This is a genomic window from Brevibacterium sp. R8603A2 (assembly GCF_023072605.1).
Classification (GTDB): domain Bacteria; phylum Actinomycetota; class Actinomycetes; order Actinomycetales; family Brevibacteriaceae; genus Brevibacterium; species Brevibacterium pityocampae.
This window is the reverse complement of the sequence record NZ_JALLGN010000014.1, coordinates 1-57,023: the sequence shown is the minus strand read 5'-3', so window position 1 is coordinate 57,023 and position 57,023 is coordinate 1. Positions and strand designations below refer to the sequence as shown.

Genomic DNA, 57,023 nt, shown 5'->3' with positions numbered 1-57,023 from the left:
ATCGGGTGGATGTCGCGGTGCTCGGGCTCGGTGGTGACGATCCGCCCGGTGCGCGCGCCGTAGCCGATGAGCGGCACGAGGTCGTCCCACAGGCCGCGCACGATCCCCGCGGTGAGCTCGGTGCCGGGCACGAACGGGTCCAGGCGGGCGCGGAACAGGAGCTCGGCGCGGTAGATGTTGCCGATCCCGGCGACCACGGCCTGGTTCATCAGCTGGGTGCCGATCACCGTCCGCGACCGCCGCACCCGTTCGACGAACACGCGCGGGTCCGCATCGGCGCGCAGCGGGTCGGGTCCCAGGCGGTCGATGATCGCCTGCCGCTCGGCGGGTTCGAGCACGGCGCAGGCGGTCGGCCCGGTGAGGTCGGCGAGCCCGTGCGGGCCGACGACCCGCAGCCGGACGTTCTCTCCGGGCGCGAGGTGCCGCCACGAGTGCTGGTCCGCGGGGCCGGCGCCGGTGCCCGGGGTGCTCTCCTGCTCGCCGAGGCGCCTGCGCGGGGCGCCGATCGCGTGGACCCGGGAGAACTCCTGATCCCCCGCGAAGGTCCACGAGCCGTAGAGGCCCAGATGGACGTGGACGAAGGACTCCGCCGCGCCGTCGTCGAGCGCGCGTTCCTCCGGTGCGAAGCCGAGGAACAGATGCTTGCCCACGGCCTCCGCGCTCACGAGGATCTGCCCGGTGAGCCGGGCGGCCCCGGCGGCGAACCGGCCCTGCGGGCTCGACAGCGCGAGCCGGGCACCGCGGAAGCCGTCTTCGAACGCCGAGGCGAGGCGGTGGATCGTATGGCCCTCGGGCATCAGCGCGCCCCCGCCGTGCCGGTGGAGAGCAGCCGGGTCATGCGACCTCTTTGAAGAACCAGCAGCGGTCGTCCGGGGCCGTCGCCGAGGAGGCGAGCAGCTCGTCCTCGATCCCACCGAAGGTGAAGGGCGGCTCGTCGCCGTTCTCGAGGACGACGAAGCCAGCACGGTGCACGAACCCGGCGAGCGCCTCGGGAGCGGCGCCGGTGAGCAGGGCGCGGGTGGGCAGTCCGGCCTGCCCGAGCACCTGCGGTGCGAGGCCGAGCAGCACGGTGGCGATGCCGCGGGAGCGGAATTCCGGTGCCGTGGCGAGCGCCCGGACGAAGAGCGCGGTGCCGTTGTCGTAGCTCACCGCGGTGAGGACGAGCGCGCCGGCGAGGGTGCCGGAGGCGTCGCGGACGACGAGCCCGGTGTCCTGCGGCTCAAGAGCGAAGCCGGTGGGCGCGGACGGCGGTGCGCCGGGGGCGGGGTCCGTCGGCTCGGCAGGCTCGGGGGTGGGTCCCGTCGGTGCCGGCGGTTCGGCAGATTCCGTCTGCTCGGCAGGTCTCGACCCTGCGGCGCCGGTCGCCTCGCGGATGAGCGCGGCGGTCTCCTCGCGCCCCTCGTCGACGAGGAGGTCGAAGGAGAACCCGGCATCGACGAGGGTCTGCGCCCAGCGCACGTGCCGCTTCTTGACCGCATCGTTGTGCAGTCCGGGGTAGAGGATCGCCATGCCCGCCACAGTATCGCCTCGACCCGGCATCGTTCCTCGAGCCCGTCGATGCGAGTGTTTCTCTCCCGGGCGATGGAATCTCCGGCGCTCCCGGCCGAGACGGCGATTTCTGGTTGCTGTTCGGAGAAACAGCTGCATCCAGGGAGTAAGGCCCGTCCGGGAAGGAAGGCCCATCCAGGAATGAAGGCCCGTCCAGGGAGGAAGGCCCGTCCGCGGAGCAGCCGCATCCGGCGGCCCGGCCTCGTATGTCGCTGGGGCTAGAGCGGGCTAGAGGCCGGTACCGTGAGGCCATGGACCCGATTCGCAACCCCTACGCCCCCGGCGCCGGCCAGCGCCCGCCGGAGCTCGCCGGCCGCGACACCGAGCTCGACATGTTCCAGGTCGTGCTCGAGCGGATCGCCCGCGGCCGGCCCGAGCGCTCCCTCGTGCTCACCGGATTGCGCGGCGTCGGCAAGACGGTGCTCCTCAACAGCCTGCGCTCCTCGGCGGTGCGGTCCCGGTGGGGGACCGGCAAGATCGAGGCGCGCCCGGACTCCGAGCTGCGCCGGCCGCTGTCCGCCGCACTCCACCAGGCGGTGCGCGAGCTCGGGATCCGCGACGAGGACTCCCGCAACCACGTCCTCGGCATCCTCAAGGCCTTCGCCCAGCGCAGCGCCGGTGCCGACGCCAAGCTCCGCGACAAGTGGCAGCCGGGCATCGACGCCCCGGCGGTGACCGGACGCGCGGACTCCGGTGACATCGAGATCGACCTCGTCGAGCTGTTCACCGACATCGCCGGGCTCGCGCAGGACGGCGGCAAGGGGGTGGCGATCTTCATCGACGAGATGCAGGACGTGCAGCCGGCCGACGTGTCCGCGCTGTGCGCCGCCTGCCACGAGATCTCCCAGCTCGGACTGCCGTTCGTCGTCGTCGGCGCCGGGCTGCCGCACCTGCCGGCGGTGCTCTCGGCGTCGAAGTCGTACTCCGAGCGGCTGTTCCACTACCGGCGCATCGACCGGCTCGACCGGGAGCAGGCGGACCGCGCACTGCGCACCCCGGCGCTCGACGAGGGCGCGGACTTCACCGCCGAGGCGCTCGCCGCCCTCTACGAGGCGACCGACGGGTACCCCTACTTCGTGCAGGCCTACGGCAAGGCGGCCTGGGACGTCGCCCCGAAGTCCCCGATCACCGCCGAGGACATCACCGTCGCCGCACCCGCGGCGCAGAACGAGCTTGCCGTCGGCTTCTTCGGTTCCCGCTACGAGCGGGCAACCCCGGCCGAGCGGGAGTACATGAAGGGGCTCGCCGATCTCGAGGTCCGCGAGGGTGCCTCGCCGGATCCGACAGGGGTCGCGACGAAGGACCTCGCCGAGCACCTCGGCCGCAAACCGCAGTCGCTGTCCCCAGCGCGCGACGGCCTCATCAAGAAGGGCCTCGTGTTCTCCGCCGAGCGCGGCCGCATCGCCTTCACCGTGCCCCACTTCGGGCGGTACCTGAGGTCCCAGCCGGAGCTGTGACGGGGCGGAACAGATGGTGGGCGCGGGGGCGGTCTGCCGGTCTGCGACCTTTTGGTTGCTTACTTTAAGGCTTAAACTCAACAAGTAGGGGTCGAGCGTTCACTTTAGGAGCTACATGGGTATCTGGGAGTCTGCCGAATGGGTCGTCGCTGAGACTTCGGGTATCCCGCGCCGTGATCGGAAGGCCGGAATCTACCGCACTTATTTGCCGGACGCGCTCGTGGGCATGCCGCTCGTCCTCGGTCGCGAGGTCGACGCGCGTGTGGCTGAGGCCGAACAGGCCGTGCGCCGGCTCGATCGGCGCGCCGGAACGGACCTGGCCGGAGTCTCGCGGTACCTGTTGCGCTCGGAGGCGATCGCTTCCTCGCGCATCGAGGGGATCGTACCGAACCCCCGGAATGTCGCGCTCGCGGAGCTCGGTCTGTCCGAGGAGGTCTCGGGGATCAGCGAGCAGGCGCAGCTCGTCGCGAACAATATGACGATCGTGAAGTCCGCGACCACGGCTCTCGTCGCCGCTCCGACGGTGCAGATCGACGACGTGGTCAGCCTGCAGCGCGCGTTGCTTCCGGATGCGCCTCGGATGCACGGGGTGCGGGGGCGCCAGAACTGGATCGGCGGATCGGCCCGTCATCCGCTCGATGCAGACTTCGTGCCACCCGCGCCCGAACACGTGCCCGGGCTGCTCGAGGACTGGATCACGTATCTCAATGGGGCAGCTCATTCCCCGGTCATCCAGGCGGCACTCGTCCATGCGCAGTTCGAGACGATCCATCCCTTCGCCGACGGCAACGGTCGAGTGGGACGTGCTCTCATCCACACGGTGCTCGCCCGGCGCGGACTGACCTCCGGGGCAGTGCTGCCGGTCAGCCTCGTGCTGTCGACGCTCAGCGGAGCGTACGTCGCTGGGCTGACCGCCTACCGCCATGCCGGTGCACCCGGTTCCTCCGACGCCATCGAAGCCGTGGAGCGGTGGATCACCACCTTCGCCGACGCGGTGATCGAAGCGAGCACCCAGGCTCTGAGCTTCGCCGAGGACCTCGACGACCTGCGCGGACAGTGGAACGAGCGCCTGGACGGGCACCGTCGGCGTGAAGGCAGGACTCGCCGACTGCGCAGCGATTCGGCCGTGACGCTCGTGCTCCGGGACCTTCCGGGGTCGCCGGTGCTCACACCGGCGACCGTGCAGCGGATCCATGACGTGACCGCGGCAGCCGCGGTCAAGGCGCTCGACGAACTCGAGGCCGCTGGAATCCTCGAGACCCGAGCGATCGGCAAGCGCCGACGCGCATACATCGCCTCAGAAGTCCTCGATCTCGTGGCGGCCACCGAGCGGCGGTTGGCGAGCACTCGATTCGACACCCGGCTGGGCCCACCGGTGCGTCCGGTCCCGGTCAAACCGCCCACACCCTGAAGCACGCCCCGCCGGCAGCGGCCGTGCCCGGACATGACATCCGGTGACGCCGGATGACGGGAGACGACGGGACTCCGACCCCGCTCGCGCCTCGGCGGCGAGAATCCACACCATGACAACAACAGCACCGGCCGCCCAGACGGCCCACCCGACCACCGTCCCCACGACCTCCGCCGCCGAGCGCGCCGAGCGCCTGACCCGCGCCGGGCAGGAGTGGAGCGAGCGCATCGCCGCCGACCGCACGAGCGCCCACCTCACCAGCCGCGCGACCGCAGCCGGCGTCGGCACCGTCGCGACCACCGTGCGCGCCGGACGGCACGCGTTCATCGTCGACGAACCCGCGGCCCTCGCCGGGGACGACGCCGGGCCGAGCCCGGTCGACTACGTGCTCGGCGCGCTCGCCGGCTGCCAGGTCGTGGTCTACCGGCTCTACGCCCAGACTCTCGGCATCCCGTTCGACGAGATCGCCGTCACCGCCGAGGCCGATCTCGATGCCGCCCGCCTGCTCGGTGCCGACGACTCGGTGCGCCCGGGCTTCTCCGAGGTCCGCATCCAAATCACCCTCAGCGGTGAGGAGACCCAGGAGCGCTACGAGGTGCTGCGCGCCGCCGTCGACGCCAACTGCCCCGTCCTCGACATCATCGAGAACCCGGTGCCGGTGCGCACGACCGTCACCCGCGGCTGAAGGGCGCGGGTCCCGGACGGCCCGGCCCGGTACGCTGGCGGTGTCGTCGAAGGGAAGGCCCATCATGATCACCGACACCACCCGGACCCGCGTCGCCGAGGCGATCGACGGGCTCCCGCTGCGCACCGAGCTGATCACGGCCGGGGACCGCACCGGTCCGGCGTTCGCGCTCGCCCAGACCCTCGAGCTCACCGCCACCCCGGCCGAGGTGTGGGCCCACCTCACCGACCCCGGGCTCCTCGCGCAGTGGTCGCCGATCGTGCCGGACCGGCCGCTCGACTCCGTCGGTGCGGCAGAATCCCGCGAGAACCCCGGTGACGACCCCGTCGACGCGACGGTCATCACCGCAGACGCACCCCACCATCTCAGCCACCGCTGGGGTGGCGGCCTCGTCACCTGGACGATCGTCGAGCGCCCGGACGGGTGCACCCTCGGCCTCGGGCAGGACTTCGCCACCGACGCCGAGGCGGCTATGACCGCCGCCGGCTGGCACGTGTGCTTCGCCGTGCTGAGCCTCCGGCTGCGCGGCGTCGACGTCGAGCGGGTCGTCGGGGCGGACGCGATGGAGGTCGGCTGGGAGGGCCTCTCCGCGCAGTACTCCGCCGGGTCGCCTCGGTCGGACTGACTCGCCCCAGTAGACTGCACCTCATGGGTAAGAAGTCCAAGAAGTCCAAGGAAGAACTCATCGCCAAGCGGCTGGCCAAGGCGCAGGCCGGGGCGTTCGTGCAGCGGCCCTTCGAGGGCCTGCCGTTCGAGGCCGACCTCGTGTGCCTGCGCGAGCTCGTGCCCGCCGCGACCGCGACCGCGAAGCTCACCGAGGAGTACGGCGGTGACGAGATCATCTTCGCCTCCCTCCTCCCCGCCGCCTGGCAGGCGCTCCACCGTGCCGACGGCGTCGTCATGGCAGGCCTCCAGGTCCCGTTCTCCTCACCGGACCCCTCGCGCGACATCGCCGCGGCGATCCTCTCCGTCAAGGACGCCGAACCCGGCACCTACCAGCAGGCGGACTCCGACCCCGGCGAGGGTCCGCGCCTGCAGGACATCCTCGACACCTCCGTCCCGTTCTCCGTGAGCGTGCTCGAGACCTTCGACTACTGGCTGCCGGAGGACACCGCGCAGCAGGACGAGGACATCGCCGCCGCCCTCGAGCAGGCGAACGAGAACATCAGCCCCACGGAGAAGCTCGTCTCCGCCGAGGCCGCCTACTGGACCGAGATGGGCGGGCGGATCTACGTCCGCTGGGCCCGCACCGACGGCGAGGAGACCGTGATGAACGGCCTCGCCCGCCTCCACGCGCGCGGCGACAACACGTTCGGCGGGATCGGCAAGTACCTCGGCTGCTTCCGCGCTCACGGCATCGTGATCCCCGTGTGGGAGCTGCCCGACGGCACCCAGCCCGACGAGGTCGAGGGACCGCTCGGCACCTTCGACGCCCAGCTCACCGAGGCGATGAACGAGTCCGGGAACCTCGACTACGAGGAGCGGCGCGCCAAGGCCGGCGTCGTCTCCCGCCAGCTCACGATCCGCTGATGACGCCTGCGCACCCGGAAACCGCCGGACCCGCGCCCGAGGCGGCTCCCGTCGGAGCGCTGCCCGAGGCGCCCGTCGCGGTGGCCGCGATCATCCCCGCCAAGGACGAGGCGGAGCGCATCGCCGCGACCGTCGCCTCGGCGCAGGAGATCCCCGGGGTCGACCTCGTCATCGTCGTCGACGACGGATCGCGCGACGACACCGGGGCGCTCGCCACGGCGGCCGGCGCCCGGGTCGTCACCCACCGGAAGAACCGGGGCAAGGCGGCGGCGATGATGACCGGCGCGTTCGCCGTCCGCAACCGGGAGATCTCCGGGCTCGGACCCGGCGAGAGGCCGCGACACCGCGCGCTCCTCTTCATCGACGGCGACCTCGAGGACTCCGCGGTCAACACCGCCCCGCTCACCGCACCGGTGCTCGCGGGACGGGCCGACATGACGATCGCGATCCTGCCCCCGCAGAAGCGCACCGGCGGCGGGTTCGGGCTCGTCGTCGGGCTCGCCCGCAGGGGCATCAGCGAGCTCGCCGGGTTCACCGCCACCCAGCCGCTGTCCGGGATGCGCTGCCTCACCCGCGAGGCCTTCGACGCTGCCCTGCCGTTCGCGGCCGGCTGGGGCGTGGAGACCGGGATGACGATCGACGTCATCAACGCCGGGCTGCGCGTCGAGGAGGTCGAATGCGACCTCCACCACCGGGTCACCGGCAAGGACCTCAAGGCGCAGCTCCACCGCGCCGCCCAGTACCGCGACGTCGCCCGGGCGCTGCTGACCCGGCGGCTGCGGAGGCGGCGGGCCGGGAACGGAAACCCGTCATGACGGCGTTCGGGTACCTCGGCCCGGAGGCGACCTTCACCGAGGCCGCCCTCATCCGGCTGCTCGACGAGCGCGGCATCACCGACGCCGAGCGGGTGCCCATGCACAACGCCGAGGCGGCGCTGGCCGGGCTGGTCCGCGGCGAGCTCGACGGGGCTGTCGTGCCGATCGAGAACTCGCTCGAGGGTGGGGTGCCGGCTACGCTCGACGCGCTCACCCGCAACGGGAAGCTGCAGATCGTTGCGGAGACCCTCGTGCAGGTGACCTTCGTCCTCGCGGTGCGCCCGGGCACGCAGCTGTCCGACATCCGCAGCTTCGCGACCCACCCGCACGGGGAGGCGCAGACGCGCACGTGGATCTCCGAACACCTCGGGAACGCGCACTTCCTGCCCGCCTCCTCCACCGCGGCCGCCGCGCGCGACCTCGCCGCCGGGGACGTTGAGTACCAGGCCGCGATCTGCCCGGCCCTCGCCGCCGAGCGCTACGGGCTGGAGGTCCTCGCCGCCGGGATCGGCGACCGCGCGGACGCGATCACGCGGTTCGTGCTCGTGCGCACCCCGGCCGACCTCCCCGCTCCTACGGGGGCGGACAAGACGACGATCGTCGCGGTGCTGTCGAGCGATCGGGCCGGTGCGCTCCTCGAGCTGCTCGAGCAGTTCGCCGCACGCGGGGTCAACATGTCGCGCATCGAGTCGCGTCCCACCGGGGACGGGCTCGGCCTCTACCAGTTCTCGATCGACCTCCAGGGGCACATCGCGGAGGCGCGGATGGCCGAGGCGCTCATGGGCGTGCACCGGGTGGCCCGGCGGATGCAGTTCCTCGGCTCGTACCCCGCGGCGGCCGGGGACACGGTGATCGTCGACCCGCGCACCACGGACACCTCCTTCGCCGAGGCGCGCGCCTGGCTCGACACGGTTCTCTCCACCTCCCGCCCCGAACACTCGATTTCCGAAGGTTCCTGAGAGCGAAACCGCCGTTCTCTGCGATCTCAGAGGCAGCCTCATTCCCGCAGGTGGCCGGTGTGTCTGTTGTCAGCAGGGCCGGTGTCGTCGATACTTGAAAGGCGTACCAGCTAATCAAGGCGCATTGTCCCCGCCGGGGGCGGCCCTCTCCGCGGGCACGGAGTCCGCGGATCCGGGTCCGAGTCGCCGCACCACCAATGTCAGGAGACAGTCATGGGATTCGGAGTCGGAGTCTTCCTCATCCTCGTCGGAGCGATCCTCGCATTCGCCGTGCAGGACGCCTGGAGCGTCATGGATCTCACCATGGTCGGCTACATCTGCATCGGCGTGGGCGTCCTCGCGCTCATCCTCGGTTTCGTCACGCTCGCCTCGCGGCGTCGTCGCAGCGATGTGACCTACCGTGAGGCCCCCGCCCCCGGACCGCAGGCCGGTCCCGGCAGCAATGTCGAGCGCACCGAGCACTACCGCGACGGGCTCTGAGCCCCACGGACCCAGCCGCACCCGCCGGCCCGGCCGACCGCACCCCGGTGGCCGGGCCGGCGGCGTCCGGGGGTCCGGTAGAGCGCGTGAGGACGCGCGCCCGCTGCGCCCCTCGTCCCTGTTCCACTGTTCTCCCCGCCCCCGCACAGAAGGACCGCCGCCCATGGCACAGGCCCGCATCCGCCCCGCCGCGCCCGCCGACGTCGAGGAGATCCAGCAGCTCGTCGTCGAGCTCGCGATCTACGAGAAGGAGCCCGCCGAGGCGGTCAAACTCACCGCCGAGACGCTGCACGAGCAGCTGTTCGGGGAGCGGCCGGCGATCTTCGCCCACGTCGCCGAGGCGCCGGCCGGCTCCGCTCACCGGATCGACGGCTTCGCCCTGTGGTTCCTCAACTACTCCACCTGGGAGGGCGTCCACGGGATCTACCTCGAGGACCTGTTCGTCCGCCCGGACGCCCGCGGCCGAGGCGCCGGCAAGGCGCTGCTCCAGCAGCTCGCCCGCACCGCAGTGGAGCGCGGATACGCGCGTGTGGAATGGTCGGTGCTCAAGTGGAACGCACCTTCGATCGCGTTCTACCGCAGTGTCGGGGCGTTCCCGCAGGACGAGTGGGACACCTTCCGGCTCACCGGGGATGCCCTGCAGGAGTTCGGCGGAGCCGGGCCGGAAGCGGCTCCCGGCCGGTCGGACGGCTGAACGACCCCGCCCGGCTCACGCCCGCCCGGGTCACGCCCGCCGCGGGGCGAGGTGCTGCACGCCGGTGAACCCGAGCTGCTGCTCGAGGCGGGTGAGATCATAGGTCCGCTCGTGGACGACCTGCCGGATCGTGTACCGGGTGATGGGCGGGCGGCCGCCCTTCTTCCGCGCGCGCCGTTCCGCGTACCAGGTCTTCGCCAGCGCGAGGTCGGCTGCCACCTCGTCGAGCTCGACCTGCTCCTCGCCGGTCCGGGCGAGGTAGGTGAGCAGCGCGTCCTTGAGCACGTAGGGTTTCGGGTCGCCGACGTTGATCGGGCCGGAGACGCCGGGCCAGTCGATGCCGGCGAGCACGGCCCCGGTGAGGGTGTCGATGTGGGTGAGGGTCATCTGCTTGCGGCCGCCGCCGGGGATCCGCAGCGTGCCGTTCTCGATCGTGGCGCGCAGTCGCGGGAACAGCGTGGTGTCACCGGGTCCGTAGACCACTGCGGGGCGGAGCACGAGGGCCTGCGGGCGCACCCGCTGGACCACCGCCTCGGCGAGGGCCTTCGACAGCGCCGGACCGGGCTCCGGGTAGCGGTCCTCCGCGACGGGGCCGGCCTCCTCGTAGAGGCGATGGTGCTCCCGCTGCGGGTCGTAGACGTCGGTCGAGGACAGGTGGATGATGCGCTGGTCCGGGAACGCGTCGAGCACGTGCCGGGTGCCGGTGACGTTGACCGCGTGGAGGTCGTCCGCGTCCGACCAGTCGTCGACGAGCCCGGCGCAGTGCACGACCGTCTCGAGGTACGGCAGGGCGCGCAGCGCCGAGGCGTCGGCGGGTTCCCGGATGTCCCAGGCGTGGTGGGCGAGACCGGGGATCTGCGGGTCGGTGCGGCCCAGGCTGACGACGCGCCGACCGTCCTCCAGCAGACGCTGGACGACGGCGCGCCCGATGAAACCCGAAGCTCCGGTGACGACGATCGACATGCACGTCCTTTCCTCCCCTCCAGGCTAGTGCGCCCGAAGGGCAGGAGAGGGCATTGGCCGGTGTGTCCTGCGGTGCGGTCACCCCGGGTCGGAGGTCGCGCGGGACCGTGTCTCGCGCCCCATGTATTTCCGTGTGTCCGCATCACCGTGCCGTGGCACTGTGGCACTGGGCCGGGGCACCGCGTCATCGTGCTGGGTCGCTGTGGAACTGCGCCGTGACATTGCACAGATGCGCGGAACGGCTCCCAGAAACCTTCGAAAATTGCCGGTTGGGAGGGGAGGGTCAGAGGCGGTCGAGCGCCTGGGTGAGGTCGGCGAGGAGGTCCTCGACGTCCTCGATGCCCACCGACAGCCGCACGAGGTTCGCCGGCACCTCGAGGTCGGTGCCCTGGACCGAGGCGTGGGTCATGTCGTAGGGGTACTCGATGAGCGACTCGATCCCGCCCAGGGACTCCGCGAGCGTGAACACCTTGGTGCTGTCGACGAGGGTCCGGGCGGCCTCGCGCCCGCTGGCCACCTGGATCGACATCATGCCGCCGAACATCCCCTCACGCATCTGGCGAGCCGCGACCGCGTGGCCGGGGTGGGATTCGAGCCCGGGGTAGAGGACCGTCTCGACCTTCGGGTGGTCGGTGAGCGCCGCGGCGAGCGCGGCGGCGTTCTGGCTGTGCTGCTTGACCCGCACGGCGAGGGTCTTGATGCCGCGCATCGTCAGCCAGGCGTCGAACGGGCTGGAGACCGCGCCGGCGGCGTTCTGCATGTAGCCGATCGCCTCGGCGTGGGTGTCGTCGGCGAGGACGAGCGCACCGCCGACCACGTCGGAGTGGCCGCCGAGGTACTTCGTCACCGAGTGCACGACGATGTCCGCGCCCTGGCTGATCGGGTTCTGGAGGTACGGGGTGGCGAAGGTGTTGTCGACGACGAGGATCGCCCCGGCCTCGCGGGCCAGACGGGCGGTCTCGCGGATGTCGACGACGTTGAGCAGCGGATTGGTGGGCGTCTCCACCCACACGACCTTGGGCCGGTGGGCGGCGATCGCATCGGCCGCGGTGCTCGTGTCCGTGAGGTCGACGGCGAAGTGCTTGACGCCCCACTGCCCGAACACCGCGTTGATGAGGCGGAAGGTGCCGCCGTAGGCGTCGTTGCCGAGCAGGATCGTGTCACCGGGAGCGGTGAGCGCGCGCAGCAGGGCGTCCTCCGCGGCCAGCCCGCTGGCGAAGGAGAACGCGTGCGCCCCGCCCTCGATCGCGGCGAGCTGCGCCTGCAGGGCGTCGCGGGTGGGATTCGCGCTGCGCGAGTACTCGTACCGGCTGCGGAATCCGCCCACCCCGTCCTGCTTGTAGGTCGAGCTCATGTGGAGCGGCGGGATCACCGCGCCGGTCTGCGCATCCGGCTCCTGCCCGGCGTGGATGGCCTTGGTGGAGAAGGAGGGGGTGATGTTCTCGGTCACGAGTGGTCCTTTCGGGAGGCGGCCCAGCGGGCGAGGGCGGTGCGGTCGATGAGGGCGACGGGCCGGCCGGCGTCGTAGACGAGGGCCGCCGGGGCGGTGAGCAGACGGGCGCGCAGGACCTCGGCGGTCTGGCCGATGCCGACCTTCGGGAGGTCGACCAGCGCGTCGCTCAGCGTGCCGACCGCGGTGTCGCCGTCGACCCGGTCGGGGCCGAGCGAGGGGCCGGAGGAGCGCCCGGCGACCGCCTCGCTGTCGAGGAGCAGGGACGTCAGTGCGCTGCGCTCGAATGCCCCGAACACGTTGAATTCGGTGGCCGCGCCGGCGTCCGCGACGAGGAGCACGTCCCCGCTGAGCGCGGTCACGGCCTCCGCGAGCCGGGTGTCGGGACCGACGCAGGGATAGTCGCCCGGGGTGATCCCGAGCCCGGTCACGACATCCGCGACCGAGGCGCCCTGCTGCCCGTGTCCGGCACCCGGCTGCCCGGATCCTGCGGGCTCCGAGTCCTCGACCTCGGCGCCGGGAGCGGCGACGACGTCTCCGCCCCGGCGGGCGGCAGTGGTGAAGCCGTGCTCGGCCATCCACTCGTCGTTGAAGATCTTGTCGATGTAGCCGCGCCCGGAGTCGGGCAGCACGACGACGACGACCGCGTCCTCGTCGAGTTCGCGGGCGGTCTCGAGAGCGGCGACGACCGCCATGCCGGACGAGCCGCCGACGAGCAGACCCTCCTCGACGGCGAGTCGGCGCGTCATCTCGAAGGCAGCGGCGTCGTCGACGGTGACGAAGCCGTCGGGGACGGAGGGGTCGTAGGTGTCGGGGATCATGTCCTCGCCGACGCCCTCGACGTAGTAGCTGTGGAGGTCGGCGGAGTGGTCGGCGTAGATCGATCCGGCGGGGTCGGCGGCGACGACCTTCACCCGCCCCTCGGAGGCCTCGTGGAGGTAGCGGCCGGTGCCGGTGATCGTGCCGCCGGTGCCCGGCCCCATGACGACGTGGGTGACGCGGCCGTCGGTGTCGTTCCAGATCTCCGGCCCGGTGGTCCGGTAGTGCGCCTCGGGCCCGGCCTGGTTGGAGAACTGGTCGGGCTTGAACGCGCCCTCCCGCTCGGCGGTGATGCGGTCGGACACCCCGTAGTAGGACTTGGGGGAGTCGGGGGCGACGTTGGTCTTGGTGACGACGACCTCGGCGCCGTAGGCCGAGAGCACGTCGCGCTTGCCCTTGCCCACCTTGTCCGGGGTGACGAACACGGCGTCGTAGCCGCGGATCGCCGCAACCATCGCCAGGCCCACCCCGGTGTTGCCCGAGGTCGGCTCCACGATGGTGCCACCGGGGGCGAGCTTGCCGGAGCGCTCGGCGTCGGCGACGAGGCTGACGGCGATCCGGTCCTTGATCGAGCCACCGGGGTTCATGTACTCGAGCTTCGCCAGGACGGTCGCTCGGACCCCGGAGGCCACGGAGTTGAGCTTGACGAGGGGGGTGCTGCCGACGAGGTCGAGCACGGTGTCTGCGTACTTCACTGGGATCCTGACGCTGCTGATGGGGTGCGGGTGCGGTCGCGGCGGCGGTCCGCCGGCGGTTCCGGACGCGGTTCCCGACCGGCCCGGGCGGCGGGCGCGGGCAGGGCCTGCGACCGTTTCGATCCTAAGCCAGGCCGTCGAGCGAAGTCACACGTGCGAACTCACCCCTCACCGGCGCCGGTGCGGTGCACACGCGGCGCCGGTGCGGTGCGCGTGCGGGGCCCGGGCAGCCGCTCGGACCCGACGGGTCGGGCGGCTCACTGCCGGTGCTGCCACTGCGGTTCGCGCTTGGTGAGGAAGGCGTCGATCCCCTCCCGGGCATCGGGCATGACCGCGTTGTCGGCCATGACCGTGCTCATCCGCGCATAGGCCTCCGCGGTGGGGAGGTGGATCTGCTCGTAGAACGCCCGCTTGCCGATCGCCACGGTGGCCGAGGACGCCTGGGCGACCTGGGCGGCGAGCGCGGCGGCGGCCGATTCGAGCTCCGCGGCGTCCGCGACGTCGGAGACGAGGCCGCGGGCGAGCGCCTGCTCGGCGCTGAGCATGTCGCCGGTGAGGAGCATGCGCATGGCCGTCTTGCGGTCGACGGCGCGGCTGAGCGCGACCATCGGGGTCGAGCAGAACAGCCCGATCCGCACGCCCGGGGTGCCGAACCGCGCTTCCTGCGAGGCGACGGCGAGGTCGCAGGTGGCGACGAGCTGGCACCCGGCGGCGGTCGCGACACCCTGCACCCGGGCGATCACCGGCTGCGGGATCTCCTGGATGAGGAGCATGAGCTCGGAGCAGGTGCCGAAGATCTCCTGCTGCCCGGCGTGGTCCGCCGCACTCACCTCCTTGAGGTCGTGGCCGGAGGAGAACACGTGGCCGGCGGCGGCGAGCACGATCGCGTGGACGTCCGTGCGCTCGCCGAGCTCGCGGAAAGTGGAGATGAGGGCGCGCATGAGCTCGAGGGAGAGCGCATTGCGGGTGGCCGGGTGGTTGAGGGTGACGGTGGCTACGGTGTCCTCGACGGTGAGGAGTACGGTGTCTTCGCTCATGCCCCCAGTGTGCCCGATGCCACGGACACGGTCTCCGCGCGCCCGGGATGCGAACGCCCCTCCGACTGTCACCGAGCTGAACGGCGATGTCCCGGACCTGCCACATCCCGGGCCGGTCCGAACCCCGGCCGGCGGCTACGATGGCTGGTATTCGTCCAGGTCACGCACGCGGGCAGCGGACACCCCCCACCTCGGAGACCCTCGATGAGCACACCGCCCCCACCGCCCGGCGGGCCGCCCCACTGGAACGGCACCCCGCCGTACGACGGCGCCCGACCGTACGACGACGGCGCGCGGTCCGCGGGTGGTCCGCACCCCGGCGCCCCGATCCTCCCCGGCGCCCCGATCCACCCCGGTCCGCCGGTCGGGCCGGACACGATGCCGCGGCGCGGGAAGCCGGTCGGCCTCATCATCGGCCTGGCCCTGGGAGCCGGCGTACTCATCCTCGCGCTCGTTGCCGGGGTGATCTGGTTCGGCTTCGGTGCCACCATCGGGGACGAGCCCGCGGCGGGCTCGACCGCGGAGTCGTCCTCCGCCTCGGACCCGGCCGCGGCCTCCGCCCCGCCCACGGAGGCGCCCGTGCCGCCGCCGGATCCAGGCGAGGAGGAGGCGCCCGAGCGCCCCGACTACGGTCCCTCGCTCATCGACGTCGCCGCCGCCGACGAGCAGGATGCGCGCGACTGGGCGGACGCCAACTACGGCACCTTCGAGCCGCAGACCGTCTCCGGCTCCGGCCCCGACCACTTCGATGTCCCCGCCGACGTCACCGGCCCGGCCGTCGTGACCTACGAGATCATGAGCGAGGGCACCTTCCAGATGGTCGAGGCCGACGAGTCCGGTCGCCAGGGCTGGCTGCTCGGCGCCGACGGGACGGGCACCTCGGACACCTACATCGGCGGGGTGTCGGTCGACTGGTCGACGATCACCGTCACCGGCGACGCCGACTGGGAGATCCGGTTCGAGCCGATCGGCGACATGATGCTCGTGCCCGAATCCGGCTTCGGCTCCGGCCACTTCCTCCACGCCGGACCCGGAGGCGTGTTCGAGCTCGCGGTGAACTCCGACGAGCCCTACTTCGACGCCTGCATCGTCGAGGAGATCACCGGCGACCTCGGTGAAGGCACGGAGCTCGGCCGCACGCAGGACGCCGAGGTGCCCTCGCAGCTCGACGAGATGCGCTCGGGTCCGAGCATCATCGGTATCACGTGCCAGGAGAACTGGGAGTTCATCGCCGTCTGAGCGGTGCGCCCGGCCGGCCGCGGTGGCCGGACCGGCCGGCCGCGGTGGCATCACGCGGCGAGCAGCACCCCGGTGAGCCCGGTGGCCGCGACGGCGAGGGTGGAGAGCGCGGCGAGTGCGAACGGGCGCGCCCCCACCCGCTTCACGATGGACAGCCGGACCCCGGTGCCGAGTGCGAACATCGCCGCCGCGAGCAGCGCCGTCTGCGCGATCGCCGCCGCATCGACGACGAGCAGCGGGACGATCCCGGTGGAGCGCAGCGCGACCATCGCGAGGAAGCCGAGGACGAACAGGGGCACGAGGGGCGGCAGCGACGGCGTGTCATCCGTGCCGGCGTCCGAGGTGCGCGTCGCCTCCGAGGTGCGCGCGGCGAGGATCACCCGGCGCTGCCGGACGGCGATGATCATCATCACCGGTGCGAGCAGGAGTACCCGGGCGAGCTTGACGAGCACAGCGGCGCTGAGCGCCGCCGCTCCCAGGCTGCCGCCGATCGCCACGACCTGCGCGACCTCGTGGACGGAGGCTCCGGCCCACAGCCCCGTCTGCGCCTCGGTGAGCCCGAGCGCGGCGGCGGCGAGCGGGAGTGCGGGGATCATCAGGGTGCCGAACACCACGACGAGCGCGACTGCGGTGACGACCTCCTCCTCGTCCTCAGTGCGGATCACCCCGTCGACCGCGGCGACGGCCGCGGCCCCGCAGATCGAGAACCCGGAGGCGATGAGCAGCGTCTGCGTCGACGACAGCCGGAGCAGCCGCCCGGCGAGCAGTGTCGCTGCGAACCCGACGGCCACCACCGCGACGACGGTGAGGACGACCCCGGTGCCCAGGCCCAGGATGTCGCCGAGGACGAGCTGCAGGCCGAGCAGCACGATGCCCGCGCGGAGCACGCGCTTGGCGGCGAAGTTCAGGCCGGGCTCGACGCGCGGAGGCAGGGTCGCGAGGTTGCGGACGAGCATGCCGAGGACGATCGCGACGAGCAGGGCGCTCACGGTGGGAAGGAGCGCACCGATGCCGACGGCCGCCGCGGCGCCGAGGGCGGCGAGCCCCGCACCCGGTGCGAGTTCCCGCAGTCGCGCGATGCGAGCGCTGCTGCGCGGGAGCGTCGTCGGGTCGGAGGGCATGCGTTCCAGCCTGCGCCCCGCGCCGGAGCGCCGGTAGACCCCGATCCCGCATTCGGACATATCATAGTGATATGAATGCCCGCTGGCCCGACCTCGCCGTCCTCGAGCTCCTCACCGCCGTGAGCGAACGCGGGGGACTGGGCGCCGGGGCTCGCGCCGTCGGGATGGCCCAGCCGAACGCGAGCCGCGCGATGCGGGCGCTCGAGAAGCAGCTCGGCGTCGACCTGCTCGTCCGCCGCCCGTCCGGTTCGCGGGTGAGCGAGGAGGGTGCGGTCGTCGTCGACTGGGCCCGGCGCGTGCTCGACGCCGCCCGTGAGTTCACCTCCGTCGCCGAGGCGCTCGCCGCACAGCACACCGCTCACCTAGACGTGGCTGCGAGCATGACCGTCGCGGAGCACCTCGTGCCCGGATGGCTCGCCGAGCTCCGGCGCGAGATCCCCGATGCCGAGGTGCGCCTGCGGGTGCACAACTCCTCGCACGTGTTCGACCTCGTCGCCGCCGGCGACTGCGACCTCGGGTTCGTCGAGACCCCGTACCTGCACCCGACGCTGCGCACGCGCACCGTGGCGCGCGACCGGCTGGTCGTCGTCGTGGCGCCCGGGCACCCCTGGGCGGCCCGGCGACACGGGCTGGCGCCGGAGGAGCTCGCCGCGACGCCGCTCGTCGTGCGCGAGCCCGGCTCCGGCACCCGGGTCACCCTCGACGAGGCGCTCGCCCCCTACCGGCCGGTGCCGCCGGCGCTCGAATCCGGGAGCAACGCGGCAGTGCTCGCCAGCGTGTCCGCCGGAGCGGATCCGGCGGTGCTCAGCGAGCTCGTCATCGCCGGGCCCCTGCGGCGCGGCGACCTCATCGCGATCCCCGTGACCGGTCTCGACCTCACCCGGGAGATCCGCGCGGTGTGGCGCAGTCCGCAGCCGCCCCCGGCCGCCGCCGCGCTCATCGCGGTGGCCGCCCCGGCGGCCACGCCTCGCTGAACCCTTGACCTGCACGTGCGCGCCGATGAATCCTGGACGGAGAGGCGGATCCGCGCAGCGAGATCGGACGTGAGAGAAGCCACCTTGAGCGGAATAGACTCAACTCTGGTGCTGTTGACCTTTCAGAAGCCAGAATTCGAAAGGAACATCCATGGAATCCCAGTTCACCACCAAGTCCCAGGAGGCCCTGTCGACGGCGGTCAAGGACGCCGTCGAACGGGGCAACTCCCAGGTCGAACCTGCCCACATCCTGTTGGCCCTGCTGTCCCAGCCGGACAGCATCGCCTCCGCCCTCCTCGAGCACCTCGGCGCCGATGCCCTGGCCGTGCAGAGCGAGGCGAAGACGCTGCTCGCCACGCTGCCGAGCATCTCCGGCACCAACCAGGCGCAGCCGAGCCTGTCCCGCGCCGGCCTCCAGCTCGTCAACAACGCGGAGAAGGAGATGTCCGCGCTCGGCGACCAGTACGTCTCCACCGAGCACCTCCTCATCGCCGCCGCCGCGGACACCGGGGAGGCCGGCAGGCTGCTCGCCCGCAACGGCGTCTCCCGCGACGGACTGCTCGCCGCCCTGCCCGAGGTGCGCGGCGGGCGCAAGGTCACGAGCGAGAACCCGGAGGACACCTTCCAGGCGCTCGAGAAGTACGGCGTCGACCTCACCGCGGCTGCCCGCGAGGGCAAGCTCGACCCGGTGATCGGCCGCGACTCGGAGATCCGCCGGGTGGTCCAGGTGCTGTCGCGCCGGACCAAGAACAACCCGGTGCTCATCGGCGAGCCCGGCGTCGGCAAGACCGCCGTCGTCGAGGGCCTCGCCCAGCGCATCGTCGCCGGCGACGTTCCCGAATCGCTCCGCAACAAGACGCTCATCAGCCTCGACATGGCGGGCATGGTCGCCGGTGCGAAGTACCGCGGCGAGTTCGAGGAGCGCCTCAAGGCCGTGCTCGAGGAGATCAAGGGCTCCGACGGCCAGGTCGTGACGTTCATCGACGAGATCCACACCGTCGTCGGCGCCGGTGCTACCGGCGATTCCGCGATGGATGCGGGCAACATGCTCAAGCCGATGCTCGCCCGCGGTGAGCTGCGGCTCGTCGGCGCGACCACGCTCGACGAGTACCGCGAGAACATCGAGAAGGACCCCGCGCTCGAGCGGCGGTTCCAGCAGGTGTTCGTCGGCGAGCCGAGCGTCGAGGACTCGATCGCGATCCTCCGCGGCCTCAAGGAGCGCTACGAGGCGCACCACAAGGTGACGATCGCGGATTCCGCGCTCGTCGCCGCCGCTGCGCTGTCCAACCGGTACATCGCCGGCCGGCAGCTGCCGGACAAGGCGATCGACCTCGTCGACGAGGCGGCCTCCCGCCTGCGTATGGAGATCGACTCCGCGCCGATCGAGATCGATGAGCTCACCCGCGCCGTCGACCGGCTCAAGATGGAGGAGATGGCGCTCTCGCACGAGAGCGACGCGGCCTCCGTCGAACGGCTCGCGGTGCTCCGCGAGGACCTCGCGAACAAGCAGGAGGAGCTCGCCGGGCTCAATGCCACCTGGGAGACCCAGCGTGCCGGGCTCAACCGGGTGGGCGAGCTCAAGCAGAAGCTCGACGACCTCCGCTCGCAGGCGGAGATCGCCCGCCGCGACACCGACCTGGAGACCGCCTCGCGCCTGCTCTACGGCGAGATCCCGGCTGTCGAGAAGGAGATCGCCGCCGCCGAGGCGGAGGAGAAGGAGTCCGGGACCGGCACCGCCCGCCCGATGGTCGGCGACCAGGTCACCGCCGACGACATCGCCGAGGTGGTCGCCGCCTGGACCGGCATCCCCGCCGGCCGGCTCCTCGAGGGCGAGCGCGACAAGCTGCTCCGCGCCGAGGAGATCATCGGACAGCGACTCATCGGCCAGCAGGCGGCCGTCGCCTCGGTGTCGGATGCGATCCGGCGCTCCCGGGCCGGCGTGTCCGACCCGGACCGACCGACCGGCAGCTTCCTGTTCCTCGGTCCCACCGGTGTGGGCAAGACCGAGCTCGCGAAGTCGCTCGCGGACTTCCTGTTCGACGACGAGCGCGCGCTCGTGCGCATCGACATGAGCGAGTACGGGGAGAAGCACTCGGTGTCGCGCCTCGTCGGCGCGCCTCCCGGATACGTCGGCTACGAGACCGGCGGCCAGCTCACCGAGGCGATCCGGCGCCGGCCCTATTCGGTGGTGCTGCTCGACGAGGTGGAGAAGGCGCACCCGGACGTGTTCGACATCCTGCTCCAGGTGCTCGATGACGGCCGGCTGACCGATGGGCAGGGGCGGACGGTGGACTTCCGGAACACCATCCTCATCCTCACCTCGAACCTCGGCTCGCAGTTCCTCATCGATCAGTCGCTCGACCAGCAGGCCCGCGAGGCCGCGGTGATGAACGTGGTGCACCAGGCGTTCAAGCCCGAGTTCCTCAACCGGCTCGACGACATCGTGATGTTCGAGCCGCTGTCCATGGAGGATCTCAGCCGGATCGTCGATCTGCAGATCGCGGCGATGCAGGAGCGCCTCGCGGAGCGCCGGCTCACGCTCGAGATCACCCCGGCCGCCTCCGAATGGCTGGCGATCGAGGGCTACGATCCCGCCTACGGCGCCCGGCCGCTGCGCCGCCTCGTGCAGCGCGAGATCGGGGACCGGCTGGCCAAGGAGATCCTCGGCGGCGTCATCCACGACGGCGACACCGTGCGGGTGGACCGTCCGGAGGACACCGCGGCCGATGCCTCCGGTGGGCTGGTCATCGCCCCGGTGTGACCGGTCGCCCCGGTGCCCCGCGCGGCGGCGTCCCCGTCGGGACGCCCGCGTCGCGCCGCCGGAGTGCACGGATCGGACGACCGTGAGATCAAGCGTCCCCGCTGTGACATCACAGCGGGGACGCTTCATGCGTGCGAGAACTCCTGCTCCGGGGCGCAGCGCGTGCAGGTGCGTGCGCCTCGGGCAGGTGCACGCGACGTGCCTCAGGAGCTGGGAAGCAGGTTCTCGGTGAAGTCGCCCTTGTCCGCCCGGTGGACGAGGCAGTGGATGTGGCGGTCGTTCTGGCCCCAGGTCTCCGCGGTCGGGATGACGTAGCTCGCGGCGAAGTCGGAGCTGAGCTTCGCCGGATCGAGTGCTCCGGCAGTGCCGGATTCGCAGAAAGCCTGCGCGTCCGCCGTCAGCGTGCTCGTGCCCGGGTACGTGTCGCCATCGATCTCCTGCTGGGCGTACACCTGCGCGAAGTGCGGCTGATCGCATTCGACGGTCTGCAGGGCGGTGGTGACCTCCGGATCGGCGATGCAGTCGCCCACGGCCAGGTCGGGTTCGCCCGCGGCATCCTGGGTCGGCTCCTGCGTGGGTTCCCCGGTGGGATCCTGCGTGGGCTCGGCGACGGCCGACTCGGAGGGCTCGGGCTCGCCTTTGTTGAGGATTGTGCTGCCGGCCCACAGACCGCCGCCGACGATGAGCGCGAGCACGAGGAACGCGCCGACGCCCAGGCCGATGAAGAGCCCGGTGCGCTTCTTCTTGGGCGGGGGGCCGCCGGGCCCGCCCGGATATCCCGGTGCGCCCGGGTGGCCCGGTCCGCTCGGCGAACCGGGGTAGCCCGAGGCCGGGGACGCTCCCGGGTAGCCGGATGCCGGAGATGCCCCCGGGTAGCCGCCGGGGCCTCCTGGACCTCCGGTGCTCCCGGGTCCGCCGCTCTGCGGGGCGCCCGGATAGCCGGGCTGCGCGTTGCCGGGGTGTGCAGTGCCGGGGTGCTGGGGCCCGGGTGCGCCGGGACGGCCGGGACCACTTGCACCCGGATGTCCCGGTGCTCCGGAGGGGCCGGGTCCACCGGGACCGCCCGGGCGCTGCGGGCCGCCGGGGTATCCGTCGGCGCCCGGACCGGGCTGCTGCTGACCGCCCGGCTGTCCGGCCAACGGGCCGCCCGGTTGACCGCTGCCCGTGCCGGGAGGAGCCCCATGTCCCTGGCCCGTCTGCGGCCGGGGGGTGACCTGCGGGGGATTCGGACGCCGATAGGGATCGTTGGGATAGCTCATGGCGTCCACACTAGGTCACGGTTCCCGCCGCCTACCAGCGCCCGAGCGGGAGTATGGCGGAACTGCAACACGGGATGCCCCCCTGCGCCTCAGTCGCTGTAGTCGACGGTTGACGGAGAGCGCGACTCACCAGTGCGCCGATTCCGTTCCTGCGATCATTCGTCTCCACTGATGGCGTCCCAGATCTCAGGGGCTACCCATCGTTCCTTTCCGCCACGGCCCCATCTGCCTTCGGATCTCAGCCACCCTTCGGCCTCGGCTGCTCTGATGGCCGTCGACGCGGTCGGTTGGCTGACGTTGAGCTCCCGCCTCACGCTCTCCACGGTGACCAGGGGATTGCGGAAGATGATTTCGACGAGATGCGTCAATGCAGTCCTTTCGTTCCTGCGCGTGACAGCTTCTCGATACCGCTCCCGTGTGGAGATCAAGTGCTGCAGTCTGCGGGATGACGCGTCGGAGCGCACTTCGATGGCCCGGGCGAAGAACTGCACCCATTCGTCGATCTCACCGCGTTCTCTCACCGCCTGGAGCCGGTCGTAGTACTCGCGTCGGTGGGCTTCGAAGTATCCGGACACGTTGAGAGTGGGATGAGGCAGGATCCCGTCGCTGATGAAGCCGAAGAGTATGAGCAATCGGCCGATGCGGCCATTTCCATCGAGATACGGGTGAATGGTCTCGAACTGGTAGTGGAGAAGCGCGCTCTTGAGGACGGGCGACATGGCGTGGTCGCCATTGGCGAATCGTTCCCAGTCGGTCAGGGCTTCGGGCAGATACTCATTGTGGGGCGGAATGAAAGCGGCTGTTCGGGGAGTGGCGTCTGCTGCCCCGATCCAGACCGTCGATCGGCGAGCCTCCCCGGGACTCTTCTCTTCCCCGCGAACGCCTGTCATCAGCACTTCATGCAGTCGATTGATGAAGCGTTGCGTCAGTGGCAGATCGGGCAGGAGCTCGACACCGAGCCTCATCGCAGCCAGATAGTTCTGGACTTCCTGGAGGTCCGGATCCACTGCAGACGAATCGGATACCGCTTCAGCAGAGAGAACATCACTGAGCGAAGCCTGGGTTCCCTCGATTCGAGAGCTCGACACGGCTTCCTGTGCCATCGACGGGGCCAGGAAGAGCGAAGGGTCCGGAACGATCAGACTCGCTCCCCCGAGCTTCCCCAGGGCCAGGCTCGCGCGGGAGAGTGCATCATTGGTCTCCTGTCGCAGAGATATCGAACGCGGAATCGGCGCCGGTCTGAAGAACGGGTGGTCCCACACGAGCAGGGGGTCGGTGATGACGGTGCCGAACACGGAACTTACAAATCTGGCAGGGTCCACTGGATGATCCTATAAGAAACGCGGCCTGAATTTTTAAGTTTGTCGGATGAGGGGTCAGATCAGGGCGATCCGGAGGCCGCCTGCGCCTCAGCCGCTGTAGTCGACGACCACCGGTGCATGGTCGGAGGCACCCTTGCCCTTGCGCTCCTCGCGGTCGACGAACGCATCCTCGGCCCGCTCGGCCAGAGCCGGCGAGGCGAGCTGGAAGTCGATGCGCATCCCCTGCTTCTTGGGGAACCGCAGCTTCTGGTAGTCCCAGAACGTGTAGACGCCCGGTCCCGGGGTGAAGGGTCGGGTGACGTCCGTGAGGCCGGCGTCGAGGAGCGCGGCGAATGCCGCGCGCTCCGGCTCCGAGACGTGCGTGGCACCGTCGAACTCGGCCATGTCCCAGACGTCGTCGTCCTCCGGTGCGACGTTGAAGTCCCCGCACAGCACCAGCCGGGTGCCGGCGTCCACGGTAAGCGTCCGGGAGACCTCCGCGCGGAGCGCCTCGAGCCAGGCGAGCTTGTAGGTGTAGTGCGGGTGGTCGAGTTCGCGGCCGTTCGGCACGTAGAGCGAGTGGACCCGCACCCCGCCGCAGTCGGCGCTGATCGCGCGGGCCTCGACATCGTCCTGGTCGCCGAAGCCCGGGACGTCGGGGAAGCCGATCTCGACATCCGCGAGCCCCACCCGGCTGGCGATGGCGACGCCGTTCCACTGGTTGAGCCCGTGGAAGGCGACCTCGTAGCCGCGCTCGGAGAAGACCTGGGCGGGGAACTGGTCGTCGCGGCACTTGAGCTCCTGGATCGCCAGCACGTCCGCGTCCGAGCGGTCGAGCCATGCTCCGATCCGCTCCGCCCGGGCCCGGATCGAGTTCACATTCCACGTCGCGATTCGCATGCCCCCACTGTATTCGACGCCTCGGACACGGGGCCGGGGCCTGAGCGCATGGACACCGGAACGGGCCGGACCCGGAGCGCACTGCCTGGGGATCAGGGTCGAGGCCCGGGCGTTCCGGCCCGGAGCGAGGCCGGAGTTTCGCGGGCGCCGCGTCAGCGGCCCGCCGTAGGGTGATCCCATGGACCGTTCGCCCCACTCCCGCACCCCCTGCGCCGTCTCCCGTCCCAGGCGCGCCGCGCCCGCCCCGGGAACCCCCGTGCCCGTCGCCCTCGTCACCGGGGCCACGAGCGGGATCGGGCTGGAGTTCGCGCGGGCGCTCGCGGCCGACGGCTATCACCTGGTGCTCGTCGCCCGCACTCTCGCCCGGCTGGAGGAGACCGCCGAGGTGCTCGAGGACGAGTACGGCGTCCCGGTGCGAGTGCTCACCGCAGACCTCGCCGCCGAATCGGGGATCCGTACCGTCACCGGCTTCCTCGACCGCGAACGGGTCGACGTCGTGGTCAACAATGCCGGCTACGGGCTCAAGCACTCGGTGCTCCGCACGGGCCCCGCAGACCTCGTCGCGCTCGACCGGGTGCTCAACTCCGCCGTCCAGCAGATCTCCTGGCACGCCGCTCACCGGATGATCGAACGGGGTCGCGGCGGGATCGTCAACGTCGTGTCGATGGCCGCTCTCACCACCATGGGTGCCTACGCCGCAGCGAAGTCCGCCGCCCTCGTATTCACCGAGAACCTCGCCGCGGAGCTCGCCGACACCCCGGTCACGGCGACCGCGGTGCTGCCCGGGTTCGTGCGCACGGAGTTCCACGACCGGATGCGCGTGGACATGTCGACGATGCCGGCCATCGCCTGGGTCGCAGCGCACCAGGTCGCCCGGGAGGGGCTGGCGGATGCGCGCGCCGGGAAGGCGGTGTCCGTGCCGGGCCTGCAGTACAAGCTCGCCTACCTCCTCGCGCAGGCCGTGCCTCGGCCGCTGCTGCGAGGCCTGAGCAATGGATTCCGATTCCGCCGTCTGCGCCGCCCGGCCCGGCCCGGACCGCACTCCTGACCGGGCCGCACCCGCTGCGGGGGCCGTCCGAGTCCGATCGGGCGGCGCGGCGTGCCCGGGCGCAGTGACGAGGTGTGGACATCTGACAGTACTCGCGAGTAGCGGCGGCTCTACTCCACAGTAGGTCTGACCTGCGCCGACGCCCGGAGCGCCCGGGTGATGCCTGTGACCCGCACGAATTCGCGCTTGTCTATGCTTTTTGTGAGAAGACTGAGAGTAATCGAGCAAAGTGAACGCCCGGTTTACAGCCGTCGGAATCCTGTGGTCAAATGGAATCATTCGTCCGGTGGGGATCGGACGAATGAAACGGACGTATGGGGATGCGTCCGGGTACTCGAGGGGAGTGCTGCAGAAGTCCCGGGATGTCGCGGTCTCCGCGCCCCGGGACTTCTGTATTCACCGCTCCGGCACCGGCGCCCCGTCGCCGTAGACTGGGGCCATGTCTGAGACCTCTGCCGCGGATGCGCGCACCCAGCTCCTCGCCCTCATCGACGAACTCGCCGTGGTCCGCGGCCGCGTCACGCTGTCCTCCGGCAAGGAGGCCGACTACTACCTCGATCTGCGCAGGGTCACACTCGACCACCGGTCCGCCCCGCTCATCGGCGACGTCGTGCTCGACCTGCTCGAGCGCGAGGGCTACCTCGACCGCGTCGACGCGGTCGGCGGCCTGACCATGGGAGCGGACCCGGTCGGCACCGCGGTCATGCACCGCTCCGTGGTGCGCGGCACCCCGCTCGACACCTTCGTCGTCCGCAAGGAGGCCAAGGCCCACGGCATGGGCCGGCGCGTCGAGGGCCCCGATGTCGCCGGGCGCCGAGTCATCGCCGTCGAGGACACCTCGACCACGGGCGGCTCCGTGCTCACCGCCGTCGAGGCGCTGCGCGAAGCCGGGGCCGAGGTCGTCGCGGTCGCCGTCGTGATGGATCGCAACACCGGAGCGAAGCAGCGGGTCGAGGCGGCCGGCCTGCCCTACCTCACCGCCCTCACCACCGCGGACCTCGGCCTCGACTAGATCCGCTCCACGCCCCGGCCGGCCCCCGATTCCAGCCCCCAGGCCCCGGCGAAGCTGCGGGGCGCCCCAGGGCCTCCTCGGCACCCCGGCACACCCCGCGCGGCGACTGGGAATTGTCCGGATAACGAGCGCCGGGCCGCCCCTCGGTTTGTGGCATGTCCCACCCTCGGGACACACTTGTCTCTGCGCACCCATCGGTCTGACGCGTGCGCACCCCTGGCGGAACAGAAGGACGATCAGTGCTCACACTCACAGGAATCACGCTCAAGTCGGGTCGCAAGACCTGGCTCAAGGACGTGTCATTCACCGCGAAGGCCCGCCGGATCACCGGCGTCGTCGGCCCCCGCGGCTCCGGCAAGACCGAGCTCACCCGCATCATCATGGGCCTCATCGAACCGGACTCCGGGACCATCACCCTCGAGGGCCACGAGCTCGGGTTCGGCGACCGCCAGAACTTCGGCTACCTGCCCAGCGAGCGCGGCGGCTACCCGAACATGAAGGTGCTCGAGCAGATCGTCTTCTTCGCCCGCCTCCACGGGATGACCATGGGCGCGGCCGAGCGCAACGCCGTCACCCTGCTCTCCCGCCTCGATCTGTCCGACCGCGCCTATGCGCCGCTGTCGCATCTCTCCGGCACCGAGGTCGCGCGCGTCGACATCGCCGCGATCCTCGCCGCCGACCCGGACGTCGTCGTCCTCGACGAGCCGTTCGACGGACTCGACGCCGCGAGCTCGGAGAAGGTGTTCGAGCTCCTGCGCGACCACGCCGACTCCGGTGTGCCGATCGTGTTCACCTCCGACAGCTGGGAGCTGACCCAGGCCGCCGCGGACGACATCATCGTGCTCTCGCACGGCACGATCGCCGGTGAGGGCACCCTGACCGAGCTCCGCGCCGACCACCGCAGCTACCGCGCCGATTTCGCCGACGAGGCCTCGGCCACCGCCGCCGAGGCGCACCTCACCGCGAGCCCGGGCGTCGCCACCGCCGCGCGCACAGGCGATTCCGTCGCCTTCGAGGCGAACGACGTCGACGCCGCCGGGGCCGCCGTCACCGGACTGAGCGGTCTGCGCGGCTTCACCACCGTCGAGCCCAGCCTCGCCGAACTGTTCAAGGAGAAGGTGTGATGACGAATCCCAAGGACACCGGCGCCAACGGGCCGAAGCGCGACCTGTCCTCCGACCTCGGGAACCTCGAGGACGACGAATTCCTGGTCGAGGACGAGACCACGACGACCGAGGACGAGACCACGACGACCGAGGACGACGCCGTCGACCCGCAGGATCCCGCCACCGACGATCCCGATGACGATGAACTCGCCGACGACGATCTCGACGCGGATGCGGCCGACGAGGAGATCGAGGTCGCGACGATCGATGATGACGACGAGGTGCCCTACGAGCTGCGGGAGGACCGGCAGGACCCGGCGACCGAGCCGCGCACCGGCCTCGTCTCCGAGTTCCGTGACCTCACCGGTCGCCAGGCGGCCTGGCTCGTCTCCAACCGGGAGACGACCACCGCCTCCCGCAGCCCCCTGTTCTACGTCACCGCCCTCGCCATCGGGCTCGCCGTGCTCGCCGCCCTCGTCATCGGGCTCGGCAACGCGGACTCGACGAGCGACGGCTCCGACACCGCGGTCGCGGTCGTCGGGATCGGTGAGCAGGCCCCGCTGTTCGAGCAGCAGCTCGGCATGACGGTCCTCGACGCGGAGAGCGTCGAGGTCGCCCAGGAGATGGTGCGCAACGGCGAGGCCGACGCCGCGCTCATCCCCGATGTGACGGGCCAGGGCAACGACACGATCGTCGCGCTCAACAGCGAGCCGACCGCCGTGCTCGACAAGTTCGCCCCGCAGATGCCGGTGACCTACCTCGAGCCCCCGGCGGTCAACACCGAGGCCGCGAAGGCGCTCGGCTGGGGCCTGGCGTTCCTCCTCATCGCCTCGGTGATGACCCTCGGCGCGCTGCTCTACTCGAACATGCGGGTCGAGAAGCGCAATCGCATCGCGGAGATCATCGCCGCCACCATCCCGGCGAAGTCCGCGGCCTGGGGCCGGGTGTACGGCCTCACGCTGCTGTCGCTGGGGTACCTCGCGATCGCCGTCGGCGTGCTCCTGCTCGGACTCTCGATCGCCTCGCGCACCTCGCTCGCGGTGTCGATGATGCCGGGACTCGGCTGGTTCGCCGGCCTGTTCCTGCTCGCTCACCTCCTGTTCCTGTCGCTGTACCTGTGGGCCGCGACCGCCGCCAAGCGCCGCGGCCGCCAGGTGGGCGCAGGACTCACCGTGATCCTCGTGCTCGGCGGGGCGCTTGCGCCGCTGTTCTTCCTCAACAACTTCGAGGCGCTCAAGTGGATGTCGTGGATCCCGTTCACCGCTCCGGTGGCGACCCCGCTGCGCTACTTCGCCTCCCAGGCCGAGTGGTGGGAGGGTCTGATCGCGCTCGGCTCGGTGCTCGTCGCCGCACTCATCGCGTTCGCCCTCGCCTCCGCCGCCTACCGCCGCAACCTCCTGCGCGGCTCCGGTCGCACCGGTAAGACCGCGAAGGTCAAGGGGGATCGGAGCAAGGGCGCCGAGACCGAGGACGGCGACGACGACGCCGCGGAGACGAGCACGAAGGACGCGAAGTCGTCGAAGGGCGCGAAAGCTGCCACGGGCGCGAAGTCCGCGAAGTCCGGGAAGTCCGGGAAGTCGACGACCGCTGGCAGGTCCGAGGACGTCGATGGCGCGGACCTCGATGACGCGGACGTCGAGGATTCCGACCCGGACGAGGATGCCGCGGAGGAGTCCACGGCCACGACCGCGAAGTCGACCGGGAAGTCGACCGGGAAGCCCGCTCCGGCGACGAAGGCCGCGAAGACCGCGACCGGGAAGTCCGCGGCGAAGCCGGGTACCGCCGGGAAGTCCGGGAAAGCCGGCTCCTCGGCCGCCTCGAAGCGGAAGAAGCCGGGCGCTCGGTGACCGAGCAGCACCAGGACGACGGGCAGGCGGGCTCAGCAGAGCGCCTGCCCGTCGGCGTCGGACCGTGGGAGGGCCCGCCGCCGGCAGGCGACCACTGGGACCCGGAGCTGCTCGCCGCCGGTGACCGCCGCAACGTCGTCGACCGATACCGCTACTGGACGCTCGAGGCGATCGTCGCCGACCTCGACCGGTCCCGCCACTCGTTCCACGTCGCCGTGGAGAACTGGCAGCACGACCTCAACATCGGGTCCGTGGTGCGCACCGCCAATGCCTTCAACGCCGCCGCCGTCCACATCGTCGGCCGGAAGCGGTGGAACCGCCGCGGGGCCATGGTCACCGACCGCTATCAGCACATCCACCACCACCCCGACGCCGCTGCGCTCGCCGCCTGGTGCGCCGAGCGCGGACTGAGCCTCATCGGCGTGGACAACTTCCCCGACTCGGTGCCGCTGGAGACCTTTGAGCTGCCTGCGGCGTGCATGCTCCTCTTCGGCCAGGAGGGCCCCGGCCTCACCGACGCCGCGCACGCCGCGTGCGATGCCGTGCTCTCGATCGAGCAGTACGGGTCCACGCGGTCGATGAATGCCGCCGCGGCCGCCGCGATCGCGATGCACGCCTGGATCCGCCGGCACGCCTTCGGCCAGCTCGCGGCCGGGGCCCCGGTCCGGGACCCGGCGCCCGAGCGCCGGTGAGCCCGCACCTCGGGCACGGGGACGGCAGGACCGGGGAGTCCGCTGTCCACGGGCCGGCCCGGCAGTGGCGCGGGAGGCCGCCTGCCGCATAGGTTTGAGCCAGCACTCATCGTCGAAAGGCTCGGCCATGTCCCCGGCACCCACCGCGTCCCTGCCGCCTCGCGCTCGGCGTTCACGTCTCGCCGGGGTCGCACTCCTCCTGCTCACCCTGTTCGTCCTCACCGGCTGTGTGAAGCTCAACTCCGACCTCGACGTGAGCAAGGACCTCACACTGTCCGGGACGATGTCGGTGATGATGAAGAAGTCCGCGATCGAGGACCTCGGGCAGACCACGGACGAGGCCCTGGAAGAGATGACCGGGGACGTGCCGGACATGTCCGACCGCGGCGTGACCACGGGGGAGGTGCACGACGAGCTCTACGTCGGTATCCGGTTCACCCTCGATGACGTCGACCCCACCGAGTTCACCGAGGACGAGCTCGGATTCATCTCGCAGCTCTCGCTGAGCGAGCAGGACGGCACGATCTCCCTGTCGATGCCCAACCCGGTGGCGATGCCGTCGATGGACATGCCCGCCCCGCCGACCGGCGGCTACCCCGGTGCCGCACCCGGCATCGACACCGGTCTCGGCGTCGACAGCATCCGCTCGATGCTCGACGAGTCGGTCATCGCGTTCACCTTCCCGGGTAAGGTCATCGATGCGCCCGGTGCGGAGGTCAACGGCTCGACCGCGTCCTGGGACCTGCAGACCTTCGAGGGCGAAGAGCTCACCGCCGAGGCGCAGGCCTCCGGGTTCCCGTGGTGGGTCCTCATCGTCATCGGCATCATCGTGATCCTCGGGATCGTGGCACTCATCATCGTGCTCGTCCTCATGTCGAGGAAGAAGAAGCGGCAGCAGGGCGCCGGGGCGGGCTACGGTGCCGCGGGTGCCGGGTTCGGTGCCCCGGGTGCGCAGTACGGTGCCCCCGGCGGTCAGGGGTACCCGGGCGGACCTGCAGCGGCAGCCGGTCCCTACGGCTCGGGTCCGCAGCCGGGTCAGTACGGCTCGGGACCCGCGCCCGGCCACCACGGCCCCGGACCCCAGCCCGGTCAGCAGCAGCCCGGCCCGTACGGCTCGGGGCCCGCACCGGGGTACGGCTCCGGACCGGCACCTGCGGGCTACGGCGGACCCGCGGGCTCCCCGCCGGTGCAGCCGGGCAGCGGCCACCCCGGAGGACATCCCCAGGGCGGGCCGCAGATGCCCGGTCAGCACGCGCCCGGGCAGTACCCTCCTGGGCAGCAGGGAGGATTCCCCGGTCAGAACCACCCGGGTCAGGGTCATCCGGGACAGAACCCGCAGGACCGCTTCCGGCCACCGCGGCGCTGAGTTCGACGCCGACCCGGCCGCAGCGGTGAGCCGGGCGGTCGGCTGCGGCGCCCAGCGCGGTCGACCGGCAGGACCGGCTGACACGACAGAGCCCCTCGGGTGACCGAGGGGCTCTGTGCTGTCGGAGACCGGCGCTCAGCTCACGTCTGCGGCTTCCGGCTCGATGAGTCCGCCGAGCTCGGCGAGCTCCGCGACGAGCGAGTCCTCGTCGTCGAAGGTGCGCGGGATGACGGTGAGGCGCTTGGCGTAGTGGCCGATGGGGTACTCCATCGTCATGCCGATGCCGCCGTGCATCTGGATCGACTCCTGGCTGATCTGCTCGGCGGCGTCGTCGACGATGATCTTCGCGGCGATGACGTCGGCGTGGCGCGACTTCGAGGTGCCGTCCACGTCCTGCGTGATCGCGAGCTTCGAGTACAGCGCCATGCTCTTCGCGCCCTCGAGGGTCGCGTACATGTCCGCCGCCCGGTGCTGGAGCACCTGGTTGCGGCCGATCGGCGCCCCGAACTGCTCGCGGGTGTGGAGGTACTCGGCGGTCATCTTCAGCGAGGCCGACATCGCACCGACGGCCTCCGCGGCGAGCGCGGCGTTGGCGGTGTCGATGACGCGGGCGATCGCATCGCTCGCATCGCCGGTGCCCAGACGGGTGGCCGGTGCGTTCTCGAACAGCACCGAGGCGGTCTTGAGGCCGTCGGCCTGCGTGCGCACGTCGACGGTCACGCCCTCGGCCTGCGCGTCGACGAGGAACAGGCCCACACCGCCGTCGACGGCCGCGGACACGACGAACTGCGTGGCGGCGTCGCCGCCGAGCACACCGGACTTCTCGCCGGTGAGCGTCGCACCGTCACCGGACACCGCGGCGGTGGTCGCCGGGCTGGTGAGGTCGTAGCGGCTGTTCGGCTCCTGGCCGGCGAAGGCGAGGAAGGTCGTTCCCTCGGCGACGCCGGGCAGCACCTGTGACTTCTGCTCGTCGGTGCCGACGGCGTCCACCAGGCCGCCGCCGAGCACCACGGTGGGGAGGTAGGGCTCGAGCACGAGGGCGCGGCCGAACTCCTCCATCACCACGGCGACCTCGGCGAAGCCCATGCCGGCACCGCCGTGCTCCTCGGCGAACGGGAGTCCCAGCAGGCCGATCTCGGCGTACTGGTTCCACATCTCCTCGCTCCAACCCCGGTCGGTGGCGAGGAGGGCTTCGCGGGTGCCCGCGTCGTACTTGGTCTTGAGCAGGCGGGCGACGGTCGAGCCGAGCTCCTGCTGAACATCGGTGAGTTCGAGATCCATGGGGCGATTCTCCTTCGAATATCGTCGTGGCTCAGAGGCCGAGCAGAGCCTTGGAAATGATGGACCGCTGGACTTCGGACGAGCCGCCGTAGATCGTCACCTTGCGGTAGTTGAAGTACGCCTTGAGGGCGTCGGGGGCACCGGGCGGCAGGGTGGTGAAGCCGTCGGCGACCTCGCGGGAGTCGACGAAGTCGAGGGCCTGCGGGCCGAGCACGTCGACGAGCAGCTCGGTGATGTCCTGCTGCAGCTTGGAGCCGCGCAGCTTGAGCACCGAGGACCGCGGGTCCGGCTTGTCGGAGCCGGCCGCCTGGGTCGACAGGATGCGCAGCTGGGTGAACTCGAGCGCGGTGAGCTCGGCCTCGACCTTGGTCAGGCGCGCCGAGAACAGCGGGTCCTGCAGGAGCGTGCCGCGCGGGGTGCGGGTGGTCGCGGCGTAGGCCTTGACGCGGGCGAGTGCGACCTTCGAGGCGCCGATCCGGGCGATCCCGGTGCGCTCGTTGCCGAGCAGGAACTTCGCGTAGGTCCAGCCCTTGTTCTCCTCGCCGACCAGGTTCTCGACCGGGACCTCGACGTTCTCGAAGAACACCTCGTTGACCTCGTGGCCGCCGTCGATGAGCTGGATCGGGCGCACGGTGACACCCGGGGTCCTCATGTCGATGAGCAGGAAGGAGATGCCGGCCTGCTTCTTCACGTTCGGATCCGTGCGCACGAGCATGAAGATCCAGTCGCCGTACTGGCCGAGCGTCGTCCAGGTCTTCTGCCCGTTGACGATATACTTGTCGCCCTGCTTGACCGCGGTGGTCTTGAGGGAGGCGAGGTCGGAGCCGGCGTCGGGCTCGGAGAAGCCCTGGCTCCACCAGATGTCGAGGTTGGCGGTCTTGGGGAGGAACCGCTCCTTGATCTCCTGGCTGCCGAAGGTCGCGATCACCGGGCCGACCATCGAGGCGTTGAACGCCAGCGGCGCGGGCACGGAGGCGAGCTGCATCTCCTCGAGCCAGATGTGGCGCTGCACCGGAGTCCAGTCCTGGCCGCCCCACTCGACGGGCCAGTTGGGCACCGCGTAGCCGTGTTTGTTGAGGATCTGCATCGAGGTGACCATGTCCTCTTTGCTCAGTTCCTCGCCGATCGCGTTGCGGCGACGGATGTCCTCGGGGATCTCGGTGCGATAGAACTCGCGCATGTGCTGTGCGAACTCGAGTTCTTCCTTGCTCAGCAGATTATCCATGGATCTTCCTCGATCGTTCGTTCAGGGATGGGGTCTGCATCCCAGTGTAGTAGCCGGAGTGGCGACAGTCACAATTGACCGTTACTGCTGAGTAAGGTCGGATGCCCGCCGCCGAGGCGCCCTCGGGCGACGAGCTGCCGGCACCGCGCGATCGGCACGTCGAGCTGTCACGGATGCTCGAGAATCCGCCCGGGTCTCGAGCACAGGCGGCAGGTCGATGGCGGGATCGAGCACAGGTGGCAGGTCGATGGCGGGATCGAGCACAGGCGGCAGGTCGATGGCGCTGCGTGATCGATCGGCCCGCGCGATCAGCTCTCCTGTGCGCGCACCTCGGCGGGGCGGCCCACCGGCAGGAAGAGGATCAGGCCGACGGCGAGGACGAGGGCGATCCCGATCGCGCCGGCGCGCTGGAAACCGAGCAGCGTGATGAATGTCGAGAACATGAAGGGGCCGAGGAAGCTCACGGCCCGCCCGGTCGTGGCATAGAGTCCGAAGTTCTCACCGGCCCGCTCCGGCGGCGTGATCCGGGAGAGGAAGGAGCGCGAGGCGGCCTGCACCGGGCCGACGAACAGGCACAGCCACATCGCCGTGACCCAGAACACCGTCTTCGAATCGCTGACGATGATCGGCAGGGAACCGGCGATGAGGCAGACGAGCCCGACGATGATCACCGCGCGCGGTCCGAACCGGTCGTCGAACCAGCCGGCGCTCACCGCGCCGATCCCGGCGACGAGGTTCGCCGCCACCCCGAGGTAGATGACCTCCGCACCGCTGAAGCCGTAGGAGCCGAGTGCGATCACCCCGGCGAAGGCGAAGATCGTCGTCAGGCCGTCGCGGAACACCGCCGAGGCGAGGAAGAACTTGAGCGTCTCCCGGTCGCTGCGGAACAGGTCGAGGATCCGTTCGACGACGTGGAGGAGGTCCCGACCCCACTGCCGCACCATGCCGCGCACACCCCCACCGGGCCCGGCCGCCGCGCCCGGCACATCGCGCGGGCCGAACACGAGCAGCGGGACGGCGAACACCGCGAACCACACGCCCGAGGCCGCCGCCACGATCCGATACCGCATCCCGTCCTCGTCGGTGGCGCCGAACAGGCCCACCTCCGGCTGGATCACGGTGAACAGGAGGATGACGAGGAGCGCGAGCCCGCCGAAGTAGCCCAGCCCCCAGCCGAAGCCGGAGATCCGCCCGGCGGTGCTCGGCGTGGAGATCCGGGAGAGCATCGCGTTGTAGAACACCTCGGCGAGCTCGTAGAAGATCCCGGCGAGCCCGAGGAGCAGCAGGCCCGGCCACAGGTAGCCGGGGGAGTCCCGGATGAAGAACATGCCGAGCACGCAGGCGACGACGAGGAAGGTGTTGACGCCGAGCCACAGCCGGTGCCGACCGCTCGAATCTGCGCGGGTGCCGACGGCCGGGGCGAGGAGGGCGACGACGACCCCGGCGATGCCGGTGACCCAGCCGAGCGCCGCGGAGCCGGCGACCTCGTCCGCCGCGACGCCGGAGGTCAGGTAGGGGGCGAAGACGAAGGTGACGACGACGGCGCTGTACGCCGAACCGCCCCAGTCCCACAGCGCCCACGACAGCACGGAGCGCTTGGGCGCGGTCCCCGAGGGGCGGGACACCTCGGATGCGGGACGCTCCGTCTCGGGGGTGCTCATACCGGGCACTCTAGCCGTGCACCTCGTCACACGGGGCGTCCAGGGGATGAAACCTGGGAATCTCCCGAGTATCCTCGTCACGGTACGACACCCGGGACTCACGGAACCCAGGCCATACGGAACCCAGACCTCACGACGATTCAGCGAATACGGAACGGACACCCGGATGAACGCATCAGATAGCACCGGCGCGGCCGGCGCGCGCGCCGACACCCGCGACGACGGCGTCGACCCGATCGACCCCGATCTCGAACCGCAGCACCAGATCGCCGAGGACGACACCGACGCGCAGATCACCGAGAAGCTCAAGCGGCAGGGAGTGCGCCTGGGTCGCGGCAACGTCGCACCGGCGGTGTTCTGGCCGTCGCTGCTCGTCATCCTCGCCGTCGCGGTGATCGCGATCCTCGCCCCGGGCCCCACCGACACCGCGCTGCAGGCGGTGCAGGGCTGGATCGTGACGAACCTCGGCTGGTACTACATGCTCATCATCGCCGGGTTCATCGTGTTCGTCGTCGGCATCGCGCTCTCGAAGTTCGGGCGCATCCGGCTCGGCGACGACGACGAGCGCCCCGAGTTCGGGCTCCTGTCGTGGTTCGCGATGCTGTTCTCCGCCGGCATGGGCATCGGCCTCGTGTTCTACGGCGTCGGTGAGCCGCTGACCTACGCCACGTCGAGCCCGAAGCCGGGCTGGAGCGGCGACGAGACCGAGCTCGCGCAGCTCGCGATGGCGCAGACCTTCGTCCACTGGGGTCTCCACCCCTGGGCCATCTACGCCGTCATCGGCCTCGCGCTCGCCTACGCCGTGCACCGCCGCGGCCGTCCGATCTCGATCCGCTGGGCCCTCGAACCGGTGTTCGGCGAGCGCGTCAAGGGCTGGGTCGGCGACGTCATCGACATCCTCGCGATCTTCGGCACCGTGTTCGGCGTCGCGACCTCGCTCGGTCTCGGCGTCCAGCAGATCGCCTCGGGCATGTCGAGCCTCGGCGTCGTGGACACGGTCGACAACACGATCCTCGTCATCCTCATCGTCGTCATCACCTTCCTCGCCACCCTGTCCGTCGTGTCGGGTCTCGGCAAGGGCATCAAGTGGCTGTCGAACATCAACCTCTCCCTCGCCGGCATCCTGCTCATCTCGGTGCTGCTCCTCGGCCCGACGCTCTTCCTGTTCCAGAACTTCATCGAGTCGCTCGGCACCTACCTCGCCAACGTCCTCGACATGTCCTTCGACGTCGGCGCCTACACCGGCGAGGAGGGGGCCGAGTGGAACTCCTCGTGGACGATCTTCTACTGGGGCTGGTGGATCTCCTGGGCGCCGTTCGTCGGCGTCTTCATCGCCCGGATCTCCCGTGGGCGCACCATCCGCGAGTTCATCGCCGGCGTCCTCCTCGTGCCCACGATCGTCGGCTTCTTCTGGTTCTCCGTGATGGGCGGCGCCGGCATCTACCGGCAGATCTTCGGTGCCGGCGACCTCGTCGACCCGGAGGCGGGCGTCGTCGCCGAGGCCGCCCTGTTCGACGTGCTCACCGGCCTGCCCCTGGGCACCATCCTGTCGGTCGCCGCGATCGTCCTCGTCGCGATCTTCTTCATCACGTCCTCGGACTCCGGCTCGCTCGTCGTCGACATGCTCGCCTCCGGCGGCCACCCCAACCCGCCCACGTGGTCGCGCGTGATGTTCGCCCTCCTCGAGGGTGCGCTGGCGATCGGCCTGCTGCTCGCCGGCGGTCTCCAGGCGCTCCAGGCGGCCTCGCTCGCCACCGCGCTGCCGTTCAGCGTGGTCATGCTCCTCATGGCCGTGTCCACCCTGCGGAGCCTGCAGGTGGACCAGGCGCTGCGGGAGAAGCGGGAGCGGGAGGAGCGCTACGCGATGCTCAGCGGCAAGCTCGCCGACGACTTCGACCACGCGTTCGGCCGGCAGGTCGACACGCGCGTCGACGACCGGATCGACTACCGGCTCTCCCGCACCACCGGCCCGTTCACCCGCGGCCGAGCCGAGGCGCCGGGTGCCGGGGAGGCCGCTCGCGCAGACGGCGGGGCGCCGCAGGGCGAGTGACCCGGGCCCGAGGCGCCCGCCCGGACCGGCACCGGGCGGGCGCCTCGGCGCCGTCCGCACCACCCCGTCCGTGGTCTGCGCCATCCCGCCCGTGCTCTGCGCACCCCCGTTGCCGCGGTGCCGCGCCGCGCGGAATCGGCGGGCACCTGGGGGCGGGCTCCTGGGAGCCCCGTGAGGGGCGCGCTGATGACTGGCACCGGCCGGGCGGACGTGAAAACATCGGAGGCAGGACCCGCACGCCGCCGATTCCGAGCGCGGCCCGGTGGAACAAGGAGACGACATGCCCATTGCAACTGCTGAGGTCTACAGCGAGCTTCTCGACCGCGCCAAGTCCCGCGGCTTCGCCTATCCGGCCGTCAACTGCACCTCCTCCCAGACGATCAACGCCGCGATCCGCGGCTTCGCCGAGGCGGAGTCCGACGGCATCATCCAGATCTCGACCGGCGGCGCGGAGTACATGTCCGGCCCGACGATCAAGGACCGCGTGCGCGGCGCCGTGGCGTTCGCCGCGTTCGCCCAGGAGGTCGCCAAGAGCTACGACGTCAACATCGTGCTCCACACCGACCACGCGCCCAAGGACGCCGTCGAGGCGTGGGTCAAGCCGCTCCTCGAGCTCTCCGCCGAGCGCGCCCGCAACGGCGAGCAGCCGCTGTTCGGCTCCCACATGTGGGACGGCTCCGCGGTGCCGCTCGACGAGAACCTTCAGATCGCCGAGGAGCTCCTCGCGCTGTCGGCGAAGGCGAACACCCTGCTCGAGGTGGAGATCGGTGTGGTCGGCGGCGAGGAGGACGGCGTCGAGAACGCCATCAACGACAAGCTCTACACCACGGTCGAGGACGGCCTGGCCACCGCGCGGGCGCTCGGCACCGGTGAGAAGGGCCGCTACCTGACCGCGCTGACCTTCGGCAACGTCCACGGTGTGTACAAGCCGGGCAACGTCAAGCTCCGTCCCGAGCTCCTCAAGGAGATCCAGGACGCCGTCGGCGCGGAGGTTGGCAAGGAGAAGCCGTTCGACCTCGTGTTCCACGGCGGCTCCGGTTCGACGGCGGAGGAGATCGCCGCCGCGGTGAGCCACGGCGTGGTGAAGATGAACATCGACACCGACACCCAGTACGCCTTCACCCGGCCCGTCGCCGACCACATGTTCCGCGACTACGACGGCGTGCTCAAGATCGACGGCGAGGTCGGCAACAAGAAGCAGTACGACCCGCGCGCCTGGGGCAAGGCCGCCGAGGCCGGCATGGCCGCGCGCATCGTCGAGGCCTGCCAGAACCTCGGGTCCGCCGGCAACGCGCTCAAGTGACCGACGGTGCGGAGGTCGTCCTCCGCACCGCTCAGGCCGGCCCCGGGGAGGCGTCCGGTCCGGGGATGCGACTGTTCCTGCAGACGGCAGCCGAATATCGGCCCTTCGGGGCTGTTTGCGACTGAATTCCATCGTCTGCTCCAGAATCAGTCGCATCGAGGTGCGGGAGGGCCGCAGCCGGCGCGGCCGGGGAGGCCGGCGCGGCCGGGGAGGCCGCGTGCCCGTCCCGCATGCCCCGCGAAAGTGACGATTCGATTGCATTCGCATTTCGAAGCGGCGAACAGGGGCCGGGAGTTCCGGAAGGGACTACGATGATCCGTGTCTTTCAGCCGATGCCCACGGAACAGGGATGGCGTGCTCAGATCTGAGCGCAGCAGCCGCCCACCGCCTCGCGCGATGTCGGCCGAGCCCCAGCGGATCTCCACCCTGAGATCCCGACCGAGATAAGGATGTATCGATGACTCGCACTCGTGCGCTGCTCAAAGCCGGTGCAGCACTGAGCGCCACCGCGCTCCTGCTGTCCGCCTGCTCCACCTCCACCACCGACACCTCGGGAGAGGGCGGTGAAGGCGGCGGTGAGGCCCTGACGATCGGCACCACCGACAAGGTCACCGTGCTCGACCCGGCCGGCTCCTACGACAACGGCTCGTTCTTCGTCATGCAGCAGGTGTTCCCGTTCCTGCTCGCCTACACCCCCGGCACCGCCGAGACCGAGCCCGACATCGCGGAGTCCGCCGAATTCACCGAGCCGACCAAGTACGAGGTGAAGCTCAAGGAGGGCCTGAAGTTCTCCAACGGCAACGACCTCACCTCGTCCGACGTCAAGTTCAGCTTCGACCGTCAGAAGTCGATCCAGGACCCCAACGGACCGTCCTCGCTGCTCGGCGGCCTCGAGTCGATCGACACCCCGGACGAGCAGACGGTCGTCTTCAACCTCACCCGTGAGAACGACCAGACGTTCCCGCTCGTGCTCGCCGGCCCGGCCGGCCCGATCGTCGACGAGGACGTGTTCTCCGCCGAGGAGATCACCGCCGACGACGACATCGTCTCCGGTGAGGCGTTCGGCGGCCCGTACGCCATCGACTCCTACCAGTTCAACGAGCTCGTCTCCTACAAGGCCAACCCGGAGTACCAGGGTGCGCTCGGTGAGCCGAAGTCCGACGCGGTGCAGATGCGCTACTACACCGACGCGAACAACATGAAGCTCGACGTGCAGAGCGGCACCATCGACGTGGCCTGGCGCTCGCTGTCGGCGACCGACATCGAGGACCTCGGCGGCGACGACAACCTCACCGTCCACGAGGGCCCCGGCGGCGAGATCCGCTACATCGTCTTCAACCTCGACTCGATGCCCTTCGGCACCGAGACCGACGAGGCCGACGAGGACAAGGCCAAGGCCGTGCGCCAGGCGATGGCCCACTCGATCGACCGCGAGGCGATCGCCGAGCAGGTCTACAAGGGCACTTACACCCCGCTGTTCGGCCACGTGCCGGACGGCCTGCCCGGTGCGGCCGAGGAGCTCAAGAGCGCCTACGGCGACGGCAGCGGCGGCGCGGACGTCGAGAAGGCCAAGCAGGCCCTCGAGGACGCCGGCGTGGAGACCCCCGTCGAGATCAAGCTCCAGTACAGCCCGGACCACTACGGTCCGTCCTCGGGCGACGAGTACGCCCAGATCAAGGACCAGCTGGAGAGCACCGAGCTGTTCACCGTCGACCTCCAGTCGACGGAGTGGGTGCAGTACGCCGAAGAGCGCATCGACGCCTACCCGCAGTACCAGCTCGGCTGGTTCCCCGACTACTCCGACGCGGACAACTACCTCGTCCCGTTCTTCTACAACACCGAGGACTCCCCGAGCTTCCTCGGCAACGACTACACCAACGACGAGCTCAACCAGAAGCTCGACGAGCAGGTGTCGATGGAGGACGAGGGCGAGCGCACCACTGCGATCGAGGACATCCAGAAGACGCTGTCCGAGGACCTGCCCACCCTGCCGCTGCTGCAGGGCGAGCAGATCGCCGTGGCGAACTCCGAGGTCACCGGCATCGAGGACACCCTCGATCCGTCCTTCCAGTTCCGTCTGGCACTCCTCGGCAAGTGATGCCGAACGGTCGGGCGGTCCTCGCCCGGCCGGCCGGGTGACGTCACCCGATCACCCGGTGGGCACCTCGGCCGAGGCGCCCGCCGGCACCACCACCGCAGCGGGGCGGGTAGGATCTTCCTGCCCGTCCCGCTGCGGCGTCCGGGTCTCCCTGGGCCCGGCCCGTGCGAGCCGCCCGCGTGATCCGCGGACAGCGCCGCCGCACCACACCCCTGCTCCCCAGCCCGATTGCGAATCCATGACAGCCAGCGTGCAAGCCCCGGAACTCGCCGAGGGTCCGGTCAAGTCCCCGAAGACCCGTCAGGGCTCGGGACTCGGCCGGTACATCCTCGTCCGCTTCCTCCTCATCATCCCGACCGTGTGGATCCTCACCACCCTGGTGTTCTTCCTCATGCGGATCACCGGCGACCCGATCACCGCCGCACTCGGCGGCCGGCTGACGCAGGCGCAGCTCGCCGAGCGCGTCGCTGCCGCCGGCTACGATCGCCCGCTCATCGTCCAGTACTTCGAGTACATGGGCGGTCTGCTGCGCGGCGACTTCGGGACCACCCTGTCGGACAACCGGCCCGTCACCGAGGTCCTCCTGACCTACGGCGCGGCCACGCTCGAGCTCGTCTTCTTCGCCCTCATCGTCGCGTTCCTCGTCGGCATCCCGCTCGGCATGGTCGCCGCGAAGTTCCGCGACCGCTGGCCCGACGCGGTGCTGCGCGTGCTCGCGATCCTCGGCTACGCCACCCCGGTGTTCTTCGCCGGCCTGCTCCTCAAGCTCGTGTTCGGCGTGATGTGGCCGGTGCTGCCGGTCGCGGGACGCGCGACCGGGAACACCGAGCTCCTCATGTCCGGCGTCGTCGGCCCCACCGGCCTCTACCTGCTCGACGCCCTGCGGATCGGCGACATGGACGCCGCCGGGGACGTGCTGCGCCACGCGGTGCTCCCGGCCGTCGCGCTCGGCCTGCTCACCGGCGGCACGTTCCTGCGGCTCGTGCGCACGAACCTCATCGGCACGCTCGGCAACCAGTACATCGAGTCCGGCCGCTCGCGCGGGGTGTCCGAGTTCCGGCTCGTCACCAAGCACGCCTACCGGCCCGCGCTCATCCCGATCATCACCGTCATGGGCATGCAGATCGCCCTCATGCTCGCCGGCGCGGTCCTCACGGAGACGACCTTCGAGTGGAAGGGGCTGGGCTTCCAGCTCGCCCAGTACCTGGCCGCGCGCGACTTCGTCGCTGTCCAGGGCATCGTCGTCCTGCTGGCCGTGCTCGTCGCGCTGACGAACTTCGTCGTCGACATCATCGCCGCTCTCATCGATCCGCGAGTGAGGTACTGATGAGCACCGAGACCACCCCCACCCCCGGCGCTCCCGGAGCGCCCGCCCCCGAGGCGCCCGCGACCCCCGGCGCCCCGTCGAGCTCCCGTTCGCGCTGGTCGCGCCTGCCGGTCATCAGCCACCTGCGCCAGTCCGTCGGCCTGCAGCGGGGGATGCTCATCAGCGGCCTGGTGATCTGCGCGCTCGTGCTCATCGCCGCGATCTTCGCCCCGCTCATCGCGCCCTACGACTACGCCCAGCTGCGCACCCCGGAGGGGGCGTTCGGCGCCCAGCAGCCGCCCAGCGCGGCCCACATCTGGGGCACCACCGTCGGCGGCTTCGACGTGTTCTCCCGGGTCATCTGGGGTGCGCGCACCGCGGTGTTCGTCATCATCGTCGCCGTCGTCATGTCGCTGTTCATCGGCGTGGCGCTCGGTCTGATCTCCGGCTACATCGGCGGCTGGCTCGACCGGATCCTCGTCGTCGTCGCCGACGCGATCTACGCCTTCCCGTCCCTGCTGCTCGCGATCGTCATGACGATCGTGATCTCCGGCGGGCAGTCGAACGTCGTCGGCGGCGTCCTGGCCGCGGCGATCTCGATCACCGTCGTGTTCGTGCCGCAGTACTTCCGCGTGGTGCGGGCGGAGACCGTGCGCCTCAAGGCGGAGCCGTTCGTGGAATCCGCACAGGTCATCGGGGAGTCGAAGTTCCGCATCATCACCCGCCACATCTACCGCAATGCGACGCGCAACATCCCGCTGATCTTCACCCTCAACTCCTCCGAGGCGATCCTCACGCTCGCGGCCCTGGGCTTCCTGGGATTCGGCATCGAGCCGACCTCGGCCGCGGAGTGGGGCTACGACCTCAACAAGGCGCTGTCCGACGTCACCTCGGGCATCTGGTGGACCTCGGTGTTCCCGGGCCTGGCGATCGTGCTCACGGTGCTCGGCATCACGCTCGTCGGCGAGTCGATGAATGACCTCAACGACCCGCGCCTGCGCGTGCGCCGCCGGGCCCGCGGCCGCAGGCGGGCCGGTGCCGGTGCCGGTGCCCGTGCGAAAGGTGCTGCCGGGTCCTCGGCGACTGCCCCCGGTGCCGCGGGCACCTCGGCGACCGGGTCCTCGGCCGCCACGACGACGAAGGGGGATCTGCGATGACCTCGGACAACCTCGCTGCAGCGCACGATGAGAACAGCCGCGCCCGGAGCACCGGGGCCGCCGGCACCGGGGCGGGTGGGGCCCGGCTGACGATCTCCGACCTCGACGTCACCTTCGCCACCGACGCCGGCGACGTCCACGCCGTCAACGACCTCGACCTGAGCGTGCGCCCGGGCGAGGTGCTCGCGATCGTCGGCGAGTCCGGCTCCGGCAAGACGGTGACCGCGAAGTCGATCCTCGGGCTGCTCCCGGAGACCGCGACGACCGGCGGGGCGATCGTCCTGTCCGGCACCGACGTCCTCACCGCCTCCCCGCAGAAGCTGCGGCAGATGCGCGGCTCGGATGTGTCGATGGTGTTCCAGGAGCCCTCGACGGCGCTCAACCCGGTGTTCACCGTGGGCTGGCAGATCGCGGAGGGCCTGCGCGCCCACAACCCGAAGATGAGCAGGAAGGCGATGCGGGCGCGCGTCGTCGAGGCGATGGAGAACGTGGGCATCCCGAACGCCGAGGAGCGCCACGACTACTACCCGCACCAGTTCTCCGGCGGGCAGAAGCAGCGGATCGTCATCGCGATGGCGCTCGCGCTCGGGGCCCGGCTCATCGTCGCGGATGAACCCACCACCGCGCTCGACGTCACCGTGCAGGCCGAGATCCTCGACCTGCTCCGCGACCTGCGCGACGACATGGGCACCTCGATCGTCCTCATCACCCACAATATGGGCGTCGTCGCCGACCTCGCCGACCGGGTGGCCGTGATGTACCGCGGCGACCTCGTCGAGACCGCGGACGTCCGCACCCTGTTCGCGAATCCGACCCACGAGTACACGCGCGGGCTGCTCGCCGCCGTGCCCCGGCTCTCCGTCACCGAGGTGCCGGTCGCCGAGGCTGCAACAGGCGCCTCGGCGGGGGCGGCGGCCGCGGCTCCCGGTGCCGATCCGGCCGCGGACGTGCGCCCGGATATCGCGCCGGTGGTCGTCGCGCGCGACCTCGAGATCGTCTATCCGGGCGGCTTCGGCAAGAGCGATTTCGCCGCCGTGGACGGCGTGAGCTTCGAGATCCGGCCGGGCGAGGTGTTCGGCCTCGTCGGCGAATCGGGGTCGGGCAAGACGACCATCGGGCGCGCGATCGCGGGTCTGACCCGGGCGACCGGGGGTTCGCTCACGGTGTTCGACCACGAGATGGTCGGGTTCAGGGAGAAGGCGTTCCGACCCGTGCGCAAGCGGATCGGGTTCGTGTTCCAGGACCCGGCGGCCTCCTTCAACCCGCACCTGTCGATCGGCGAGTGCGTGGCCGAGCCGCTCGCGGTGCACCGTCCGGAGCTGGGCGATCAGCAGCGCCGGCGGGCCGCGCTCGACCTGCTCGAGGCCGTGCAGCTGCCGCAGTCCTATGCCGCCCGGTTCCCCCACGAGCTGTCCGGCGGGCAGCGCCAGCGTGCGTCCTTGGCCCGCGGCATCGCGCTCGACCCGGAGCTCCTCATCGCCGACGAGCCGACCTCGGCACTCGATGTTTCGGTGCAGGCGAAGGTGCTCGAGCTGTTCCGCGAGCTGCAGGAGCGGTTCCACTACGCGGCGCTCTTCATCAGCCACGACCTCGCCGTGGTCGACATGCTCTCCGATCGGATCGGCGTGCTCTTCCACGGCCGGCTGCTGGAGGAGGGGACAGGTGCGCAGGTGCTCGGCAACCCGCAGCACGACTACACGCGGCGTCTCATCGCTTCGCTCCCGGTGCCCGATCCGGTCGAGCAGGCCCAGCGGCGCGAGGTGGCCCGGGCGCTGCGGTAGGGGCGGGGGCTGGCGGGCCCGCGGCCACCGGCGGCATCACCGGTGGCATCATCACCCGGACCGTGATCACTCGTGGTCGAGAAAATGGGCTCGGGTTCAATGGGTCGTTGCAGAGGCGCTTCACCACGCGACGCACCGCCGGTCGCTGCGCTGCACGGTACGGTATGCGTTATGGAGCTCCTGCCGGATCCTGTATGGCCGGTCATCCTGCTGGCGGTCATCTCTTTCATCGACGGGCTCGTGTGCATCAAGCCCTTGGAGTTCATCGGGCGGTGCTTCGAGGACGTCGGCTTCCCGCGTCGCTGGTGGTGGGTGATTCCACCGATCAAGTTCGCAGCGGCGGCAGGCCTCATCCTCGGGATCCGGATTCCCGGCCTGGCCGCGCTCACCACTGTGTGCCTGATCGTGTATCTCATCCTCGCCATCAGCATGCACATCCGCGCTCGTGATTTTGGCCGCAACCTCTTCGTCAACGCCATCGGGATGCTGGTGATCTGCATTGCGACCGCCGTCTTCTGCTTCCTTGTCTAGACCTGAGCCGCAGGAAAGCAGACGGCTGAAGGATCCAAGCGCAGCTCATTTCAGACCCCGGAGTGCGCAATTGTCAGAAGCTCACTCGAGCTCTATCGGAGCACGGGGGCACAAATGGAGATTGAGTTCGGCGCTGGCCCACTTTCAGCGCCAAATCGGTCGAGGTTGGCTTCGGATCGATCTATGCGATGCCGCTGCGCGTGAATGACTGCATCATTGGTGTCGTCAACCTGTACGCGGGGCGGCGTCGGAGGCTGCAGGCGACTCAGCTCAGTACGTGGCGGGCGATCGTTCATGAGGCGGGCATACTCCGCGGGATGCGTCCTCTACGAGCTGCTGACTGGCCGGACCTCGTTTGTGGGAAGCTCTCAAGTGGAGCTCACCTTCCAGCACGTTCATCACGCACCCGAGCCGCCGTCGAAGTTTCGCGAGCACATCGATCCACGGCTCGACTACATGGTCCTGCGCGCACTGGCGAAGGCCCGCGCGGCGCGAAATCAGAGTGCTGAACAGTTCCGGCTTGCGCTGCTCACTGCACGCCCCGGTCAGAACAGTTCAGGTGTCGCGTTCGGCGCGGCCTGAGCGGTCTCGGAGTGCTTGCCCTCTGGATTGCGGTTGTCGCAGGGTTCGCCTGGCTGCTCGTCACATCCGTGCACGCCTATCGCACCGTGCCGCATCCGGATGCAGACCGCCGGTGAAACTGGGATCTACGCATTGTGCCGTCGTGGCATTGCCTCGTCGTGCGGACTGTGATCACCTCCGAAGGATGAGCTGTGAGACCCAGTTGCCCACGAGCTGAGCGACCTGCACCATGACGATGATGACGGTCACGGTGACGAGGGTGACGTTCCAGTCGAACTGCTGGTAGCCGTACATGATCGCGAAGTTGCCCAAGCCGCCGCCGCCGACCACGCCGGCCATCGCGGACATGTCCACGATGGCGATGAGCATGAAGGTGTAGCCAAGGATGAGCGGGGCGAGCGCCTCGGGAAGGACAATGCTGAACAGAGTGCGCAGTCGCCCGGCACCGGCCGCCCGGGACGCCTCTACGATTCCCGGGTCCACGGCGACGAGGTTCTGCTCGACGACCCGGCCGATGACGACCGAGGCCATGAGGGTCATCGGCAGGATCGCCGCAGCCGTGCCGATCGTGGTCCCGACGACCAGAAGAGTGAGCGGTCCGATGGCGGTGATGAAGATGATGAAGGGGATCGGCCGCACGATGTTGACGATGACGTTGAGGATTCCGAACACCACCGGCTGCTCGAACAGGTTGCCTGGTCGGGAGGCGTAGAGCGCAGCACCGATGATCAGCCCGGCGATGCCGCTCAGCACGATGGTGGCGGTGACCATGACGAGTGTCTCCTGCACCGACTGCAGGAGGACGGGGAGCAAAGTCGGCCAATCAGTGTCCATGGGAAACCTCCTTCTGGGGCTGCTGCGAGGAGAGCACCTCGGTGCGGGTGTGTGCTGCGATTTGCTCGATCGCAGCGGTGATCGCCTCGGGTGGTCCGGTCAGCTCGTAGGTCAGGGTGCCGAGCGGGCGCTCGCCGATCTCGGTGACTCCGCCGAACACCACGGTGCCCGTGACCTGCGCGGCCGCCAGCATGCGGTTGACCTCCGACGAGCCGTACTCCTCGTTGATCTCTATGGCCACGATCGTGCCCGGATGGCGGGCACGGAGGCGTTCGAGCGTGGCTGCGGACGGAGTTCCCTGAGTAGCGGTGGCGATGAACTTCCTCGTGGTGTCGGTCACTGGATTCGAGAAGAGGGAGTAGGTGCTGCCCGCTTCGATGATGCGACCCTTCTCCATCATCACGACGTTGTCGCAGAGCTCGCGGACCACGGCCATTTCGTGGGTGATGACCACGGTGGTGGTTCCGAACTCCTGGTTCACGCGACGCAGCAGTCCCAGCACCTCGGTCGTCGTCTCCGGGTCGAGTGCGGAGGTCGCCTCGTCCGCGAGCAGGATCTCAGGGCTGGTTGCCAAGGCGCGCGCGATGCCCACCCGCTGCTTCTGCCCGCCGGACAGCCGCCTCGGATAGACATCAGCCTTGTCCTCGAGGTCGACGAAGCGCAGCAGCTCGGTGACTCTGGCCTTGATGTTCTCCCTGGACCAGCCGGCGATCTTCAGCGGGTACCCGACGTTGCCGGCGACAGTGCGCGAGCCGAAGAGATTGAAATGCTGGAAGATCATGCCGATGCGGCTGCGCACCTTCTGAAGCTTGGTCTCCGGCAGTCCGGTGATGTCGGTGCCGTCGATGACGACGCTGCCGGATGTGGGCAGCTCCAGCCCGTTGATGAGTCGCACGAGGGTCGACTTGCCGGCACCGGAGTAGCCGACGATGCCGACGACAGAGCCGCGTGCAATGTCGAGAGACACCCCGTCGAGAGCCTTCACGCTGCTCTCCTTGCCGCGCGGGGATGGGTACTCCTTGAAAATACTTATGAAGCGGATGTGGGGATCGATGTCACTCACCGGATCACTCCCTGCGGTTGTCTGCACAGGTGACAGTGAACGACGAGCCGGCTGAACGGGAACCGCCAATCGTCATATGGTGACCTTGTGCGTCATCTGAGGTGGATGTGTGACGAATCGCGACTTTCTGAGACATTCCCCACATACTCCCGATGCGCCTCGGGCATAGCGTTCCGAGCATCAGACTCAACTCAACGCCGAGGAGAATGCCATGACCCGTCCGACAACTCATTCGTGGGTGAAGACCGCCCTTTCCCTATCCGCCGCCGGGTTGCTGCTGAGCGTGGCAGCGTGCGGGGGAGGGGCAGCCTCTGCGGAAGGCCCAGACGATGTCCTCACCATCGGGACCGATGACGGCCAGGAGAAGCACTGGCTGATCATCCAGGAGAAGCTCGCCGAAGGAGGGATCGAGGCCGAGGTCAAGACCTTCTCGGACGGTACGCAGATCAACACCGCCACAGAGAACGGCGATATCGACATCAACCTGTTCCAGCACCTCGCCTACCTCGCGCAGTACAACGTCAACAACAACGGGACTCTGGTTCCCGTGGGAGCGACGGCGGTCTATCCGCTCGCGCTGTACTCGAAGGACTACGGCTCGCTCGAGGAACTGCCGGAGGGTGCGGAGGTCGCAATTCCGAACAATCCGACGAACCAGGCCCGCGCCCTGCTCAACCTGCAGGAAGCTGGACTGCTCACCCTCAAGGACGGTGGCGACTCGCTTTCGACCCCGGCGGAGATCGAGTCCGCGAAGGTGGAGATCACGCCGGTCGACTCGAATCAGACCGTCACCGCCCTCAACGGCTCGGCCGCTGCAGCGGTCGTCAACAACACCCAGGCGCAGAAGGGCGGGCTCGGCGACGAAGCCATCATCTACAAGGACGACCTCGAGTCCGGGACGAACGACGCGTACATCAACGCCTTCGTCACCAAAGAGGAGAACGCCGACGATCCGCGGTGGGAGACGCTCATCGATGTCTACCACTCGTCCGAGGTGCAAGAGGCCGTGACGGAGCTCAACGGGGGAAATCTGAAGTTCAAGGACGATTGGACCGCCGAGCAGCTCGTCGAATTGCTGCGCAGCGAGGAAGAGGTCGCGGCGAGCGGAGCATGACGTCGGGCGATTACGGCCCGCCGCAAGCGACAACGAGACGAGGAGAGCACAATGTCAGATTCCACACTGCCGATCATCGACCTGTCCCGGGCCGACGATCCGAGTACGGCCCAGGCCTTTCGCGACGATCTCCGTCGCGTGACCCACAAAATCGGATTCTTCTACCTCACCGGCCACGGCATTCCCGCTGAGGACTTCGGCGAAATCATCGACGTGGCCCAGCGCTTCTTCGCTCTTCCTGAGGAGGAGAAGCTGGCGATCGAGAACACCAAGTCCCCTCACTTCCGCGGCTACACGCGGACGGGTGGGGAGCGAACGCGGGGGAAGGTCGACTGGCGGGAGCAGATCGACATCGGTCCGAACCGCGAACCGGTTGCAGATCCGCAGTTCCCCTTCGATCGGCTGACCGGTCCGAACCAGTACCCTGCGTCTCTGCCCGAGCTTCGTGAGGTGACCGACCGGTGGCACCGGCAGCTCACCGTTCTGGGCGGCAAGCTGCTGTCCGAATGGGCGCTGAGCCTCGGGCAGCCGGCAGACCTCTTCGCTCCGGCCTTCGAGGATGGTCCGGAGTCCTTCATCAAGATCATTCGCTACCCGGCCCCAGCTGACGAGACGGTCACGCAGGGGGTTGGAGAGCACCGCGACGGAGGAGTGCTCACGCTGTTGTACCCGCAGCCCGGCACCACAGGTCTGCAGGTGCTGACCGATGACGGCTACATCGACGCTGACCCGATCGAAGACGTCTTCATCGTGAACATCGGCAAGCTGCTCGAGGTTGCCACCGGCGGGTATCTGAGAGCCACGGTTCACAGGGTGCTCCCCACCCAGCCGGGGAAGGACCGGATCTCCGTCCCGTTCTTCTTCAATCCCGCACTGCGCAGCTCGCTGCCCGAGGTGCAGCTGCCTTCGGAGCTCGCCGCCCGCGCCCGTGGAGTCTCCCAGGACGAGCGGGACGCGCTGCACGCCGTCTACGGGGAGAATGCCTTTGCATCGCGGCTGCGGTCGCACCCCAACGTCGCGCAGAAGTACTACGCGGAGTTCGTGGAGGCGTCCCAAGTCTGATTGCCCTGGGTCAGGCTGGGATCCCTCGCTGTCGAGAACGCGGACGGTGTAGTCAGGCTTCTGAGGTGCCTGGCGCCCGAGGCGCACCTGACGCGATAGGCCGGGGCCGGTGCGCCCTCAGTCAGTCCACTTCTCGAACTCTTCCGGGTCGACGTGCTCGACGAAGTCGCGGAACTCCTTGATCTCCTCTTCCTCGTCCTCGGACTGCACCTCGGTCTCGACGCTCACCTGGTCGTAGACGTCCTCGGCGACCCAGAGCGGCGCGTCGACCTCGCAGATCGGCAAGGAGGACCAGCATGTCGGATGACTTCGCACCGGCCGAACCCATCGAGGAAGCAACAGAGGAAGAGATCACGGAGACGGAGCCGGCCTTCGAGCCGTTCTACTCGTCCCTGGATCAGTGGGTGACTGATTGGCTGTTGCCGAACTACTCGCGGCCATTACGCGATGTCTCGCAGTTCCGGTGGGACCCGCAGTGGTGGCGGTACTCGGAGGTCGTGATGCGCCTGGAGGCGCTGTGGGCGTCCTGGGAGAAGATGCGGCTGGAGGGCGGGCCGGGAATCGTGACGTTCTTTCGCGACTACCTGGACCCGATGATGCGGGTCATCCTCGACCCGCAGGGGCCGTTCCATGCCTACGATCCGAACAAGACGGACCCGGACGGTGAGCGAGATATGCCGGAGCCGTTGCCGCATTCTCCGCTGACGGTTCCAGACCTGTTCCGACTCGACTGACCGGCACTCGAAGGGGCACCCAACCGCTTTGGTTGGGTGCCCCTTTGATGTGTGCGTCAGCGTTGCTGGACGTGCTCGCGTTCGCGTGTGGGCTGACTCTGGCCTGCCTTGCGGACATGAGCCTTCGAATCAACGGAACGCCGCAGATAGTCCTTAGCGTCGCCCGAGATGTTCTTGAGCGCTTCCCGTCTGGTGGCAGCTGCCTGTGGGTCGCGCTTGGCGACTTCGTCCAGATGCCGGCTCATGTCCCGGTTGTGCTGGGAGTCAGGCAGTGACGCTGCGGCTGCCAGGTGGCCGGTCTCGCGCTTCCGCGCAAGGTCGGCGTCGTCGCCGGCTGTATCGGCGGCGGTGTCGTAGTGCTTTTCCTCAGGGTGGGACTCCGAGTGGGTGCGGTCGGCATCAGCCCCAGCGTCCTCGCGTGTGGCTGTTTCGATTCGGGCGTCTCGCGCCTCCGGGTTCTCCGGGTCTGCCAGCAACGCGTCCCTGTCCTCGGCTGACAACCGGTCGAGGTAGTCGTCGGTGTCGATACCGGCCTCGGCGGCTTCACTCATCGCGGCCTCGCGGAGGGCAGGATCGTGGGCGGCTTCGTCCTCGGCCTGCGCCTGCTGTTCTTCCCGGACCGACTCGGCGGCGGTGTCGTTCGTGCGTTCCTCGGCACGCAGACGGCCAGCGGCATTGTGGTCGTCGAGGGCAGCTTGCAGTGCGTTGAAACGTGCGGTTCCATCGGCACCTTGAGAAGTCAGGTTTTCGATGTTGAGACCGTGCAAGTCCCGGACGCGGTCAGCGAACGCCATGTAGGCGCTGTTCGCCGGTCCGTGGCCCTTTGCTGCGAGGTCCTGGGCGTCAACGATGGAGCGAGCCAGGTGTGCGTTCGATGTCGACTTCCAGAACTGCGCCGAGTAGGCGTCCTTGTGTAGCGCCTTGGCCGCTTCGGCTTCGTCGCGGTGGCGGTCCTGAGCCTGCCGCTGCTGCTCTGCCTCAGCGCCTTGTTCTTGGCGCTCTGCACGTTCGCTCTCGTGCTTCACGTTTGCGTTCGCCGGCTTCCTTGATCTGCATGCCGGCCATGCCGAGGCCGCGTGCGATCCGGCCCATCTCGTTGAAGGACTCGGTCTCTTCCTCTGCGGGGTTCACACTCATGGTTCCGCCTCCTATCGTCCGATCCCGTCGTCGCGGTCGCGCGCCGGGTCGCGGGTGGGTTGTCCTTGTCCGGGCCTTGGTGGTTTGGTCGGCTTCGCACTGCTGCCGGGCATCCCGAACAGCCGTTCGCGGGAGTTCATCGCTGCGCCGCCTCCTCGGCCGCGTTCGCGCGTCTCGGGGGAACGCTCGCGCACTGCTGTTGTGGTGCCCGAACTGTGCCGCTTCGCGGCGTCTTCGAGTACCTGGTCATGTGCTGCGGCGAGCTGGACGCGGCCACCGCCGAACCGATTGCGGCTCATCACCTGCGAGAGTTTCATGGCTTGGCGCATGAGCGCCGTCCAGCCCTCGATGGAATCCCGACTGAGCGCCCGGTCCATGAGTCGGGCCGAGTGTCCGGCCTGCATCGGGTTGGTGGCCACAGCTGCGATGTGTTCGCTGGCTTCGGCCAGGGGGCCGGCCTCGCCCTTCTCGAAGTGGATCGAGGCGGATGCGTAGATCCGTGAGAGGTCCACCAACGACACGTTGCCAGCCGCGAGACGGTTCCGCAGTGCTTCCGTTGGGGGCGCAAACGTCTGCGGTGGCGCGTCCTTCCGGGTGGCGGTGTGGTGCTCCTGCCACACTCCCACGGCTTGTGGGTCGCCTTTTTTTGGTGCGCCGAGTGAGGCGCGCACCTTGGGCAAGCTCAGGTTCTTGTCTAGGTGCTTCGCAGGTGAGTAGAAGATCGGGTCACGGTCGACGCCCTTGGGTGCGGGAAGCGCCACCGAGTAGCCGGTGATTTGGTCAGTGCTGCCCTGCGCGAAGCGGGGTCGAATGATGACGCCGGACGAGTAGACGCGCTGGACGAACTCCGCTTCGCTCGTGGCTCCGGCCGCTGCCGCTCGCAGGCGCCGCCGTAGTTCCTGCCGCTCGTAGTGCGGAGCGTGCTCCCGCTCGCTGCGTTCGCGTTCCCACCGCTTCTCGTGCGGCAGAGTCTGCTTGAGGGCAGCACCTTCGGTGATCGCCAGGCCCCACTCGCGTTCAAGCTGTCTGCAGATCTTCTGCGCGCGTGATTGATCGTTGTGCTCTCGTGCGCGGGAACCGTCCTCGGTGACCATCTGCACGGCGAGGTGAATGTGGTCGTTTCCGTTCTTCGACAGGCCATGCCGGACCGCGACCCATCGTGAGGATTTCGCGCCGTCCGGGTCGATGAATCCCATGCGATCCACGAACTGTTCGGCGATGAGTTTCCAGGCTTCGTCGGTCAACGGTTCGTCGGCGTCTGCTTTCAGCGACAGGGAGCAGTGCCACACGTGCCCGTCCTTCTCGCCCACCTTCACTCTCTTGCCGGCCTCGGCGTCGTAGCGGCGGATCGGAACCTTCACTTCGCGGCCATACATCTTGCGCGGATGATCCAGCGTGTTAGCCAGCGCGAGAGCATCGTCACGGTCGAGCTCTTTACCCGGTTCCACCGTGGCTAGCACCGTGTCGTCACCAGCCACGATGTGCGGGTTCTCATGCTCGTTGGACCGTCCCGGTCCCGCCATCCTCGGCCTGCTCCCGGAGACCGCCACTACCGACGGCGCGATCCTGCTGTCGGGCCGGAACGTGCTCACCGCCTCGGAGCAGAAGCTGCGGCAGATGCGCGGCTCGGATGTGTCGATGGTGTTCCAGGAGCCCTCGACCGCGCTCAACCCGGTGTTCACCGTCGGCTGGCAGATCGCCGAGGGCCTGCGCGCCCACAACCCGAAGATGAGCAGGAAGGCGATGCGGGCGCGCGTCGTCGAGGCGATGGAGAACGTGGGCATCCCGAACGCCGAGGAGCGCCACGACTACTACCCGCACCAGTTCTCCGGCGGGCAGAAGCAGCGGATCGTCATCGCGATGGCGCTCGCGCTCGGGGCCCGGCTCATCGTCGCGGATGAACCCACCACCGCGCTCGACGTCACCGTGCAGGCCGAGATCCTCGACCTGCTCCGCGACCTGCGCGACGACATGGGCACCTCGATCGTCCTCATCACCCACAATATGGGCGTCGTCGCCGACCTCGCCGACCGGGTGGCCGTGATGTACCGCGGCGACCTCGTCGAGACCGCGGACGTCCGCACCCTGTTCGCGAATCCGACCCACGAGTACACGCGCGGGCTGCTCGCCGCCGTGCCCCGGCTCTCCGTCACCGAGGTGCCGGTCGCCGAGGCTGCAACAGGCGCCTCGGCGGGGGCGGCGGCCGCGGCTCCCGGTGCCGATCCGGCCGCGGACGTGCGCCCGGATATCGCGCCGGTGGTCGTCGCGCGCGACCTCGAGATCGTCTATCCGGGCGGCTTCGGCAAGAGCGATTTCGCCGCCGTGGACGGCGTGAGCTTCGAGATCCGGCCGGGCGAGGTGTTCGGCCTCGTCGGCGAATCGGGGTCGGGCAAGACGACCATCGGGCGCGCGATCGCGGGTCTGACCCGGGCGACCGGGGGTTCGCTCACGGTGTTCGACCACGAGATGGTCGGGTTCAGGGAGAAGGCGTTCCGACCCGTGCGCAAGCGGATCGGGTTCGTGTTCCAGGACCCGGCGGCCTCCTTCAACCCGCACCTGTCGATCGGCGAGTGCGTGGCCGAGCCGCTCGCGGTGCACCGTCCGGAGCTGGGCGATCAGCAGCGCCGGCGGGCCGCGCTCGACCTGCTCGAGGCCGTGCAGCTGCCGCAGTCCTATGCCGCCCGGTTCCCCCACGAGCTGTCCGGCGGGCAGCGCCAGCGTGCGTCCTTGGCCCGCGGCATCGCGCTCGACCCGGAGCTCCTCATCGCCGACGAGCCGACCTCGGCACTCGATGTTTCGGTGCAGGCGAAGGTGCTCGAGCTGTTCCGCGAGCTGCAGGAGCGGTTCCACTACGCGGCGCTCTTCATCAGCCACGACCTCGCCGTGGTCGACATGCTCTCCGATCGGATCGGCGTGCTCTTCCACGGCCGGCTGCTGGAGGAGGGGACAGGTGCGCAGGTGCTCGGCAACCCGCAGCACGACTACACGCGGCGTCTCATCGCTTCGCTCCCGGTGCCCGATCCGGTCGAGCAGGCCCAGCGGCGCGAGGTGGCCCGGGCGCTGCGGGAGTGAGGACATGAGCGAGCCGTCGGTCTGTACGCCGTGGTCAAGGCGCTGGACGCTTCAGAGCCGGGCCCGCGCATGCGAGCGGCTCGCCGGCGAGTGGCCCGGCGATTGAGCCCGGGCCCGCACCGAGCGGGCCTCACCCGCTGCGGGGCATCCCCGCGCTGCTCACCGCCGCGGGTCGTCCTCTGAGGTTCCGGAGGACTCTCCGGCAGCCGTCTCCTCGCTCTCGGCGGCGACGGGGTGCTCCTGCGTGCCGCCCGCGGTCACCCGCAGGCTGCGGGCGCGGCGCACATCCTCGTCGAACTTCTTCGCCTTCTTGTCGCTGGCAGCGGTGTCGCGCGGCGGCAGCTGCAGGTCCACCTCTGCGGGGATCCCGGCCTGCAGCTCGCGTCCGCGCTCGAGCTCGGCGTCGACCTCTGCGCCGAACAGCAGGATCGCATTGATGATGTAGATCCACAGCAGCAGGATGATGACGCCGGCCAGGGCGCCGTAGGTCGCGTTGTAGTTGCCGAAGTTCGACACGTAGAAGAAGAACCCGAGTGTCGCGAGCACGGAGACGAGGATGGCGATCAGCGCACCGAAGCTGACCCACCGGAACTTCGGCTGCTGCACATTCGGCGTGGCGTAGTACAGCAGTGCCACGACGAAGACGACGATGAACGCCAGGACGAACCACTTGGCCACGTTCCACACACCCACCGCGGCGGAACCCAGGCCGATCAGATCGCCCACTCCTTCGGCGACCGGGCCGGACAGCACGAAGATCATCAGCGCGACAGCACCCAGCACCAGGATGAGCGCCGTGAGCAGGTACATCTGCAGGGTGAGCTTGATGCCTCCACGACCCTCGGGCACGTCGTAGATGGTATTCATCGCGCGGCCAAAGGCCTTCACATACCCCGAGGCCGACCACAGTGCGACGAGCAGACCGATGATCAGGCCGAGGCCGGGCGCCGGCGCGGTGAGCACCGACTCGAGCGGGGGACGCACGCTGTTCCAGGTGTCCTCCGGCACCACGCCCTGCACCTGGTCGAGGACGGCGGTGACGGTCTGCCCGCTCTGCCCGAACAGGCTGAGGATCGAGACCAGGGCGATGAGGCCGGGGAACACGGAGAACACGGTGCGGTAGGTGAGCCCTGCGGCCACGTCCGTGCAACCGTCGGCGGCGAACTCGCGGATGGTCGTCCGGAGCACGTACTTCCACGACGGTTTCGTGAGGTCGGTCGGATCGTCGGGCTTCCGGTCGTCCTCGGGATGCGGAGCATCCGCCGGGTGATCTGCGGATCGAGTCTCGCTCATCGTCTGCCCCCTGGTGCAGAATATGGTCTCAATAGTCAAGGCACCTTGATTATAGAGTAGATTCCGCGGCCCGGGTGCGAAGCCCCGGGGTGTGGCAGATGGCGGTGCGGGGGTTTACTCCACATCGGCAGCGGTGAGCTCGGCGGCGGCGAAGTCGAGCAGACCCGGGTGAACCGCCCTGGGTTTGATGCCGCTGCTGTTTGAGTCCGGAAGGATGGACAGCATGCCGAAGAAGATCGATCCCCAGCTGCGCGCGAGGTGCGTGCGGCTCGTGCGGGACCACGCCCAGGAGTACCCCACCTTGACCGCGGCGACGGCCGCGGTCGCGCGCCAGGAAGGTGTCTCACGTGAGTCCGTGCGGCGCTGGCTGGCGCAGGCCGAGGTCGACGACGGGACCCGGCCCGGCGTCACGAGAGAGGAGTCCGTCGAGGTGAAGCGGCTGCAGGCGGAGGTCAAGCGGCTGCGTGAGGACAACGAGATCCTGCGCCGGGCCTCGATTTTCTTCGCGGGGGAGCTCGACCCCCGCAACCGCTGATCCTCGCGTTCATCGACGAGATGAGGGCCGAGGGC

Annotated in this window: 49 protein-coding genes and 1 pseudogene (1 of these 50 running past the window's edge); 31 read left to right on the top strand and 19 right to left on the bottom strand. The window is 69.7% G+C overall.

Features of this window, described 5'->3' with window-relative positions; all coding sequences use genetic code 11:
• On the bottom strand, window positions 1–797 hold the 5' portion of the coding sequence (locus MTQ12_RS13080) for a zinc finger domain-containing protein (RefSeq protein WP_247618955.1). 229 nt of this gene lie to the left of the window's left edge; the window shows 797 of its 1,026 coding nt (coding positions 1–797); it begins with the start codon at window positions 795–797; its stop codon lies off the left edge, out of view.
• Window positions 798–834: 37 nt separating this feature from the next.
• The gene (locus tag MTQ12_RS13075; protein WP_247618954.1) at window positions 835–1,509 is read right to left on the bottom strand and encodes a GNAT family N-acetyltransferase; all 675 of its coding nucleotides are present in this window, start codon (window positions 1,507–1,509) and stop codon (window positions 835–837) included.
• A 290-nt stretch (window positions 1,510–1,799) separates the two neighbouring features.
• Here MTQ12_RS13075 and MTQ12_RS13070 point away from each other — a divergent pair, with 290 nt between their 5' ends.
• From MTQ12_RS13070 to MTQ12_RS13030, 9 genes are all read left to right on the top strand, one after another.
• A complete protein-coding gene (locus MTQ12_RS13070) occupies window positions 1,800–3,005 on the top strand; it encodes an ATP-binding protein (protein WP_137318711.1) in 1,206 nt (401 codons plus the stop codon).
• A 115-nt stretch (window positions 3,006–3,120) separates the two neighbouring features.
• Window positions 3,121–4,416 (top strand): Fic family protein, encoded by a 1,296-nt coding sequence (locus MTQ12_RS13065; protein ID WP_247618953.1) that lies wholly within the window; start codon window positions 3,121–3,123, stop codon window positions 4,414–4,416.
• A 112-nt stretch (window positions 4,417–4,528) separates the two neighbouring features.
• On the top strand, window positions 4,529–5,101 hold the full coding sequence (locus tag MTQ12_RS13060; RefSeq protein WP_137318712.1) for an OsmC family protein: 573 nt from the start codon (window positions 4,529–4,531) through the stop codon (window positions 5,099–5,101).
• Between the two features lie 64 nt (window positions 5,102–5,165).
• On the top strand, window positions 5,166–5,726 hold the full coding sequence (locus tag MTQ12_RS13055; RefSeq protein WP_247618952.1) for an SRPBCC family protein: 561 nt from the start codon (window positions 5,166–5,168) through the stop codon (window positions 5,724–5,726).
• A 23-nt stretch (window positions 5,727–5,749) separates the two neighbouring features.
• A complete protein-coding gene (locus MTQ12_RS13050) occupies window positions 5,750–6,631 on the top strand; it encodes a DUF5926 family protein (RefSeq protein WP_247618951.1) in 882 nt (293 codons plus the stop codon).
• On the top strand, window positions 6,631–7,446 hold the full coding sequence (locus MTQ12_RS13045; RefSeq protein ID WP_247618950.1) for a glycosyltransferase: 816 nt from the start codon (window positions 6,631–6,633) through the stop codon (window positions 7,444–7,446). Before MTQ12_RS13050 ends, MTQ12_RS13045 begins: the two co-directional genes overlap by 1 nt.
• On the top strand, window positions 7,443–8,405 hold the full coding sequence (gene pheA / locus MTQ12_RS13040; protein WP_247618949.1) for a prephenate dehydratase: 963 nt from the start codon (window positions 7,443–7,445) through the stop codon (window positions 8,403–8,405). The genes MTQ12_RS13045 and pheA overlap by 4 nt, the downstream gene beginning before the upstream one ends.
• A gap of 213 nt (window positions 8,406–8,618) precedes the next feature.
• Entirely contained in the window at window positions 8,619–8,885 is a 267-nt protein-coding gene (locus MTQ12_RS13035; protein WP_247618948.1) for a DUF6458 family protein, read from the top strand.
• Between the two features lie 163 nt (window positions 8,886–9,048).
• Window positions 9,049–9,579, top strand: a complete 531-nt coding sequence (locus MTQ12_RS13030) for a GNAT family N-acetyltransferase (protein ID WP_247618947.1) — start codon at window positions 9,049–9,051, stop codon at window positions 9,577–9,579.
• A 30-nt stretch (window positions 9,580–9,609) separates the two neighbouring features.
• Here MTQ12_RS13030 and MTQ12_RS13025 read toward each other — a convergent pair whose 3' ends face one another.
• From MTQ12_RS13025 to MTQ12_RS13010, 4 genes are all read right to left on the bottom strand, one after another.
• Window positions 9,610–10,542 (bottom strand): NAD(P)-dependent oxidoreductase, encoded by a 933-nt coding sequence (locus MTQ12_RS13025; RefSeq protein ID WP_247618946.1) that lies wholly within the window; start codon window positions 10,540–10,542, stop codon window positions 9,610–9,612.
• Between the two features lie 283 nt (window positions 10,543–10,825).
• Entirely contained in the window at window positions 10,826–11,992 is a 1,167-nt protein-coding gene (locus tag MTQ12_RS13020; protein WP_247618945.1) for a cystathionine gamma-synthase, read from the bottom strand.
• The gene (locus MTQ12_RS13015) at window positions 11,989–13,506 is read right to left on the bottom strand and encodes a pyridoxal-phosphate dependent enzyme (RefSeq protein ID WP_247618944.1); all 1,518 of its coding nucleotides are present in this window, start codon (window positions 13,504–13,506) and stop codon (window positions 11,989–11,991) included. Before MTQ12_RS13015 ends, MTQ12_RS13020 begins: the two co-directional genes overlap by 4 nt.
• A gap of 257 nt (window positions 13,507–13,763) precedes the next feature.
• Complete coding sequence (locus MTQ12_RS13010) at window positions 13,764–14,543, bottom strand: enoyl-CoA hydratase (protein ID WP_247618943.1); 780 nt, start codon at window positions 14,541–14,543, stop codon at window positions 13,764–13,766.
• 204 nt (window positions 14,544–14,747) lie between these two features.
• Between MTQ12_RS13010 and MTQ12_RS13005 the strand changes: the two genes are divergently transcribed.
• On the top strand, window positions 14,748–15,782 hold the full coding sequence (locus MTQ12_RS13005) for a hypothetical protein (RefSeq protein ID WP_247618942.1): 1,035 nt from the start codon (window positions 14,748–14,750) through the stop codon (window positions 15,780–15,782).
• Window positions 15,783–15,832: 50 nt separating this feature from the next.
• On the opposite strand, the gene MTQ12_RS13000 is transcribed toward MTQ12_RS13005, so the two are convergent.
• A complete protein-coding gene (locus tag MTQ12_RS13000; protein ID WP_247618941.1) occupies window positions 15,833–16,903 on the bottom strand; it encodes a putative sulfate exporter family transporter in 1,071 nt (356 codons plus the stop codon).
• A gap of 71 nt (window positions 16,904–16,974) precedes the next feature.
• On the opposite strand from MTQ12_RS13000, the gene MTQ12_RS12995 reads away from it, so the two are divergent.
• The gene (locus MTQ12_RS12995; RefSeq protein ID WP_247618940.1) at window positions 16,975–17,877 is read left to right on the top strand and encodes a LysR family transcriptional regulator; all 903 of its coding nucleotides are present in this window, start codon (window positions 16,975–16,977) and stop codon (window positions 17,875–17,877) included.
• A 151-nt stretch (window positions 17,878–18,028) separates the two neighbouring features.
• Window positions 18,029–20,638 (top strand): ATP-dependent chaperone ClpB, encoded by a 2,610-nt coding sequence (gene clpB, locus MTQ12_RS12990; RefSeq protein WP_247618939.1) that lies wholly within the window; start codon window positions 18,029–18,031, stop codon window positions 20,636–20,638.
• A gap of 203 nt (window positions 20,639–20,841) precedes the next feature.
• Here clpB and MTQ12_RS12985 read toward each other — a convergent pair whose 3' ends face one another.
• From MTQ12_RS12985 to MTQ12_RS12975, 3 genes are all read right to left on the bottom strand, one after another.
• A complete protein-coding gene (locus tag MTQ12_RS12985) occupies window positions 20,842–21,897 on the bottom strand; it encodes a septum formation family protein (protein WP_247618938.1) in 1,056 nt (351 codons plus the stop codon).
• A gap of 155 nt (window positions 21,898–22,052) precedes the next feature.
• A complete protein-coding gene (locus tag MTQ12_RS12980; RefSeq protein WP_247618937.1) occupies window positions 22,053–23,192 on the bottom strand; it encodes a Fic family protein in 1,140 nt (379 codons plus the stop codon).
• Window positions 23,193–23,306: 114 nt separating this feature from the next.
• On the bottom strand, window positions 23,307–24,098 hold the full coding sequence (locus tag MTQ12_RS12975) for an exodeoxyribonuclease III (protein ID WP_247618936.1): 792 nt from the start codon (window positions 24,096–24,098) through the stop codon (window positions 23,307–23,309).
• 178 nt (window positions 24,099–24,276) lie between these two features.
• Here MTQ12_RS12975 and MTQ12_RS12970 point away from each other — a divergent pair, with 178 nt between their 5' ends.
• From MTQ12_RS12970 to MTQ12_RS12945, 6 genes are all read left to right on the top strand, one after another.
• Window positions 24,277–25,146 (top strand): SDR family NAD(P)-dependent oxidoreductase, encoded by an 870-nt coding sequence (locus tag MTQ12_RS12970; RefSeq protein WP_247618935.1) that lies wholly within the window; start codon window positions 24,277–24,279, stop codon window positions 25,144–25,146.
• Window positions 25,147–25,585: 439 nt separating this feature from the next.
• Window positions 25,586–26,158: an orotate phosphoribosyltransferase gene (pyrE, locus tag MTQ12_RS12965; RefSeq protein WP_137318731.1), complete on the top strand. Its 573-nt coding sequence runs from the start codon at window positions 25,586–25,588 to the stop codon at window positions 26,156–26,158.
• Window positions 26,159–26,397: 239 nt separating this feature from the next.
• On the top strand, window positions 26,398–27,282 hold the full coding sequence (locus MTQ12_RS12960; RefSeq protein ID WP_137318732.1) for an ATP-binding cassette domain-containing protein: 885 nt from the start codon (window positions 26,398–26,400) through the stop codon (window positions 27,280–27,282).
• A complete protein-coding gene (locus MTQ12_RS12955) occupies window positions 27,282–29,111 on the top strand; it encodes an ABC transporter permease (protein ID WP_137318733.1) in 1,830 nt (609 codons plus the stop codon). Before MTQ12_RS12960 ends, MTQ12_RS12955 begins: the two co-directional genes overlap by 1 nt.
• Complete coding sequence (locus tag MTQ12_RS12950; RefSeq protein WP_247618934.1) at window positions 29,108–29,803, top strand: TrmH family RNA methyltransferase; 696 nt, start codon at window positions 29,108–29,110, stop codon at window positions 29,801–29,803. Before MTQ12_RS12955 ends, MTQ12_RS12950 begins: the two co-directional genes overlap by 4 nt.
• 127 nt (window positions 29,804–29,930) lie before the next feature.
• Window positions 29,931–31,169: a hypothetical protein gene (locus MTQ12_RS12945; RefSeq protein ID WP_247618933.1), complete on the top strand. Its 1,239-nt coding sequence runs from the start codon at window positions 29,931–29,933 to the stop codon at window positions 31,167–31,169.
• A 135-nt stretch (window positions 31,170–31,304) separates the two neighbouring features.
• On the opposite strand, the gene MTQ12_RS12940 is transcribed toward MTQ12_RS12945, so the two are convergent.
• The 3 genes from MTQ12_RS12940 to MTQ12_RS12930 all read right to left on the bottom strand — a co-directional run bounded on the left by MTQ12_RS12940 (window position 31,305) and on the right by MTQ12_RS12930 (window position 35,336).
• Complete coding sequence (locus tag MTQ12_RS12940; protein WP_247618932.1) at window positions 31,305–32,450, bottom strand: acyl-CoA dehydrogenase family protein; 1,146 nt, start codon at window positions 32,448–32,450, stop codon at window positions 31,305–31,307.
• Window positions 32,451–32,481: 31 nt separating this feature from the next.
• Window positions 32,482–33,675, bottom strand: a complete 1,194-nt coding sequence (locus tag MTQ12_RS12935) for an acyl-CoA dehydrogenase family protein (RefSeq protein ID WP_247618931.1) — start codon at window positions 33,673–33,675, stop codon at window positions 32,482–32,484.
• A 308-nt stretch (window positions 33,676–33,983) separates the two neighbouring features.
• A complete protein-coding gene (locus MTQ12_RS12930; RefSeq protein WP_247618930.1) occupies window positions 33,984–35,336 on the bottom strand; it encodes an MFS transporter in 1,353 nt (450 codons plus the stop codon).
• A gap of 166 nt (window positions 35,337–35,502) precedes the next feature.
• Between MTQ12_RS12930 and MTQ12_RS12925 the strand changes: the two genes are divergently transcribed.
• From MTQ12_RS12925 to MTQ12_RS12890, 8 genes are all read left to right on the top strand, one after another.
• Window positions 35,503–37,386 carry a BCCT family transporter gene (locus tag MTQ12_RS12925; RefSeq protein ID WP_247618929.1) on the top strand — a complete coding sequence of 628 codons (1,884 nt, stop codon included), beginning with the start codon at window positions 35,503–35,505 and terminating at the stop codon, window positions 37,384–37,386.
• Window positions 37,387–37,666: 280 nt separating this feature from the next.
• The gene (gene fbaA / locus MTQ12_RS12920; protein WP_247618928.1) at window positions 37,667–38,689 is read left to right on the top strand and encodes a class II fructose-bisphosphate aldolase; all 1,023 of its coding nucleotides are present in this window, start codon (window positions 37,667–37,669) and stop codon (window positions 38,687–38,689) included.
• 457 nt (window positions 38,690–39,146) lie between these two features.
• On the top strand, window positions 39,147–40,787 hold the full coding sequence (locus MTQ12_RS12915) for an ABC transporter substrate-binding protein (RefSeq protein WP_247618927.1): 1,641 nt from the start codon (window positions 39,147–39,149) through the stop codon (window positions 40,785–40,787).
• Window positions 40,788–41,025: 238 nt separating this feature from the next.
• The gene (locus MTQ12_RS12910; RefSeq protein WP_247618926.1) at window positions 41,026–42,114 is read left to right on the top strand and encodes an ABC transporter permease; all 1,089 of its coding nucleotides are present in this window, start codon (window positions 41,026–41,028) and stop codon (window positions 42,112–42,114) included.
• Window positions 42,114–43,250, top strand: coding sequence for an ABC transporter permease (locus MTQ12_RS12905; RefSeq protein ID WP_247618925.1), 1,137 nt, complete (start codon window positions 42,114–42,116; stop codon window positions 43,248–43,250). Before MTQ12_RS12910 ends, MTQ12_RS12905 begins: the two co-directional genes overlap by 1 nt.
• Window positions 43,247–45,031 carry an ABC transporter ATP-binding protein gene (locus MTQ12_RS12900; RefSeq protein ID WP_247618924.1) on the top strand — a complete coding sequence of 595 codons (1,785 nt, stop codon included), beginning with the start codon at window positions 43,247–43,249 and terminating at the stop codon, window positions 45,029–45,031. The genes MTQ12_RS12905 and MTQ12_RS12900 overlap by 4 nt, the downstream gene beginning before the upstream one ends.
• Before the next feature lie 171 nt (window positions 45,032–45,202).
• Window positions 45,203–45,562: a DoxX family protein gene (locus MTQ12_RS12895; RefSeq protein ID WP_247618923.1), complete on the top strand. Its 360-nt coding sequence runs from the start codon at window positions 45,203–45,205 to the stop codon at window positions 45,560–45,562.
• 372 nt (window positions 45,563–45,934) lie between these two features.
• On the top strand, window positions 45,935–46,144 hold the full coding sequence (locus MTQ12_RS12890) for a hypothetical protein (RefSeq protein ID WP_137318746.1): 210 nt from the start codon (window positions 45,935–45,937) through the stop codon (window positions 46,142–46,144).
• Window positions 46,145–46,315: 171 nt separating this feature from the next.
• Here MTQ12_RS12890 and MTQ12_RS12885 read toward each other — a convergent pair whose 3' ends face one another.
• Both MTQ12_RS12885 and MTQ12_RS12880 read right to left on the bottom strand, forming a co-directional pair.
• Window positions 46,316–46,978 carry a methionine ABC transporter permease gene (locus tag MTQ12_RS12885; protein ID WP_137318747.1) on the bottom strand — a complete coding sequence of 221 codons (663 nt, stop codon included), beginning with the start codon at window positions 46,976–46,978 and terminating at the stop codon, window positions 46,316–46,318.
• On the bottom strand, window positions 46,968–48,041 hold the full coding sequence (locus tag MTQ12_RS12880) for a methionine ABC transporter ATP-binding protein (RefSeq protein WP_247618922.1): 1,074 nt from the start codon (window positions 48,039–48,041) through the stop codon (window positions 46,968–46,970). Before MTQ12_RS12880 ends, MTQ12_RS12885 begins: the two co-directional genes overlap by 11 nt.
• 211 nt (window positions 48,042–48,252) lie before the next feature.
• On the opposite strand from MTQ12_RS12880, the gene MTQ12_RS12875 reads away from it, so the two are divergent.
• Together MTQ12_RS12875 and MTQ12_RS12870 are read left to right on the top strand one after the other, a co-directional pair.
• On the top strand, window positions 48,253–49,155 hold the full coding sequence (locus MTQ12_RS12875; protein WP_247618921.1) for a MetQ/NlpA family ABC transporter substrate-binding protein: 903 nt from the start codon (window positions 48,253–48,255) through the stop codon (window positions 49,153–49,155).
• Window positions 49,156–49,206: 51 nt separating this feature from the next.
• On the top strand, window positions 49,207–50,217 hold the full coding sequence (locus MTQ12_RS12870) for a 2-oxoglutarate and iron-dependent oxygenase domain-containing protein (protein WP_247618920.1): 1,011 nt from the start codon (window positions 49,207–49,209) through the stop codon (window positions 50,215–50,217).
• Window positions 50,218–50,334: 117 nt separating this feature from the next.
• Here MTQ12_RS12870 and MTQ12_RS12865 read toward each other — a convergent pair whose 3' ends face one another.
• Window positions 50,335–50,502 (bottom strand): hypothetical protein, encoded by a 168-nt coding sequence (locus MTQ12_RS12865; RefSeq protein ID WP_175406869.1) that lies wholly within the window; start codon window positions 50,500–50,502, stop codon window positions 50,335–50,337.
• Window positions 50,503–50,513: 11 nt separating this feature from the next.
• On the opposite strand from MTQ12_RS12865, the gene MTQ12_RS12860 reads away from it, so the two are divergent.
• Complete coding sequence (locus MTQ12_RS12860) at window positions 50,514–50,951, top strand: DUF4913 domain-containing protein (RefSeq protein WP_247618919.1); 438 nt, start codon at window positions 50,514–50,516, stop codon at window positions 50,949–50,951.
• 56 nt (window positions 50,952–51,007) lie between these two features.
• On the opposite strand, the gene MTQ12_RS12855 is transcribed toward MTQ12_RS12860, so the two are convergent.
• Together MTQ12_RS12855 and MTQ12_RS12850 are read right to left on the bottom strand one after the other, a co-directional pair.
• Window positions 51,008–51,976, bottom strand: a complete 969-nt coding sequence (locus MTQ12_RS12855; protein WP_247618918.1) for a hypothetical protein — start codon at window positions 51,974–51,976, stop codon at window positions 51,008–51,010.
• A 123-nt stretch (window positions 51,977–52,099) separates the two neighbouring features.
• Window positions 52,100–53,566: a relaxase/mobilization nuclease domain-containing protein gene (locus MTQ12_RS12850; RefSeq protein ID WP_247618917.1), complete on the bottom strand. Its 1,467-nt coding sequence runs from the start codon at window positions 53,564–53,566 to the stop codon at window positions 52,100–52,102.
• A gap of 22 nt (window positions 53,567–53,588) precedes the next feature.
• On the opposite strand from MTQ12_RS12850, the gene MTQ12_RS12845 reads away from it, so the two are divergent.
• On the top strand, window positions 53,589–55,160 hold the full coding sequence (locus MTQ12_RS12845) for an ABC transporter ATP-binding protein (protein WP_247618916.1): 1,572 nt from the start codon (window positions 53,589–53,591) through the stop codon (window positions 55,158–55,160).
• A gap of 159 nt (window positions 55,161–55,319) precedes the next feature.
• Here MTQ12_RS12845 and MTQ12_RS12840 read toward each other — a convergent pair whose 3' ends face one another.
• On the bottom strand, window positions 55,320–56,453 hold the full coding sequence (locus MTQ12_RS12840; RefSeq protein WP_247618915.1) for a YihY/virulence factor BrkB family protein: 1,134 nt from the start codon (window positions 56,451–56,453) through the stop codon (window positions 55,320–55,322).
• 223 nt (window positions 56,454–56,676) lie between these two features.
• Here MTQ12_RS12840 and MTQ12_RS12835 point away from each other — a divergent pair.
• Window positions 56,677–57,023, top strand: a pseudogene (locus tag MTQ12_RS12835) (transposase); the annotation flags it as partial.

Excerpts from the sequence above, each read along its gene's own strand:
- MTQ12_RS13075 (WP_247618954.1), bottom strand. The coding sequence starts at position 1,509 with ATGGCGATCCTCTACCCCGGACTGCACAACGATGCGGTCAAGAAGCGG.
- MTQ12_RS13070 (WP_137318711.1), top strand. The coding sequence starts at position 1,800 with ATGGACCCGATTCGCAACCCCTACGCCCCCGGCGCCGGCCAGCGCCCG.
- MTQ12_RS13065 (WP_247618953.1), top strand. The coding sequence starts at position 3,121 with ATGGGTATCTGGGAGTCTGCCGAATGGGTCGTCGCTGAGACTTCGGGT.
- MTQ12_RS13060 (WP_137318712.1), top strand. The coding sequence starts at position 4,529 with ATGACAACAACAGCACCGGCCGCCCAGACGGCCCACCCGACCACCGTC.
- MTQ12_RS13055 (WP_247618952.1), top strand. The coding sequence starts at position 5,166 with ATGATCACCGACACCACCCGGACCCGCGTCGCCGAGGCGATCGACGGG.
- MTQ12_RS13050 (WP_247618951.1), top strand. The coding sequence starts at position 5,750 with ATGGGTAAGAAGTCCAAGAAGTCCAAGGAAGAACTCATCGCCAAGCGG.
- MTQ12_RS13045 (WP_247618950.1), top strand. The coding sequence starts at position 6,631 with ATGACGCCTGCGCACCCGGAAACCGCCGGACCCGCGCCCGAGGCGGCT.
- pheA (WP_247618949.1), top strand. The coding sequence starts at position 7,443 with ATGACGGCGTTCGGGTACCTCGGCCCGGAGGCGACCTTCACCGAGGCC.
- MTQ12_RS13035 (WP_247618948.1), top strand. The coding sequence starts at position 8,619 with ATGGGATTCGGAGTCGGAGTCTTCCTCATCCTCGTCGGAGCGATCCTC.
- MTQ12_RS13030 (WP_247618947.1), top strand. The coding sequence starts at position 9,049 with ATGGCACAGGCCCGCATCCGCCCCGCCGCGCCCGCCGACGTCGAGGAG.
- MTQ12_RS13025 (WP_247618946.1), bottom strand. The coding sequence starts at position 10,542 with ATGTCGATCGTCGTCACCGGAGCTTCGGGTTTCATCGGGCGCGCCGTC.
- MTQ12_RS13010 (WP_247618943.1), bottom strand. The coding sequence starts at position 14,543 with ATGAGCGAAGACACCGTACTCCTCACCGTCGAGGACACCGTAGCCACC.
- MTQ12_RS13005 (WP_247618942.1), top strand. The coding sequence starts at position 14,748 with ATGAGCACACCGCCCCCACCGCCCGGCGGGCCGCCCCACTGGAACGGC.
- MTQ12_RS13000 (WP_247618941.1), bottom strand. The coding sequence starts at position 16,903 with ATGCCCTCCGACCCGACGACGCTCCCGCGCAGCAGCGCTCGCATCGCG.
- MTQ12_RS12995 (WP_247618940.1), top strand. The coding sequence starts at position 16,975 with ATGAATGCCCGCTGGCCCGACCTCGCCGTCCTCGAGCTCCTCACCGCC.
- clpB (WP_247618939.1), top strand. The coding sequence starts at position 18,029 with ATGGAATCCCAGTTCACCACCAAGTCCCAGGAGGCCCTGTCGACGGCG.
- MTQ12_RS12985 (WP_247618938.1), bottom strand. The coding sequence starts at position 21,897 with ATGAGCTATCCCAACGATCCCTATCGGCGTCCGAATCCCCCGCAGGTC.
- MTQ12_RS12975 (WP_247618936.1), bottom strand. The coding sequence starts at position 24,098 with ATGCGAATCGCGACGTGGAATGTGAACTCGATCCGGGCCCGGGCGGAG.
- MTQ12_RS12970 (WP_247618935.1), top strand. The coding sequence starts at position 24,277 with ATGGACCGTTCGCCCCACTCCCGCACCCCCTGCGCCGTCTCCCGTCCC.
- pyrE (WP_137318731.1), top strand. The coding sequence starts at position 25,586 with ATGTCTGAGACCTCTGCCGCGGATGCGCGCACCCAGCTCCTCGCCCTC.
- MTQ12_RS12955 (WP_137318733.1), top strand. The coding sequence starts at position 27,282 with ATGACGAATCCCAAGGACACCGGCGCCAACGGGCCGAAGCGCGACCTG.
- MTQ12_RS12945 (WP_247618933.1), top strand. The coding sequence starts at position 29,931 with ATGTCCCCGGCACCCACCGCGTCCCTGCCGCCTCGCGCTCGGCGTTCA.
- MTQ12_RS12940 (WP_247618932.1), bottom strand. The coding sequence starts at position 32,450 with ATGGATCTCGAACTCACCGATGTTCAGCAGGAGCTCGGCTCGACCGTC.
- MTQ12_RS12935 (WP_247618931.1), bottom strand. The coding sequence starts at position 33,675 with ATGGATAATCTGCTGAGCAAGGAAGAACTCGAGTTCGCACAGCACATG.
- MTQ12_RS12930 (WP_247618930.1), bottom strand. The coding sequence starts at position 35,336 with ATGAGCACCCCCGAGACGGAGCGTCCCGCATCCGAGGTGTCCCGCCCC.
- MTQ12_RS12925 (WP_247618929.1), top strand. The coding sequence starts at position 35,503 with ATGAACGCATCAGATAGCACCGGCGCGGCCGGCGCGCGCGCCGACACC.
- fbaA (WP_247618928.1), top strand. The coding sequence starts at position 37,667 with ATGCCCATTGCAACTGCTGAGGTCTACAGCGAGCTTCTCGACCGCGCC.
- MTQ12_RS12915 (WP_247618927.1), top strand. The coding sequence starts at position 39,147 with ATGACTCGCACTCGTGCGCTGCTCAAAGCCGGTGCAGCACTGAGCGCC.
- MTQ12_RS12910 (WP_247618926.1), top strand. The coding sequence starts at position 41,026 with ATGACAGCCAGCGTGCAAGCCCCGGAACTCGCCGAGGGTCCGGTCAAG.
- MTQ12_RS12905 (WP_247618925.1), top strand. The coding sequence starts at position 42,114 with ATGAGCACCGAGACCACCCCCACCCCCGGCGCTCCCGGAGCGCCCGCC.
- MTQ12_RS12900 (WP_247618924.1), top strand. The coding sequence starts at position 43,247 with ATGACCTCGGACAACCTCGCTGCAGCGCACGATGAGAACAGCCGCGCC.
- MTQ12_RS12895 (WP_247618923.1), top strand. The coding sequence starts at position 45,203 with ATGGAGCTCCTGCCGGATCCTGTATGGCCGGTCATCCTGCTGGCGGTC.
- MTQ12_RS12885 (WP_137318747.1), bottom strand. The coding sequence starts at position 46,978 with ATGGACACTGATTGGCCGACTTTGCTCCCCGTCCTCCTGCAGTCGGTG.
- MTQ12_RS12875 (WP_247618921.1), top strand. The coding sequence starts at position 48,253 with ATGACCCGTCCGACAACTCATTCGTGGGTGAAGACCGCCCTTTCCCTA.
- MTQ12_RS12870 (WP_247618920.1), top strand. The coding sequence starts at position 49,207 with ATGTCAGATTCCACACTGCCGATCATCGACCTGTCCCGGGCCGACGAT.
- MTQ12_RS12860 (WP_247618919.1), top strand. The coding sequence starts at position 50,514 with ATGTCGGATGACTTCGCACCGGCCGAACCCATCGAGGAAGCAACAGAG.
- MTQ12_RS12840 (WP_247618915.1), bottom strand. The coding sequence starts at position 56,453 with ATGAGCGAGACTCGATCCGCAGATCACCCGGCGGATGCTCCGCATCCC.